Origin of the sequence: uncultured Lutibacter sp. (genome assembly GCF_947495725.1) — a bacterium.
Taxonomy (GTDB): Bacteria; Bacteroidota; Bacteroidia; order Flavobacteriales; family Flavobacteriaceae; genus Lutibacter.
The window spans coordinates 115,343-173,013 of record NZ_CANLZZ010000006.1 but is presented as its reverse complement, the minus strand read 5'-3'; the positions used below and the strand labels follow the sequence as shown (position 1 = coordinate 173,013).

The 57,671-nt window shown below is 31.7% G+C and carries 37 protein-coding genes (2 of these 37 running past the window's edge); 3 read left to right on the top strand and 34 right to left on the bottom strand.

Annotation, left to right across the window (positions count from 1 at the left end; genetic code table 11):
- The 3 genes in view from galB to Q0776_RS14430 are tightly spaced (at most 31 nt apart) and all read right to left on the bottom strand, a layout consistent with a single transcriptional unit that may run on beyond the window.
- Positions 1-643 carry the beginning of a beta-galactosidase GalB gene (galB, locus tag Q0776_RS14440; protein ID WP_298369701.1) on the bottom strand. The gene continues 1,820 nt to the left of window position 1, outside the view, so the window shows 643 of its 2,463 coding nt (coding positions 1-643); it begins with the start codon at positions 641-643; the stop codon falls past the left edge of the window.
- Between the two features lie 31 nt (positions 644-674).
- Entirely contained in the window at positions 675-2,219 is a 1,545-nt protein-coding gene (locus Q0776_RS14435; protein WP_298369699.1) for an arylsulfatase, read from the bottom strand.
- Positions 2,220-2,228: 9 nt separating this feature from the next.
- On the bottom strand, positions 2,229-5,978 hold the full coding sequence (locus Q0776_RS14430; protein WP_298369696.1) for a T9SS type A sorting domain-containing protein: 3,750 nt from the start codon (positions 5,976-5,978) through the stop codon (positions 2,229-2,231).
- Between the two features lie 255 nt (positions 5,979-6,233).
- Here Q0776_RS14430 and Q0776_RS14425 point away from each other — a divergent pair, with 255 nt between their 5' ends.
- Entirely contained in the window at positions 6,234-7,364 is a 1,131-nt protein-coding gene (locus tag Q0776_RS14425) for an aldose epimerase family protein (protein WP_298369693.1), read from the top strand.
- On the opposite strand, the gene Q0776_RS14420 is transcribed toward Q0776_RS14425, so the two are convergent.
- Genes Q0776_RS14420 through Q0776_RS14410 form a run of 3 tightly spaced genes read right to left on the bottom strand, consistent with a single transcriptional unit; the run spans position 7,365 to position 12,590 of the window.
- Positions 7,365-8,792: a sulfatase gene (locus tag Q0776_RS14420; protein WP_298369690.1), complete on the bottom strand. Its 1,428-nt coding sequence runs from the start codon at positions 8,790-8,792 to the stop codon at positions 7,365-7,367. It abuts the gene before it with no gap.
- Positions 8,793-8,795: 3 nt separating this feature from the next.
- Positions 8,796-11,213, bottom strand: a complete 2,418-nt coding sequence (locus tag Q0776_RS14415) for a glycoside hydrolase family 88 protein (protein WP_298369688.1) — start codon at positions 11,211-11,213, stop codon at positions 8,796-8,798.
- Positions 11,214-11,225: 12 nt separating this feature from the next.
- The gene (locus tag Q0776_RS14410) at positions 11,226-12,590 is read right to left on the bottom strand and encodes a DUF1080 domain-containing protein (RefSeq protein ID WP_298369686.1); all 1,365 of its coding nucleotides are present in this window, start codon (positions 12,588-12,590) and stop codon (positions 11,226-11,228) included.
- A 181-nt stretch (positions 12,591-12,771) separates the two neighbouring features.
- On the opposite strand from Q0776_RS14410, the gene Q0776_RS14405 reads away from it, so the two are divergent.
- A complete protein-coding gene (locus Q0776_RS14405; RefSeq protein WP_298369684.1) occupies positions 12,772-13,920 on the top strand; it encodes a hypothetical protein in 1,149 nt (382 codons plus the stop codon).
- An 82-nt stretch (positions 13,921-14,002) separates the two neighbouring features.
- On the opposite strand, the gene ssb is transcribed toward Q0776_RS14405, so the two are convergent.
- The 4 genes from ssb to Q0776_RS14385 form a co-directional block, all read right to left on the bottom strand.
- Positions 14,003-14,338 carry a single-stranded DNA-binding protein gene (gene ssb, locus Q0776_RS14400; protein ID WP_298369682.1) on the bottom strand — a complete coding sequence of 112 codons (336 nt, stop codon included), beginning with the start codon at positions 14,336-14,338 and terminating at the stop codon, positions 14,003-14,005.
- Between the two features lie 140 nt (positions 14,339-14,478).
- The gene (locus Q0776_RS14395; protein ID WP_298369680.1) at positions 14,479-16,005 is read right to left on the bottom strand and encodes an arylsulfatase; all 1,527 of its coding nucleotides are present in this window, start codon (positions 16,003-16,005) and stop codon (positions 14,479-14,481) included.
- A gap of 13 nt (positions 16,006-16,018) precedes the next feature.
- Positions 16,019-17,452, bottom strand: a complete 1,434-nt coding sequence (locus Q0776_RS14390; protein ID WP_298369678.1) for a sulfatase-like hydrolase/transferase — start codon at positions 17,450-17,452, stop codon at positions 16,019-16,021.
- Positions 17,453-19,045, bottom strand: coding sequence for a sulfatase-like hydrolase/transferase (locus tag Q0776_RS14385; protein ID WP_298369676.1), 1,593 nt, complete (start codon positions 19,043-19,045; stop codon positions 17,453-17,455). It abuts the gene before it with no gap.
- Between the two features lie 212 nt (positions 19,046-19,257).
- Between Q0776_RS14385 and Q0776_RS14380 the strand changes: the two genes are divergently transcribed.
- On the top strand, positions 19,258-20,853 hold the full coding sequence (locus tag Q0776_RS14380) for a hypothetical protein (RefSeq protein ID WP_298369674.1): 1,596 nt from the start codon (positions 19,258-19,260) through the stop codon (positions 20,851-20,853).
- 33 nt (positions 20,854-20,886) lie between these two features.
- Here the strand turns inward: Q0776_RS14380 and Q0776_RS14375 are convergent, their stop codons facing one another.
- From Q0776_RS14375 to fahA, 24 genes are all read right to left on the bottom strand, one after another.
- Positions 20,887-22,236, bottom strand: a complete 1,350-nt coding sequence (locus Q0776_RS14375) for an alpha-L-fucosidase (RefSeq protein ID WP_298369672.1) — start codon at positions 22,234-22,236, stop codon at positions 20,887-20,889.
- Between the two features lie 53 nt (positions 22,237-22,289).
- Positions 22,290-22,829 carry a dihydrofolate reductase family protein gene (locus tag Q0776_RS14370; RefSeq protein WP_298369670.1) on the bottom strand — a complete coding sequence of 180 codons (540 nt, stop codon included), beginning with the start codon at positions 22,827-22,829 and terminating at the stop codon, positions 22,290-22,292.
- A gap of 102 nt (positions 22,830-22,931) precedes the next feature.
- Positions 22,932-25,523, bottom strand: a complete 2,592-nt coding sequence (locus Q0776_RS14365) for a T9SS type A sorting domain-containing protein (RefSeq protein ID WP_298369668.1) — start codon at positions 25,521-25,523, stop codon at positions 22,932-22,934.
- 247 nt (positions 25,524-25,770) lie between these two features.
- On the bottom strand, positions 25,771-26,664 hold the full coding sequence (locus Q0776_RS14360; RefSeq protein WP_298369666.1) for a family 16 glycosylhydrolase: 894 nt from the start codon (positions 26,662-26,664) through the stop codon (positions 25,771-25,773).
- A 19-nt stretch (positions 26,665-26,683) separates the two neighbouring features.
- Positions 26,684-27,568: a family 16 glycosylhydrolase gene (locus tag Q0776_RS14355; protein ID WP_298369664.1), complete on the bottom strand. Its 885-nt coding sequence runs from the start codon at positions 27,566-27,568 to the stop codon at positions 26,684-26,686.
- Between the two features lie 190 nt (positions 27,569-27,758).
- Positions 27,759-29,357, bottom strand: a complete 1,599-nt coding sequence (locus tag Q0776_RS14350) for a DUF5060 domain-containing protein (protein WP_298369663.1) — start codon at positions 29,355-29,357, stop codon at positions 27,759-27,761.
- Positions 29,358-29,472: 115 nt separating this feature from the next.
- Entirely contained in the window at positions 29,473-30,885 is a 1,413-nt protein-coding gene (locus Q0776_RS14345; protein ID WP_298369662.1) for a sulfatase-like hydrolase/transferase, read from the bottom strand.
- Positions 30,886-31,007: 122 nt separating this feature from the next.
- Positions 31,008-32,564, bottom strand: coding sequence for an arylsulfatase (locus tag Q0776_RS14340; RefSeq protein WP_298369661.1), 1,557 nt, complete (start codon positions 32,562-32,564; stop codon positions 31,008-31,010).
- Between the two features lie 72 nt (positions 32,565-32,636).
- A complete protein-coding gene (locus Q0776_RS14335; protein WP_298369659.1) occupies positions 32,637-34,703 on the bottom strand; it encodes a glycosyl hydrolase 115 family protein in 2,067 nt (688 codons plus the stop codon).
- Between the two features lie 46 nt (positions 34,704-34,749).
- Complete coding sequence (locus tag Q0776_RS14330) at positions 34,750-34,908, bottom strand: hypothetical protein (RefSeq protein ID WP_298369657.1); 159 nt, start codon at positions 34,906-34,908, stop codon at positions 34,750-34,752.
- Between the two features lie 38 nt (positions 34,909-34,946).
- Positions 34,947-37,055 carry a hypothetical protein gene (locus Q0776_RS14325; RefSeq protein ID WP_298369655.1) on the bottom strand — a complete coding sequence of 703 codons (2,109 nt, stop codon included), beginning with the start codon at positions 37,053-37,055 and terminating at the stop codon, positions 34,947-34,949.
- Between the two features lie 8 nt (positions 37,056-37,063).
- The gene (locus Q0776_RS14320) at positions 37,064-38,719 is read right to left on the bottom strand and encodes a sulfatase-like hydrolase/transferase (RefSeq protein ID WP_298369653.1); all 1,656 of its coding nucleotides are present in this window, start codon (positions 38,717-38,719) and stop codon (positions 37,064-37,066) included.
- Positions 38,720-38,729: 10 nt separating this feature from the next.
- A complete protein-coding gene (locus Q0776_RS14315; protein ID WP_298369651.1) occupies positions 38,730-39,716 on the bottom strand; it encodes a family 43 glycosylhydrolase in 987 nt (328 codons plus the stop codon).
- Positions 39,717-39,743: 27 nt separating this feature from the next.
- Positions 39,744-41,309, bottom strand: coding sequence for a sialate O-acetylesterase (locus Q0776_RS14310; RefSeq protein ID WP_298369648.1), 1,566 nt, complete (start codon positions 41,307-41,309; stop codon positions 39,744-39,746).
- Between the two features lie 21 nt (positions 41,310-41,330).
- Positions 41,331-42,785 carry an alpha/beta hydrolase gene (locus Q0776_RS14305; protein ID WP_298369646.1) on the bottom strand — a complete coding sequence of 485 codons (1,455 nt, stop codon included), beginning with the start codon at positions 42,783-42,785 and terminating at the stop codon, positions 41,331-41,333.
- A 2-nt stretch (positions 42,786-42,787) separates the two neighbouring features.
- On the bottom strand, positions 42,788-44,374 hold the full coding sequence (locus tag Q0776_RS14300) for an arylsulfatase (RefSeq protein WP_298369644.1): 1,587 nt from the start codon (positions 44,372-44,374) through the stop codon (positions 42,788-42,790).
- Between the two features lie 18 nt (positions 44,375-44,392).
- Positions 44,393-45,820 (bottom strand): sulfatase, encoded by a 1,428-nt coding sequence (locus Q0776_RS14295; RefSeq protein WP_298369642.1) that lies wholly within the window; start codon positions 45,818-45,820, stop codon positions 44,393-44,395.
- Positions 45,821-45,827: 7 nt separating this feature from the next.
- On the bottom strand, positions 45,828-47,348 hold the full coding sequence (locus Q0776_RS14290; protein ID WP_298369640.1) for an alpha-L-fucosidase: 1,521 nt from the start codon (positions 47,346-47,348) through the stop codon (positions 45,828-45,830).
- Positions 47,349-47,368: 20 nt separating this feature from the next.
- Entirely contained in the window at positions 47,369-48,889 is a 1,521-nt protein-coding gene (locus tag Q0776_RS14285) for a sulfatase (protein WP_298369639.1), read from the bottom strand.
- 21 nt (positions 48,890-48,910) lie between these two features.
- A complete protein-coding gene (locus tag Q0776_RS14280; protein ID WP_298369636.1) occupies positions 48,911-50,374 on the bottom strand; it encodes a sulfatase-like hydrolase/transferase in 1,464 nt (487 codons plus the stop codon).
- A 6-nt stretch (positions 50,375-50,380) separates the two neighbouring features.
- Complete coding sequence (locus tag Q0776_RS14275; protein ID WP_298369634.1) at positions 50,381-51,691, bottom strand: trehalase family glycosidase; 1,311 nt, start codon at positions 51,689-51,691, stop codon at positions 50,381-50,383.
- A 295-nt stretch (positions 51,692-51,986) separates the two neighbouring features.
- Positions 51,987-56,045 (bottom strand): two-component regulator propeller domain-containing protein, encoded by a 4,059-nt coding sequence (locus tag Q0776_RS14270; RefSeq protein WP_298369632.1) that lies wholly within the window; start codon positions 56,043-56,045, stop codon positions 51,987-51,989.
- A gap of 83 nt (positions 56,046-56,128) precedes the next feature.
- Complete coding sequence (locus Q0776_RS14265; protein ID WP_298369629.1) at positions 56,129-57,025, bottom strand: flavin reductase family protein; 897 nt, start codon at positions 57,023-57,025, stop codon at positions 56,129-56,131.
- Between the two features lie 5 nt (positions 57,026-57,030).
- On the bottom strand, positions 57,031-57,671 hold the 3' portion of the coding sequence (gene fahA / locus Q0776_RS14260) for a fumarylacetoacetase (RefSeq protein ID WP_298369628.1). It continues 595 nt past the right edge of the window; the window shows 641 of its 1,236 coding nt (coding positions 596-1,236); the start codon falls outside the window, past its right edge — the gene reads right to left on this strand; the stop codon is at positions 57,031-57,033.

The window sequence follows — 57,671 nt, the reverse complement described above, 5'->3', positions numbered from 1 at the left end:
TAGCGTTTTTATTACTTGTATTTACAATAGTTGTTTCATTTTGAACAACTCCTAATTTTTCTGAAACAGTTGGCGTAGTTATATAAGCTCCCCATTGTTCAACGTGCACTGGATTGTCTATTTTTAACCAAACTGAACGGTATAATCCTGCTCCTGGATACCAACGAGAAGATAAATCTTGTGGACGTAAACGCACAGCCACTACATTATCTGAACCATCGTATTTTAAATAGTTACTAATATCGAATTCAAAACCAATATAACCGTAAGGTCTATTCCCTACAAATTCTCCATTTACCCAAACGTGCGCATCATACATTGCTCCTTCAAACTCCATTCTTACAATTTTTCCTTTTGCTGAAGCTTCCATTTTAAAATCTTTTCGGTACCAACCTGTTCCGTGAAATGGTAAACCTCCACAACGTGCATTGTATTCTTCGCTAAAAGGACCTTCAATTGCCCAATCGTGTGGTAAATTTAGGTTTCTCCATTTTGAATCGTCAAAGCTATTTTTTTCAGCTCCTTCGGCTTCAGCATTAAAAAAGCGCCAATCATCATTAAACTTAATGTCTTGTGCTTGAGTTTTGTTTACACCAACAAATGTTAGCATTAAAAAACTCATTACGTAAAGTACTTTTCTCATTTTGTTTGTTCTTAATTCTTGTTTGTTTTAATTATATATTTTTTCTTGTAGCAATACCATTATCTCTAGTTTCATTATACAATTTTAGTAAACTAGTAACTTTCTTTTTATATTTTGAATTGTTTATTTGGTTTAACTCTTCGTGTTCCCAAATATTATTTTTCAAATCGAATAAAGCTATTGGTGTTCTTGTTTTATCTGTTTTGTCTTTTTTTTCGAATTGAATAATTAATTTCCATCCATCTTTTACAATCATACCTTCTTTTCCTGAACCTCCTTGAATTATTACAAATGGTCGTGTTTTTGCTTTTTTAGGTTGTTCTAATACAGGCACTAAATTGTACGAATCTAAAGCTTGATTGCTTTCTAAATTCACACCAGAAATAGAAGCAATAGTTGCTAAAATATCGGTTCCTAAAACTGGCTGATTTGCTTTAGTTGCCGCCTTTACTTTTCCTGGCCAAGAAACTATAAACGGAACTCTACTTCCACCTTCATAAGGATCATTTTTACATCCTCTATAAATATCACTTGGTTCGTGTCTTGCATTCCAAGTGTCTCCATCAGTATGTAAACCACCATTATCTGAAGTAAAAATAAACACGGTATTTTCATAAATACCCTGTGCTTTTAATTCATCAATCATCATTTTCATTTGAATATCAAGCTCTTTAACCATATCCAAATGTTTTGAAGGAGTTGTTCCTCTAACTTTAATTCCATCTAATTCTTCAGGAGCTGTATGCGGTGTATGCACTGCTTGAGAACAGTAGTACATAAAGAAAGGCTTATTTTTATTAGCATTTCCCTTAATATAATTAACTGCTTTGTTAGCGATTAGCGGCCCAATTTCACTAGGATTCCACATAGAATCTCCCAAACCTTCTTTTTTATCCAACTCGAAACCTAATCGATTGCAATAAGCAGCATCTATTAAACCTATCAAAGATTTTTCGTGCAACGGAAACCATTTATCATTTTCATAAGCTGAATATGGTTCATTTTGAATTCCAGAAGGAAGTGTAAAACTGTAATCAAATCCATTTTGCATAGGACCTCCATCAGCAATACTTGTAATATCAACGTTTAAATTTAAGGCTTTACCTCTTTTTAATTCGTATAATTTTTCCGGATTTGTTTTATCTTTAAATCGTGTTCCTAAATGCCATTTTCCAATAAAAGCAGTATTATAATCTGCTTTTTGCATTAATCTACCCAAGGTTAAGGTTTCATTTGTAAAAACACCTGGCGCATATCCAGACCAAACTCCCCAAGGTAGTGGACTTCTAAAATTATAGTTACCTGTCATTATTGAATAACGTGAAGTTGCGCATAATGATGCAGGTGCGTGTGCGTTTGTGAACATCATACCACCTTCAGCCAACTTATCAATATTTGGAGTCTCAACAATAATTTTTGGACTGTGTAATCTTCTATATTTTGAAATATCTCCAACTCCAACATCGTCTGCTAAAACAACAATAATATTTGGTTTTTTGCTTTCATTTTTTTGTGCATTTGCTGAAAATAATATCAGCATTGTAAAAATGGAAATTCCTATTTTTAATAACTTCATTTTTTATGATTATAATTTTATAAATTTTCCTGTTTTAGTTTCTAGGTTATTTATTATTGAATACAAATACAATCCAGACTTTAAGGATGATACATTTATAGTTTCAGTTGAATTGCCTTTGCTGCTGAATAACAATTTCCCTTCAATTGAAAATATTCTAAGTTCGTTTTCCGAAGACAATCCATGTACGTTAAGAATATTTGAAACCGGATTCGGATAAACAAAAATACCTGCTCCCAAAATATTCAAGTTTTCTTTATGTTCTCCTTGGCATTCCTTATCTGTTTTTACATAAAGGCTATTAGAACCATTTTTAAGGTTTAAAATTAATTCTGATTTATTTGTTGTAAATGTCTGATTATTTAATGTGACAAAGTATTGGTTAGCTCCTTTCAAAAAAATTGACACTTTACTTGAATTCACATCAATTTTTGAAGATACCTTTAGTTCATCTGGCTCTTTTATTTCAATTGCAAAACAAGTTTCATAATCTGCTTTTTCTTCAACCGTAATACAAACACCATAACTTCCTGATGCTAAATTTTCAAAATCAACGGAATTTGTAAAAGTTCTTGATTCATTAGTTGAATTGCCTGTTAATGTAGCCGTGTAATTTAAACTTTGATTGGTACTTATCGAAATACTTCCATTATCACTATCGCTACACGTTTCGCTTGTACTTTTAATTTTAAAATTCTGTATTTCTAAGGTTTCATCCTTATCATAAGGGTTTGGATCAGTTGCTACATACCAACCACTTCCTCTGGTTGAAGCATAATACTTTCCGGGAACTGTGTAATTGATTGCAATATCATTAACCCTATCTGATTGCCCATTTCCTTTATTTATTTTAATCCAAGTTTCACCTGCATCTTTAGATAAAAAAGTCCCAGCATTTTTATAATTTACTTTTGAATTAGGCAATGTTGACACCAAAATAGTTTTAGTATCGTATTTCGCAACTTCTACTCGATTGGTCCAAGGATAATCAAATTTCTTTGTCCAAGTTTGCATATTATCATCACTTACCCATAAGCCACCACTATCCGCAGGTTCATTTTTAAAACCTGATGTTATATAAGCTTTTCCATCTTTATCAAAATGAATATCATTAATTCCAGAAGTACCCGAAATATTTTTGGTAGATTCAACTTCAGTCCAAGTTTCACCTTTATCAACCGATTTGAATAATCCGCCTCCGTTATTTATTACTGCTGCATATAAAGCGTCATGATTTGGTGAAAATGCTAAACGAGCTACATCTAATGACGAAGGTAATCCAGTATTCGGTTCGGTCCAAGTAACTCCACCATCGGTAGATTTGTGTATTCCATAACCTGTTACGCTATCACCAACCCATTCTAATTTTAAAGTTGATCGAGGAACACAAAAATACATATTATTAGGATTGTTTTTATCAATAATTAAACTTAATTGATGTACAGCTTGATCTCCACCACCCAAAACTGGCCAAGGTGAAGGAACTGGTGTACCTATGCTATTCCAAGTTTTTCCACTATCTGTAGATTTAACAATTTGCCCTTTCTTTTCTTGTCTAAAAAAAGTAGCATACCAAATTGTTGGGTCTGTAGGATGAACAACAACCGAACTAACAGAATGTTCACCTCCAGTTATATCAATTACCCCAGCTCCTTGTGCGCTGGGCCTTACATTTTCTCCTTCATCATTTGTTATCCATAAACTATTCTCTCCTGAAGAACAAAAAACCTTATTTTTTATTAATTCTGATTGATAAAAACCATGACCCGGAACATTGCTATTTCCAGCACCAACCCAACTATTATGAGTTCCAGTTGCTTCATCATCGATATCTACCCAAGAATCTCCTTTATTATATGAAACAAATCCAATTTTAGCCATTTGCGTATAAAGAACCGAACCATCAGCGTTAAACTTAACAAAGTTACATCCCTTACGCTCGTAATCATCTCTATTTACCCAATCACTTTTATATTTCATGGTTATATTTGTACCCATTGGATTATTTCGTTTTGTAACCCAATACGCATCTTCACTTCCGTTATTCCAATTTTTACCATTTCTTAGAGTTACAAACCATTTTTCACCGCCATTTGTAGTTCTCCATATTTGACCTGGTCTAAAATTATTTTCAGAAGCATTGGAATAATTATTTACTAAATAAATATTATTCACATCGTTAGGATCAACTGTAATCATGTTGAAACGCGTTGTAAGTTTTGAAGGAAGTGTTGGGTACGTAGATTTTGCCGCTTCGTATGATAATCCAAAATAATGAGATATTGATTGGTAATAATCCTTTTCAATGTTTTCATTTCTAACAAAAACTGTTAAATCAACTCCTAAATCACCACTGATATTTGTCCAAGTTTCACCCTTATCGGTACTTTTAAAAATTCCTCCAGATTCATTCTCTACTGTTGTTCCATTTGCTTTCCAGGTTATATTACTTAAAGCGTATATTGTAACTAGATTTGTAGTTTTATTATGGTGAATATCCATTGAACGAATCATATCATGGTCTATTCCATTTGATTTCAATGTCCAAGTTAAACCACCGTCAGTACTTTTATAAAACCCATAATTGGTTCCGGCATAAACAATTGTTTCATCAACTGGATCCACTAAAATAGATTCAAATTCAGCATTTGAATTAATACCTGAATTTACTGAAGTCCAACTTTGACCTTTATCTGTACTTCTCCAAACTTTACCTTGACTTTTGGCGTCAATATGAGTTCCTTTTGGAGCAGATTGTGGATATAACAACCTACCATAATCTCGCATTCTACCAGCGCCCAAAAACCATATATTATCATCATGTGGGTTTACAGCTACACAAGCCAAATAAGCATTACCTATAATTCCTTGTGTTAAAATTTGTCTATTCCAAGTTTTTCCTCGATCTTCTGAAACAAATAAATCTCCTTTTCTTTTACCTGTCATAAAACCATAGTTAGCATTTTGTCTAGAAAAATCAACTGAATACATTTCAACGGCTCCTCTAAGTCCTGTGGTATTTGCAGGTGCATCTTCACTTAAAATTGTTTCATATGTAAATCCCTTATCCGTGGATCTATAAGAATTCCCCATATTTGGACTCGTGTAAACAATATTTTCATCTGTTGGATGTGGATAAAAACAAGTATTATTCCCACTCATTCCAGGACCAAACTGCACCCATTTTATTGTTTCATCTGAAGCAATATCAATACTTTTTATATCAGCAAAAAATCCAGTTTCTGGAATTACTTCTTCAATTAAAAAATCATCAAAATAAAATTCTCCAGAACCATCATCATTTGGACGGATTGAAAACAACATATTTCCATTAGTATCGTCAATATTTGAGGTGAAAGAAGTTTCATATTTCACCCAACTTTCGCTAGATAAAGAAAAATTAATATGATCTATTTTAGTTCCGTCACCTGAAAATATTTTAATATTTGGTTCTGTATTAGTTCCTTTAACAATTGCCTTATAATAAAATGAAATAGTATATGATGTACCCTTTTTCCAGTCAATATTTTTAGGTGTCCATAAATTTCCTTTCTGACCAGTTTGACTGAATTTCATATGAAAACCATTGGAACCTTTAAATTTAGACACTTCACTAATTTCAAATTTAGCAAGACCAGTTCCACTAGTTGCTGCATCCCAATCTATATTCAAATTATTTTCAAACCCACTACTAAACGTTTGAGCCATTATAGAAAATGGAATCAAATAAAATATAACTGCTTTTAATAAACTCTTCATAAATTTAATCTAAGTTCGCATTTTTTGTTAGCGGTGTAAATTTAATATTAAGAGTTATTAATGTTAACCCCATATGGAATTTTTTATACCACAAATGATTTATTTATAAAACACATTTTTGATTAAATCATTCATACTTAATTGCATTTAATAATTTTGACTAATATTATTAAGTAACTATCTTTGGTTACAACAGCATTTAAAAGAAAATGTTTTGAAAACACTAACCTCATACTTTCCAAACTTACCATCACTATGAAAACAACTAGTAAAAACCTCTACCTCATTTTAAAAAATATTACTTTATATATAATTTGTATAGTATTCCTAACAAGTTGTTCAACCAAAAAAACAGGTTTTCAAAAAGAAGAATGGGGAACTGTTAATGGGGAAACTGCTTTTTTATATACACTTACAAATAAAAATGGAATGACAGTTAAACTAACCAATTATGGAGGTATTATTACGTCTGTTTTAGCACCAGATAAAAACGGTGTTTTTGAAGATGTAGTTTTAGGTTTTGATAATTTACAACAATATTTAGATAAAAATCCGTGCTTTGGAGCAACTATTGGTAGGTTTGCAAACAGAATTAGAAATGGTCAGTTTGAAATTGGTGGTGTAAAATATCAATTAAAACAAAACGACAAAGTTCATTGTTCACATGGCGCCAATGAATTTGACAGAACGCTTTGGGATGGAACATACGTTGAAAATAAAATTGGCAAAGGAATTAAATTTCATCATTTTTCAAAAGATGGAACAAATGGGTTTCCAGGTAATTTAGATGTTTATGTTACTTACACTTTAACAAAAAACAATGCTATTCACGTACAATTTGAAGCTACAACCGACAAAAGCACCCATGTAAATCTTACACAGCACAGTTATTTTAACCTAACTGCTATGAAAGAAAACATTTACAATCATAAAATTCAAATTAAAGCAGATAATTATACCGAAATTGATGAAGACATAGTTCCTACTGGAAAAATTTCAACAGTAAAAGGAACTGATTGGGATTTAACAAAAATGACAAGAATTGGAGATAATATTCACAAGTTAAATCATAATGGATATCACTACTGCTATATTTTTAACAAGCCTGAAAAAAAGTTAGAAGAAGTTATTAAAGTAATTGAACCAACATCTGGGAGAACTTTAACCGTTACTACAACTCAACCCGGTGTTCAATTTTACTCAGGAAACTCAATAGCACCTTTTAAAGGTAAATACGGATTTAAATATGAACAACATTCTGCATTTTGTTTAGAAACTGAACATTTGCCTGACAGTCCAAATCATTCAAATTTCCCTTCAACCTTATTAAAACCAGGAGAAAAATATAATGAAGTTGTTATTTATGATTTTGGTGTAGTTGAATAACTATTTTACCGAACTTATTTTTTCATTTAACATCAACTTTAGCCGCTCTATTTCTTCTGGATTTTCTAAAGCTATATTTTTAGTTTCATAAGGATCTGTTTTATGGTTATATAATTCCATTTCACCATTCTTATACACTGTAAATCGATATTTATCAGTTCTAATTGTATGCACTCCATTTCTATATCCAAATGCAACGTGACCGCCCTTTTTTGGGTTTTTAAGCTGTGATTTTAAAGATTTCCCATCAGCAAAATTAGGAATATCAAGTCCCGTTAAATCGCAAAGTGTTGGAAAAATATCTACCGTTTCAACAATTGCTTTTGTGCTTTTTCCTTTCTTTTTAATATTTGGGTATAAAATTATTAATGGAGAATGCACACCTTCTTCAAACAAATTGTGTTTTCCCCAAATAGCGTGATCACCTAAATTCCAACCGTGATCTCCCCACAAAACAACAATTGTATTTTCAGCCGCTCCAGTTTCTTTTAATTTTGAAATAATTTTACCAACCTGCGCATCGGCATAACTTACACAAGCCGCATAATGCCTTCTAACTTCCTCGGCAAACACAGTATCTTCATTTGGGTTTTTACCCCAACGATTGTATTTCATAAATTCTCCTGAACCGTGCCAAGTTGTTTTCCCTTTTGGCTTTTCAGGACTTGGAATTTTTGGTATATCAACACCTTCATATAAATCTAAATACTTTTTTGGTGCTCCAAACGGTAAATGAGGCCTGATAATTCCTACTGCTAAAAAGAAAGGTTTTTCGGAGTTGTGAGTTAATTCATCTAACTGATTTAAAGCCTCATTTGTAATATGTCCATCAGGGTAAATAGTATCTTCACCTTCAACAGACTGAAAAAGATCCATTTCATTGGCTTTTTCTCTAATTTCTCCATTTGCCAATCCGTGCATTCCTCCTCTTGGGTGTTCCCATTCAGCAACTGGCATTAAATGTTTATCCCAAGCATTTGGCATTTCAATAACGTTAGGATCATCCCAATTCTTACCGCCTCTTCCTCCTGGATGATGCGAAACTTTCCCTACGGAAACAGTTGTATATCCATTATTTCTAAACCATTCTGGCATACTAGGATTTACTTCAGCCGGTTTTTTAGCCATTGTTTTTGCTCTTAAAAAAAGCGCATCGTTTTTGGAGGTTCCATACATTCCTGTTAGCATTGTAAACCTTGAGGCTCCGCAAGTTGGTGAATTTACATAATGATTATGAAATGCTCTACCTTCACTTGCCAACTTATCAATATTGGGCGACTTTATATACGACGCCCCAAACGACGCCAATTCTGGACGTAAATCATCAATACAAATTAGAAGAATATTTTTTTGCTTTTTAGATTGTGCAATCAATGAGCTTGTAAATACGCTTATCAAAACAATAAATACTATTCTAATTTGTTTCATTTTTTATTTTTTTGAAGAAAGAATAATTCCTTTTACATCTGCTTTGTAATTCACGAAAGAATTCCAAGGTCCGTTTAACCAAATCAAGGCTTTATGCCCTTCACCTGCTACAACAATTGGGCGGATATTTCTATATTCAGAATTTGAAGTAATTGCTTTCCATTTTATAGTTGAAATATCGTCATTTAATCCAATTTTCGCACTATAAATCTCGTGAATATTATTCATTTTTTCACCTGTTGAAGGATTTACATCTGTTGAAATATAAACCTGTGTTGGATTTTCAGGGTCAAAAGCCATTAAACCAGTGTAACTACTTTCCATAGTGTACAAACACGTTCCTGCATATGCAATTTCTTTATCAATCCATTTTTTTCCATCCCAAGCGGCAATTCTATAACGGTGATCATTATTACTCAAATATAGAGAATAACCAATATGCGGATTGTTTTCTGAATCTTTTCCCATAGCGCAAGTCCAAGCACTTTTTGGTACACTTTCAAAACCTTTTGGTTTCGTTTTTGTTTCGCTTCCTACATAAATCTTTTCAGCTTCCGGAGTTCTTAAAGGTTCTTTCAAATCTTTAATTTTTGAACCATCTACATTATAAAAAGCTCCGTTTTTAAACTCGGCATAATACAAACTATTCCCGTATTGACGTGGATGACCGTCTGTAAATGAAACTCCTACAGTATTATTGTCTTTTTGAAAATATCGAGCATATGGACGCTGACGACCTTCAACATCATCAGCAATAAAATGAGTCCTATTTCCCCAAGTATTTCCGTGATCTTTTGATGTTATAAAGCTTGGGTTAAAAGTTTCACCATCTCTATAAAAATTATACAGATTATTTTCATTTTCTAAATAATACAAATTCATATAGGTAACACCTCTATTATCGTTATAATCGTATTTAAATTCACTTTTATTATTCCATTCTAAATAGTTTGAAGGTGATGAAATATTATAATGATGAATTTTTTCGTTACCATGTTTTGCCCAAACAGAAAGTATACTTCCATCAGGTCTAGCATACAAAGCTGGCACATCGTGATCATCAGCTTGAAAGTTTTTATCTAAAACAACTGTACCTTTATTTGTATTTGTTTCTAAATCATACACACTCACTTTTACATCTCCACTTTGGCCACTTAAACCTCCAATAACCAACTTTCCATTATTTATAATAGCGCGTGGATCTTGATACCAACACCAACCACCATCATTCATAAAAGTAGTAAATTCGCTAACTTCTTTTTTGTTTGAATTTACGTCCTCAATTTTTTCAACATATTTATACATTTCGGCTCCAGCAGCTAAAAATGCTCCAACACCATACAATTCAGTATAATTTGGAAAGCTATTTCCAGGAGCAGCTCCAACAGGTTGTATATAGCCAACCAAACCATCTTCGGTAACACAATCCGTTAATGCATTCCAACCTTTAATTAAAGTTGGTTCATAAACTTCAGCATCTATTATTCCATTATTTATTCCCCAAGCTAATCCGAATACAAAAAATGCAGAACCACTGATTTCTTTTGTTGGATATGCTTTTTCACCACCTAATATTCCCGAAGACCAAGTTCCATCTTTTCGCTGTGTATTTTTCAACGTTTCTGCCATTTGTTGAAATGTTTCAACATAAAACTGTTTACCATCCCAATCGTTAGGGAAATCTGGTATCATTAAAGCCAAACCTCCAAAAACCCATCCATTTCCACGTGACCAAAAAACACCTTTTCCGTTTTCTTCTTTTTGATCTAAATATTTCTTATCTCTATAAAATAAATGTTCCTTCTTATCCCATAAAGCATCATACGTTTTATGATACTGCTCATCCATATATTCCAAATATTTTTGTTGTTTGGTAGCTTTAGCTAATCTTGCCCAAACTGGAGGAGCCATAAACAAGGCATCTGCCCAATGCCAGTGCCATTTATCTCTTTCATCGCTATTTAAAATTGAATCGAACTGTTTACGCAACGGTTTTATCAACCGATGATTTCCAAACATCTTTTGCATATTCAAATACATTTGCCCAACAGCGTGATCATCAGCATGAAACATTCTTTTATACAATTTCCAATTGTTTTTTTGCCCAATCCCATACAGCCATTTGCTATAGGTTGGGTCTGCTGTAATAGTTGACCACTCATACATACCAGCATACAAAGCTGCTCCCATCCATTCTGCATCGTGATACCTATTTCTGTGATGCCACTTTTTTTGATTTTCAGGTAACGGCAATGCTCTATATTTACCTTGATCTTCGAAAGTTTTTATTTGCCAATCGGCCACTTTTTTAGTAATTGCTTTTACTTCACTTTTTGAAGGTTTTTGAATTGAATTTTCACAGCCACTAACTAAAAGCACAAGTGATAAGTTAAATATGATTTTAAAAAATTTAGATTTCATAATAACAACTAATTAATTCAATTCTTTTATTTTAATATTTTTAAAATGAACCTCATCTCCGTGATCCTGTAATAAAATAAGACCTTCTTTAGCCTCACCAAAATTTGGCCAGTTTTTATATTTACTATATTTAACTAAGGCTCTCCATTGCTGAGTTCCTCTAATATATTCAACAGTTTTGCAACCATTTAAAAAGTGTTGGACTTTATTACCATCCACTACAATTCGGGCTCTGTTCCAACCGGTTTTATTTACATATTTCTTGGTGTAAAGTGAAGGAATATATTCTTGAGCATCACCTCTAATTAAATCGTACAACGAAGATAAAGTACGGTTTCCATCCACTCCTTTTTTAGCATCAGGATGTTTTTTATCGTCTAATATTTGATACTCACAACCAATTGCAGAACCTTTACCTTTATTTAAATTAGTATCAACAAAATATTTGATACCACTATTAGCTCCTTCAGCAAACTGAAAGTCTAATTCTAATATAAAATTCTTATACGGCTTTGTAGTTACAATATCTCCTCCGTGTTCAGATTCTCCACCTCCAGAAGCATGTACCGAAAGAATTCCATCATTCATACTCCAACCTTTATTTGGAAATTTATCTTGCTTGGCTCCTCTCCAACCGTTTGTAGTTTTACCATCCCAAAGCATTTTCCATCCATTATTCTTTTCTTCTTGTGTAAGTTCGTTCTTTAAATAACTAATAACTGGAGCAGTTGTTTCAAAATTATAATTGTCTGAAATTTCTGTAAGTTTAATATTTCTCCATCTAGATTTTTTTCCAATTTTTGCACCACCTGCTGCATGTACTTGTAATGCAATAAATCCAGTTTCTACATTTTCCTCAATAAGGTTGGCAATATTTACATCGTTTATCCAAGTTGCAATTCTATTGCCGCTTGCAATAACTTTTACACGGTTCCACGCTCCATTTTTCCAAGCTGTTTTAACTTCAGGATTGTATTCAATAGTATATCTCCAGTTATACCTACTTTGGTCAAATATTCCTCCATTCCAACCTCTTGGTGAAGTTTCTGCTTCTACTTGTGGTCCATACACAGAATTATCTCCTTTAGAAGGATCGTGATGACTTCGAATTTGAACCCCACTATTTAATGTTTCATCAATTTTAATTTCGTATTCTAAAATAAAATTAGTGTATTCTTTTTTTGTAGATAAATAAGTACTTGGTGATCCTTTGGTTGAAATTCCAACAATGGCATTATCTTCTACTTCGAATTTAGCAAAACCATTTAAAGCTTTCCAGCCATTTAAATTTTTACCGTTAAAAAGATCTTGTGTTTTTTGAGCACTTACATTAAATGCAATTGTCAATACCGCTGCTAAAGTGATTAAGTTTTTCATTAAATATTTTTATTAATACTATTTTATTTTACTACTACAACATTATAAATCTTTATTTCTTCTATAATGCAAGCACAAATTAATACAATCAATTAAAATAACTATATTTAACCTGAATTTAACGGTACTTGTAACGGTTAAATTTAAGATAAAATGTTTTAAATATAGAACAATTATTAGAATGATTTCTGAAGAAAAAAAACTACAAATAACCGATAACATAATTAAAAGTAAAATCTTTTTAAAATCACCTAAAAGTTCGGCATTACTGCGTTATTTAGTAAAAGCAAATATTGAAGGTAGTTTTTTAAAAGAAGACATTATCGATTTTGAATTCTTTGGAAGTAAATCTAGTTTTGACAAAACAAATCCAAGAGTTAGAGTTAACATTTATAATCTTCGAAAAAAACTAGATACTTATTACAACACTATTGGTGCGAATAATGAATGGAAAATATGTATTGATAAAGGTCAGTATAGTGTTCGTTTTGAAAAACAATTAGCTGTAAAAAAATCAATAACAAATTTAAAATTCCAGCAGGTATTTCCATATTTGTTATTACTTGCATTTGCATTGCTTTATGTTTTAGATAAGTATAAAGCTTCCCCTTCAATTTTATGGGAACAATTTTACACAAATAATAAGCCAAATACTTTAATTATTGGTGATGCCTTTGGAATTGCAGGAACCACAATAACAGGTTCAAATGGATGGACACGTGATTATACAATAAACAACACCAAAGATTACTTCAATTTTATTGAAGATAAACCTGAATTAAAAAAAAATACGAGTCCAGCCCAATATAATTATATTACCGGAATGGGTGCACATGCATCGCACGATTTAGCTAAGTTATTTTCTAAACAAAACAGTGATTTCGACATCCGATTTTCTTCTAACACCTCTATTGCCGATTTAAAAAAAGGAAATACAATTTATGTTGGACCAATTAGGAATGAAAACAAATTTATTTCCTTATTTAACAATTCAAATCCATATTTTAAATTAAATAACAACAGTCTTTCCTTTTCTAATCATAAAGTATTACCTAAGAAAAATTTCAAAACTAACAACTCAGGGTTTGACTATGACATAGCAATTGTATCTCGAATTCCCGGACCTCAAAATACAGAACAATTCATATTTTTTTCAAATCACGATATTGGAGTTAAAGCAACCATTGAATATTTTACAAATGCTGATTCTCTAAAAGTTTTTAATAAAAAACACCTCAAGGGAAAATCTCATTTTACAGCAGTTTATAAAGCTTTTGGAAAAGATAGAACCAATTTAGCTATAGAAACAATTATGGTGGTTCCATTTTAATTTTAAAGAATATTTGGTTAAAAAAACTATAAAAAAACCACCTAATTAGGTGGTTTTCTTTTTCATAACAATTAAAATTCTATTACTTATTCCCTAAAAGTAATAATTCATTTACAACAACTTCAGTTATATAGCGCTTATTCCCATCTTTGTCATCGTAACTCCTAGAAGTTAACTTTCCTTCTATTGCAACTTCTTTACCTTTTTCTAGAAATCGTTCCGCTATTTCAGCAGTTTTATTCCAGGCTACTAAATTATGCCATTGTGTATCGGTTACTTTTTCACCTTGTGCATTCTTATATGATTCATTAGTAGCAAGCGTAAATTTTGCTATTTTTTTTCCTGAATCTAAAGAAATGATTTCTGGGTTGTTTCCTAAATTTCCAATTAACTGTACTTTGTTTCTTAACGTACTCATAAGATAAGTTTTTATAGTTATGCTGAATATCTTTCGTTCAATTCAACACTGCAAATATCTATATGTAGTCAAATTTTATTCGGTTATTAGGCATTTACTTTCGTATGTAAACGTTTGTAGTCGTTTATAAACGCATAATCCTATTTTAAATAACCTCTATCTAATTCCTTTTTCAGCATCAATTCCATTTCTGAAATAACTTTAGGATATTCATTATACAAATTTGTTCTTTGTTCTGGGTCTTTATCTAAATCAAATAACAAACCTTTTGTTGTAAAATCTTTATAACCTCTTAATTTTTTATAATAATCTGGCATTCTAGAAACATCTCCAGTAGAATGATTAATATACAACCACTTGCCGTTTCTAACTGCAAATCCTTTTCTATTGGTATTATGAATTGTTGAAGTTCTTAAAGGTTCTCCTTCTGATTTACCCGTAAGAATTGACAAGAAACTGTGACTGTCCATTGCGGCTTTTTCAGAAGTTTTTATGTTCGTAATATCTAATATAGTTGCCATAATATCAACTTGAGATATTAATTTATCTGAAACCGTTCCTGGCTTTATATTATTTGGCCATTTTACAATAAACGGAATATGATGGCCGCCTTCCCAAATATCTCTTTTTAATCCTCTAAAATCTCCCATACTGTAATGATCAAATTTTTGGGCTCTTTCAAAAGCAAATTGTTCAGGACCATTATCTGAACTAAAAATAACAATGGTATTTTCATCTAAACCTTTTTCCTTTAAAGCTTTTAACACTTGTCCTGCAACCCAATCTGTTTGAAACATAAAATCACCATAAGCACCAGCCTCTGATTTACCATCAAATTCATCATTTGGAATAATAGGTGCGTGAGGAGAAGGCAATGCCAAGTACAGAAAAAATGGCTCATCTTTCTCTTGATTACGAATCCAAGAAACTGTTTTTTTAGTTAGTGTAGGCAATACTGTATACGGATCCCAACCTGCAACTTTGGGTCCTGGACGAGAATCCCAGTCAATTTCTTTAGCTTCTCGTTCAAACTGATTAAATTCAAAAAAATCATTTGGAGCTTCAACAAACTTATCATTTTCAACCCAAGCATATGGTGGAAAATTAATTGTTCCATCTCCAAAATAATAATCAAAACCTCTATCTAAAGGGCCACCAGTTAAAGGCGCTTCCCAATCAATATCTTCAACCAAATATGTTTTGTGAGTTCTGCCCCAATAGGTTCTTTCTCCAGAAGGTTTTTTATTTATAAAATTCCAATTCCAACCTAAATGCCATTTACCAATTGCAGCCGTTTTATATCCAACTTGCTTTAATGTTTGCGGCAATGTAATATCAGAATCTTTAAACATTGGTGGCCCAAAAGAAGTTACAATATTATGAGTTCTTCGCCAATGATATTGCCCTGTTAGCAAAGCAAACCTACTTGGAGAACAAATTCCAGAAGAGCTATGTGCATCTGTAAAACGAATACCTTCGGAAGCTAATTGATCTAAATTTGGAGTAGGAATTTTTGAATTTGGATTTTGACAATTTAAATCTCCATAGCCCATATCATCAGCGTAAATAATTACAATATTGGGTTTAGATTTTTCTTGGGCTTTTATAACATTTACAAAAAACAAAACAACAAAAGTGTAGCACGTAAATAATTTTATAGATCTCATAAAAATAAAAACTTTAGTAATCATTTCCGTTTTTACTATTATTTACAGACACTAACCACTTATCTAATTCTTCATGCATTTGTTTAGCTAATTCTGGTTTTTCTTTAATAATATTTTTTACTTCAGAAACATCATTAAGTAAATCATATAATTCATTTGTTTCACCATTATTTTTTGTAATTAACTTGTATTGATGGTTTACCCAAGATAGTTGCTTTTTGTAACGAAAGCCCATTGGCTTTTTCCTTTTTAATTTTGGATTTTTAATACTTGTCATTAAATTAATACCATCTAAAGGCCTGTTATCAGGATATTTAATACCTAATACACTCAAAACCGTTGGTAAATAATCGCTAGTAAAAGCTGGAAAATCAATACGTTGATTTCCTTTTAATTTTGCTGGCCAAACCACAAAAGCAGGTGTTCTTAAACCTCCTTCGTGTAAACTTCTTTTTCTTCCTTTTAAATGACCTGCACTTCCTGGAGTTCCATTTTCAGGTCCATTATCGCTACAAAACCAAATCATAGTATTATCTGCAATACCTTTTTCTTCTAAATCTTTCCATAATCTCCCAATTTGATCATCCAAAGCAGTAATACAACCGTAATACAGTTTTTGTTTATTAGTCATACCATAATATTTATTTTTATAGTACTCACTTGCAACTACCGGTAAATGCGGTGTATGTGGCCAAACAGTTGTAAAAAATGGCTTGTTAGCTTTTACAGATTTTTCGATAAAAGGCAGCAATCTATCCATTATTACTTTGGTGTCGTCTCCTTCTAAATTTTCAGTAGCTTTTTCTTCATCCCCAACCCAATAAGCAGTATTGTAATCTTTAGATTGAGTTCCTTTTTTAATTGCTGACCAACCGTATTTTAGCGATTCTCCCTCAGCATAAACAGCTGGAGAAATCATAGGGTCATAAGTAGGAACTTTTGACTCTGTACAGAAAAACTCATCATAGCCGTGCATTGTTGGAATACTAAAATGTTTGAAATGTTTTTCTTTTCCACCACGATTGGCATCCATTTCTTTTTTAGTTAAAATACCTAAATGCCATTTTCCAAAATGTGCTGTAGCATAACCTTCTTTTTTTACCAATTCGGCAATAGTAATTTCTTGAGTTTTCATATGTCCTGAATTTGCATCAGGAATTTCAATTCTATAAGGATTTCTGCCAGTAATTACACTTGCTCTTGTTGGTGAACAAACTGCTGAAGCTGAATAAAAACGATCGAAAATAACTCCTTTTGAAGCTAACAAATCTAAATTTGGAGTTTTAATTGTTTTATTCCCATTAAATCCAGCATCAAACCAGCCTTGATCATCTGTCATTATTAAAATTATATTTGGACGTTCTTGAGCTTCTAATCTGTTAGCAAATACTATTACAACAGTAAGTAATAATATTTTTCTGAATATATTTTTGATATTATTTTTCATTTACTTCTTGTTTTTTTTCTTCTTTCTTAATGCTATTTCGTGAGTTTGCTTGTAATCTTCGCGTGTTTTATTCATAGTATTGGCATAATTGGCTGTTTTATTTCTAAGTTCAGCTAATAACTTACTGCCTTTATATTGTTCAATTAGATTATTCATTTCTTTAGGATCTTCCTTCAAATTAAATAATTGTTCAAAATCGGGTTTCTTATTCTTAAAATCTAGGTGAGTTTCATTATACCCCCAAAAACCTCCACGATACATTCTAATATATTTCCAATCTCTCATTCTAATTCCTTCACAAAATGGATTATCCCTTCCAGTAAAAAAACTTTCAAAAAACAATTCTTTTCGCCAATTCTTTTCATTTCCATTGATTAAAGGAGTTAAACTAGTTCCTTGCATAACTTTTGGAGATTCAATTCCTGCATATTCCAAAATTGTTGAAGTTAAATCTAGACTAGAAACCAACTCTTCAATATTCTGACCTTTTTTACTTTCAGGCAAACGAGGATCGTAGATAAAGCAAGGAATTTTTGAGGCTAAATCATACAATAAAGCTTTACCGCCCATTCCATATTCTCCCATTAATAAACCGTGATCACTTGCAAAAATGATAATGGTATTATCAGCCAAACCTTTTTCTTTTAATGATCTCATCATATCACCAATAACCTTATCCATACCTGAAATTTGCTGGTAATATCTTATGTAATGCTCATTACAAGAAATGGTGTTATAATCATAAATATAGGTCTCTGTAGCTCTACCTTTATTTTGATCAATTATTCGTTTTGGAATGTATTTATAGGGATCTGTTGCTGTTTCTTTTGGAATTTCAATTTTACCATCTCTATATAAAGTATCGTAAAATTCTAATCCTTTAAGTTTTTCGTAATTATTTGCAGGTTCTAAACATATTTCTGCTTGCCTATTTTCTGGATGCATAGACATTATTTGGCTTCCATGAGGAACAGAAAAACTAACAGACAAACAAAATGGTTTTTCTTTTCTTGTTTTTTGTAAAAAATCTTCAATACTTTCACCCATTATTGGTGTAATAATATCTTCTTTTGAATCGAAATATTCCGAACAGTTTTCTAAGCCTTTTGGCCAAAATTTAGACCAACCATCGTGCGCTCTCCAATAATCAAACTTTTCTGAAGCATTACCCTTAAATGTGTAATATTCTATTCCAAATTTCCCAATAAATCCAGTGTAATATCCATTATTACGTAATAATTCAGGATAACTATGTTCCCATTGACCCTCCGTTAACGAATAACTAGATGTAAAACCAACACCATTTATGCGCTCGTAAGTACCAGTAAATAAAGCAGCTCTGCTCGATGCACAAACTGGTTCGGCAATATATGTATTAGAAAACCGAACTCCTCCATTAATTAATTGATCTACATTAGGCGATTTTACAATTGGATTTCCCATAGCTCCAAATGTATTATCTCGTTGATCATCAGAAAGTAAAAATATGATATTTGGCCTTGAAGGTACTTTTTGTTCTTTTTCAATTGAACCACAAGACATCAACAAAATCACTATGCAAAAAGTAAGAAAATATTTAATTTTTTGAATCATTATTAAATGAATTATGTATAAAGATTATCAAGCTAGTTTTATTCACTAAACTTCTACACAAATATTGAAATAAATACTCATAAACAACAATAAAACAACATAGGATAAACATAGCAATATGCATTTTTAAGTTAAATACCACATAGCATTTACTAATATTTAGTACTTTTATTATCACAATATCAGCTTTTTACACAGCACATCAAATTAAAATGACTAACAAGCTATTAAAGAACATCTTACATATATCTTTTTTTATTATTTCGTTTTCTCTTTATTCGAACAATATTCAAATTGATTCTACCAAAGCTTTTTCAGAAGAAAAAAAACTACAAACATCAGTTACTTCTTTCGAGAAAAAAAATGATACGCTTCAAATAATAAATGCTCGATTTAAACTAATTCAATTTTATACAAAAAAAGGATTTTATAGTAAAAGTTACGATGAGTTATGGAAACTTTTTCCATTGGTAGAAACACCTAAATATTTAACTCAGAAAATTGAAACACTAAACATATTAATTTCTTTATACATGGTTTTTGAACAGCATGAAAAAGCTAAAGAAACTTATTTAAAAGCTATTGATGTTATTGAAAAACAAAGTAATGAACAACAAAATAAAAACAAGTTTTTAGGTAGAATTTACAACCTAGGAGCATGGATAGAAATAAAATCTACATTTAATTTTGAAAAAGCAGAAGAGTTGGCTCTAAAAAGCATAGAATATTATAAAAAATGTGATATTGATGAAGCCACATTTCATTATTCTGAAATACAATTAGCACATATATACATTAAAAAAAATGAACCTAACAAAGCAAAAAAAATCTTATTTAAATTAAAAAATATTTACCCGCTTCCTTTAAAAAGACCACACACCCTTTTATTTCAAAGGCTTGGACAATACGCTGAATTAAAAAAAGATAGAGATTCTGCTATTTATTATTACAGCAAAAGTATTGCTGCTATTGAGAAGTTTGAAAATCAACCAGATAAAAAGCTTCAAATTTCAAAGAAACTTTCAGAAAACTATGAAAAAATTGGAAACTATAAACTAGCGCATAAATATTTACTCCTAGCGACTGATTTAAATGATCAAATTTTTAGTAGTCACAAATCGCAAAACAAAGAATTATTTGAAATTAAAAATAAATACGAAATTGAACTTAAAGAAAACAATGAAAAGTTAAAATCGCAACAACTTAAGCTACTAGAAAGTGAAAAAGAATTTTGGATATTGAAATTGTTTTCTTTATTTATTGTTTTAAGCTGTCTGTTTGGATTTGTCTTTTTTTACTTCAAACGAAAAAGTAAAATGAAATTGTTAAATCAACAGAGTTTAAATGAAAAACAACAACTAGAAATACAAAAACAAGATGAAATATTAGAACTAAAAAATAAGGAGTTACTAACTTCTGCTTTACAATTACTAGAACGAGACACCTTGCAAGAAGACCTAAAAAAACAACTAAACAAACTAAGTGTAAAAGGTGAAAACACTAATATTGTTAAAGAAATTAAAAACTCATTAAACATAAGCACTAAAGGAAAATGGAATGAGTTTCAATCGCATTTTACAGCAGTAAATGACAGTTTTTATTCTACGTTAAAGTCTAATTATCCACTTTTAACGCCTACAGATTTAAAAATGTGTGCATTTATTAAACTTGGTTTTTCAAGTAAGGATATGGCCCAAATTATGGGTATAAGCGTTGAAGGTATTAATACTTCTAGAAGTAGATTGCGTAAAAAAATGAACCTTCCTCGAAAAACTATATTGTCTGAATTTTTACAAAATTTTTCTTAGAGATTGTTCTCCTTTTTTAACTAAAAGAAAACACTAATATTTTACAAACGTAATTTCAGCTATTTTAGGTAATTGAGATTTTTCTAAAACTACCAATCTAAATTTTTGAGCAGTTACATCATTAAATGAAGCGTTAAAATTATTAGTAATTCTATTTCCTTCAGCCAACAATTTCCAATCTCCATCAACCAACGCTTCAATTTTAAATTTCTCTACACCTTTTTTAAACTCACCACAAATTACTTGGTTAAAAGTTTCTGGTTTTCCAAAATCTAATTCAACCCAAGGATTTTCATCTCCTTCAGCAAATTGCCAACGAGTAAATAAGTTACAATCAGTAACATTTTCAGGTTTAAACTCTTCGGAAGAACAACTAGACGCCGTCACTTTTACATTTTTATGTGGTTTTTCAATTTTTGGTAACTCTTCTAAAGGTTTTGGAAAGCTAACAGCATTACCAATTTCTTTTAATCTATTCACCACGTTTTCATCCATTAAACCTTTATCATTCGGAGCTGCATTTAGTAAGTAATTTGAATAATGTGAATTTGCAAAATTCAATTCTTTAACAACTGAAGCTACAGATTTTAATTCTTGGTTTTCATAACCTTTTTCCCAAAACCATGTAGATTGCAATGTTGGGCCTTGTTGCGAAGGTAACGTATTATCAAACGGACAATGTTGACCGTGTGTTGCCTCATAATGCACTAATTGAGTTACATTTAAATCGGTTTTACAACTGTGATTTATAACCAAACAATCTGGCTGGATTGAATGAATATGATCTGCCAATACATTAAATGGTAATTCTTCAAAATTTGGTCCGTGCCCCCATTTAGAACCCCAACCATCTATAACAATACAAATTACTTCGCCATAATTAGTTAATAGTTCCGTTAACTGATCTTTTGTAAATTGAATGTTATCCGGATTTATATTACCATTTTCAATCTTATGTTGTCTATCCCAAACAGAAAAATAAAGACCAATTTTAATATCTTCTTTTCTAAAAGCGTCTACATATTCCTTTACAATATCACCGTTGTATGAACTACTTGCAATATCGTAATCTGTTACTTTAGTATCCCATAAACAAAATCCATCGTGGTGTTTTGTAGTAAACACAGCATAATTCATTTTAGCTGATTTCGCTGCTTTTGCCCATTGATTACAATCTAAATTTGTTGGAGCAAAAGATTTTGGATCGTGGTTAGGCTTTGCCCATTGTTCTGCGTGATACGTTCCCATATTATAATGAATGAACATTCCAAAATTCAAATTTAAAAATGACAACACTGGATCTTGATCTGTTTTCTTTTCAACTTTTGAACTGCAAGACATTAAAATCAAACAAAATACAATTAGAATACTCTTTTTTATCATTTTTTAATTTGTTAATTAGGTTTAAGAACTATTCCCAATGCCATTGTACGGGATTATTTCTTTCGTTTATAGTGATTTTGAGTTATTTGATTCAGAAAGGTTTTTGACCCAGCTAGTTCAAAATTCAATTTGTTTGGTAGTTCACCAAATAAGGAAGAACCACCGCCTAATAAAATCGGAATTGTTGTTAAAATCATTTCATCTATTAAGTCTTCTTTTAAAAAACTACTAATGGTTGTCCCTCCATCAATGTATAATTTTTCATATCCTTTTTCGTGAATTTTAGCTAAAACCTCTGTTAATGAACCTTTAATTAAATAAGCTTTATCCTTATGAGATTCAGGTATTTTTTTTAATTTATTACTTAATACAAAAACAGGTTTACTATAAGGCCAATCCACATCAAATCCAAGAACGGTTTCAAATGTTGTTCTTCCCATCACAAGTGCATCAATTCCATTTATAAACTCCACATACCCCATATCATTATTTTCAGGGTTCGGAATGGAATTCAACCAATCAATTCCGCCATTTTCATCAGCTATAAAACCGTCAAGACTAGTTGCTATAAATACGCTATTTTTTTTATTCATTTATTCTCTTAAGTTTTTATTCTTATAAGTTCCTACTAGAAACAAATTAATTCTTTGAAATAGATTTAGTCTTAGATCCACTCCTATTTCCACTCACTAATATTATTTTTTTATTACTTTAATAGTTACAGGTTTTTTATCTTCCAAAACTTTTACAAAATACACTCCTTCAGGTTTATTTTTTAAACTTAGGTTAATTTTACCCGATTCAATACTGTATAATTTTGATGATATTAAACGCGAATAAGCATCATATATTTCTATAGGAACATTACCACTATTTAAAGGCAATAATAAATAAAAATCTCCACTTGTAGCATTTGGATAAACTGCTATATCACCATAAAAATCAATTTTTCTATTAATTTCACCTTCACACTCCATACTCGATTTTATTTTAACCTTATCACCTTGATTTACATCAACAGCAAAAGATTTAGCAGATGTTTCAAAAACCATTTCATTATTTATTAAAACAGTAAAAGGAGCTGTTCCCGACTCAATGTTCAATGCTAATTTATTTTTTCCTAAAGATGATTTCCCAGAAATTTCAGTAGCTTCTTTAATTTCAACATTAAAACATTGGCTTTCAGAACTTCCATCGACAGAAATACATAATTCATAACTTCCTGGCTCAATATCTTCAATAGTTATTTCATCTAAAAAATTTAAAATTGAGCCATTAAAATTAACTTTATATTCTTGTTCAAGATCGGCTTTAACAGTAATAATTCCATTGTTTTTATTTGGGCAAGTTTCTGTGGTAGTAGCAATGGTAAATTGTGCATCTAGTACAGATAAAGTTTGCCCTTCTCCAGTGTCTTCAATTGCGTTAACACCAGCGGTCCACCTAGTACCAAATCGCTCATAAGCTCCAATATCGGGTGCACTTCCTTTATAAGGTTTAGTAAAACCTGATATAATTTTTCCAGCATCAACTATAGCGCTGCCCGCTGCAGGCATAAAATTTTGACTATCTACATTTTCAAAAGGAGAGCTGCTGGTTATTAAATTATCTTGTTTATCAAATGCTGATGGTGCCGCTTCACTAAACCAGTTACCGGTACTAGCAAAATTATTGTAAACTTTATTATTTTCTTGGGTATACCCATTAATCCAAGTACCTGTGGCATTTTGAGCATTCCAAATGGTATTATGAAAAAAGTCTAAATCTGTATTATTCCAATTAACCTGATAACCCGTCCACGAAACATTCCAAACTACGTTATGATGAACGATATACCCTTTACTATTGTTATCTAAATAAATACCTGCAGCTTTTCCTGGATCGCTAGGATTATGAGAATAACTTGGTGCAGTAGCATCGTGAAACCAATTATGGTGAATTTCATTATTCTTTAAATTGGCATTCCCTACGGTGTAAAATATACCTGAATCACTATTTATTTTTTGAGATCCCGAAACATCATTATACCCTACTTCACAATTAGTGCCTGATACATACATACCGTCTCTACCTGCATTAACTATTGTGTTTTTCAATATTTTCACATTGTTTCCACTAGATCTAATGGGAGATGCATGAATACCAACATAATCAATATTACTTACATAATTACCTTCAATAATACAATCAGAAGCCGCCCAACCTGCTATTATAATACCACTTACTGAGCTGTGATTTATGGTACATCCTTTTATTATGGTATTATCTCCTAAAACTTCAAGTGCCGCTTCACCAACCTGAGCCGATGTATTGGTTAAATCATCATGACCTTCACTACCGTGAATAATCTTACAATTAATAATTTGATTGTTATCAGCATTATTATGAATTTTAATACTTCCTCCAAAAAAAGTTAGTCCTTCAAGCTTTATGTAATCTCCTTGTAACTGAGCTGCAAATTTTCGAGCAGCATATTCTACACTTCCATCTTCAGGCATATTTCCGTTAGAAGTTTGAAAATAAAGGGTACTTGATGTATTGTCGTAATACCACTCGTTTCCGTAATCCAATGCCTCTAATTTATTGAACAAGTATAACTGTCCTCTATTATTCCCAGGGTTATCTCTCCATTGCGTTGGGTTGTGCGGTGTAAATGGCCATTTATTAATATCCACCGCATCATAGTCAATTCTTGTTGCAGAACTATTGGTAATTGTACGTGTCCAACTGGCACCTGAATGTGCTCCAAGATAATATACTAAACCTCCTGTCCAGTCGATATTAGGTATACTATTTACTGCAAAATGAGTTCCATCTCCACCTGTTACTGGCGTACAATCTATTGTCCAACGGTTATTATCTGTATTATTTGGCCATCTTGCTAAATCCATATATTCACTATTGTGATAGACCGCTCTAAACCTACTTGCAATAGACATATTTACATTGGTTTTGTAAATATTTCCACTATGAAGTTGCCAACCATTTATTATCGAAGTTGCTTTAATTTCAACAGTTTCACCATCAGCAGCTTTAAAAGTTAAATAATTTCCAGCTGAACCATTTTTATTTATTGATAATTCTTCTTCATACACTCCTTCTCTTATGATACAAACATCGCCAGCAGACATAACAGAAATTGCTTTACTAAAAGTTTTAAATGGACTATTAATTGTACCATTATTAGTATCGTCACCATTAGTTGCAACATAAATATTTTCAGCAAAAATTACTGAACTATATAAAATAAAAGATAGGCAAATAAAAAATTTAGTTATTTTAATCATAGTAATTGTAGGTTTACTTTATTCAAAAGTAACATGACATCTACAATGGGAATACCACTTATAGTTATTAAATAATAACTATTGGTTAATTAACCAATAGTGTACTCTTTTATATAGGTTACAATACAATTCAACAAAACTTTACCTTGTCTATTTTAAAGATTGAAAACACCTTCATTTCCAACTGATTATACTTAAAACTAGACAAAAAAACTGTAATAAAATTAAATAAATATTTATATACTTTTTAATTATCGCTTACCAATTTCCATGAACGAACCCAATTGTAAGTTGTTGTTCTATCATTTTTAGAACCTGTCATTCCTCCATCAGCTGGAACAGGATTCCAATTATATGTTTCAACTACCATTCTTAAATACATAGGAACATTAAAATCTGCAGGTGGGGTTACTTTATCTACAAACATTCCATCTAAAAAGAATAAGACTTCATTTTTACTTTTCCACCATACACCAAAAACATGAAAATCGTCATAAACCATTCCATCTATTCGTGCTTTCCCTCCAATAATTCCTTTTGGCACATCGCAACCTTCTTCAATATTTCTACTATGTGTATTATAATTCATGAACTTTTCAAACTTTTGCAAATCCTCAACATCTTTACCTGTTATTTGTCCTATAGACTCTTGAATATCAAGTTCGGTACTTCTTTTATCACAACCTTCTCCATCCTCTCTATTATTATACAACCAAAATGTTGAAGACATAAAGGTTTTATTTGCTTTCATTTCACACTCATAATAGCCATAAGTCATTCCTTTTCTAGAACCAACATAACCTCCTCCATGTGTATATTCTCTTCCTTTCTTAATTACTTTTTTAGGCAATAAGGTTGTAGTAATTTTCAGATTTCCATCAGAAACTTTTACATTTTCAGCTAAAAACAACCCTGGTGCACGGCCAATCCATTCCTGACCAGAAATTTGCCATTTTGTTTGGTCAATTGCATTTCCATCAAATTCATCAGACATTTCTTCAACCAATTCCCATTTCATATTTAATGGCTTTGGATCTTCACCATTTTTAAAAGTAGGAGATTTTTGAGCAGTAATTGAACCCGTTATTAATAACAATATTAATACTGAGATCTGTTTTGAAAAATTCATTATTAGTTTCATTGTAATAACAATTCTTTAATTAATCAACTAATTTCCAAGATCGTACCCAATTGTATGTTGTTGTTCTATCTTCTTTTGATTTATTCATGCCTCCATCAGTTGGCACAGGGTTCCAATCATACGTTTCAACTACCATTCTTAAGTGCATAGGAATATTAAAATCTGCGGGTGGAGTTACTTTTTTTACTAATTGACCATCTAAAAAGAATAATATTTCATCTTTACTTTTCCACCACACACCATATACATGAAAATCGTCATAAACTTTTCCTCCTGCAAGTTTCCCAGCTTTACTTGTTCCTTTTTTGTAATCACATCCTTCGGGAATATTTCTACTGTGTGTATTTGAATTCATTGATTGGTCGAAATCTTTCATCCATTTAGCATCATTTACAATTTGACCTACACATTCTTGAATATCTAACTCTGTTGTTCTTTTATCACAACCTTGAACTCCTCTGCTTTCATTAATTAACCAAAACGTAGAAGACATGAAAGTTTTATTTGCTTTCATCTCACACTCGTAATAACCATATGTCATTCCTTCTCTTGAACCAACATAACCTCCTCCGTGAGTAAATTCTTTTTTATTCTTAACAACAGTTTTATCCATTTTTGTAGTTGTAATTTGTAAGCTTCCGTCTGCTACCTTTACATTTTCTGCTAAAAATAATCCAGGAGCACGACCAATCCAACCTTGACCTGAAATTTGCCATTTATTTTCATCTACTTTTTTCCCATCAAACTCGTCAGACATGTTTTTAATCAATTTCCACTTTGCACCACTTGGCTTTGGATCTTCCCCATTTAAAAAAGTTGGAGCTGTTTGAGCGAATATAGAACCAGCTATTAAAAGAACTACTAGCACTAAAAATTGTTGAGATATTTTGATAATTGATTTCATTTGAAAATTATTTTTCTATTTAATTAATATTAACTTTTACTAAGTTAAAGAGTATTAAAAGAATTTATCTCAAAAAACCCAATTGTACCATAAAATTGTTCAAAATTGCTCTTATTCTTTTTAGGGTATGGAAAAAGCTTACAAGAACAGCCTGTTTTCCCAAAAAATTTCATGTTAAAAATGGCTGAGGCTAATTATTGGTATTACGTACTAAAATTGCATCGGCGACACGATGAAACGGATTTACAATATGTTTCCCTTTATATTCTATCTCTTCGGAAAATTCTCCAGTAAATGTATTAAACCACCTATAGGTTCCTTGTGGCAAACCAACTCCTTTATTTGAATATATTGATAGTTGATAGTTTTCTTTTTCCATATAATACAAGTAAACACCAGTGTCACTTTTTAAACAATGTCCAATTTTACGCTCATCCCAAACAGGATAAAAATCTTGATAATTATAGATAGTAAAAAAGTTTTCTAAATATTTATAATATTCAAAATTTGGTTTTATAAAATCTTCATCTTGCTCATACGGATTATAAACCATTACGTTCCAAGCCAAAGCTTGCCAATAATAATTAGTATATACACCTGCAAAATAACATTGATAATTACGTTTTAAACATTCTTCGGAAATAATAAAATCGCACGGAAAAACCATATAACTAGATTCTGAATATCCAGCATTTTCAATATTTACAACAGGCTTGTTATGCTTTGTATATTCAGCAATCATTTTTGTGTAAAGAGTACTCCAACCACCTTGGTATGATATAAAATCAATTGGCGCATCTTCTGCCTTTCTAAAATCGTGGATAGTTACCAAACGATTAAATGCATCTAACTTTTTAGCTCTTTCTATACGCTCAGACATATACGGAATAGATTGTCTAAATGCTTCTTTTGAAATATTCCAAACCACATTTGGAAATGCTTGATAACGTTTTAACACATAATCAAAAAACCGATCATCTTCTGGTGAACCTGCTTTTGGCCATTTCACTTTTTTATTCCATACATAAATCATTAAATTAGCAACAATATCTTCATTGTGCATTGAACTAATTACACGATCAAATTTCTTAAAAAACGCGACATTTAATGAAGAATGATCTGGCTTGCTGTTACTTCCTAAAAATGGAAAAATATCTTCCCTTGATCCAAATTCGTGTTCTGGATGTAGTTTTAATTTTTCATCCTTTTCCCATCTCACATCGTAAGAATACAATGTAGTTACTACTTGATTAAAACCATTTTCTTTTATTAAACTTAATAAATGTTCTGTTTTGGGAATTGCTGAATCATTATCATAGTCCAAGGCAAATAACCAATCAATCTCAAACGCTTGTAAAAAGTAAGGTGTACCATCTTCATAGGCGAATTTCTTTGGATTATTTTTATCAATTACAACTGCTCCGTGTTTAGTTACTTCTGAAGTGGAAATATTAAACTTCCCTTTTTTATTATCTAGTTCTTTTAAAGAAGAAAATGTAATGTATGTCCATTCTCCAATTTCATTTGCTGAAAAACGCAGTAACCATTCTTTAGCATCATTATAAAAACCTAAAACCTTTAGTTTTTCACCATTTGGTTTGGTGAAAATTGCACCAAAATCAACTTCAAAAGGTTGTTTCACTATTTTTTTAGCAAAAAAGGACACATCTACTACTTGATACTTCTCTAATTGCACACTTTTCCTATTATATATAACCTCCTTCTTTTGTCCAATACTGTTAATTGAAATCAATAAAAAAGTTACTAAAAGCACTATTCTTAGTTGCATAATTTTAATATTTTGAAATTTCAGGAAATTTAATTATTATTTTCCCTCTTTACTAAAGGAGTTGAAGAAAATAAAAAAATATAGTCTTAACAAAAATCCATTATTTTCTATTTAATTAATCATTTGGATTTACAATATTCTCCCAATTCGTATATAAAATACGTTCTGTTGCATTTCTACCTCCTATGACCGAAGGTGCTGGTGGCGCTAAATCAAGAACTTTTTGAAGACTTTTTTTCGCTTTTTTGGCTGCTTTATTATTTGAAACTTGCATTAAATTATGTTTCTCATGAATATCATTTGGAACATCATACAATTCGCCAGTTTCATACAACTTATAAGACTGATTTCGAACAAATTGAACTCCTTTAAATTTTCCCCAATACGGTTGATATTGCCAAAACACCCAATCGCGAGGCTTGCCCGTTTTACCTTGTAATTGAGGTAAAAAACTTCTACCATCAATTGGATCATCAGCAGCATGTTTAATACTAGCTGCATCAGCAATGGTTGTATAGAAATCAGTAAAATCAATTAAATCATTACTTTTTACACCTTTTGGAGTCTGTCCTTTCCAGTAAGCTACTAATGGTACATGAGTTCCCATATCTACAGATTTACCTTTGGCTCCAGTAATGTTTTTTCCTTTCCACTTAGAGGTAATTGAAGCTGTTCCGTTATCTGAAGTAAACATAATAATAGTATTCTCTAACTGACCAATACTTTCTACTTTCTGAACAATTTTACCAACCAATTTATCTAAATAATTAACCATTGCAACATAATTTGCTTTCTTTAAATCTTTGTCTTTTGGTGTTTTATTGGCATCCTGAGTTCTAGGTTTATCACCAATTGTATCAGGAGTTGGAACAAAAGGACTATGCACTAACACAGTTGGATAATACACAAAAAATGGTTCAGCTTTATGCTTTTCAATAAAATCGCAAACAAAATCAGACATAATATCTGGTCCATATTTACCTTTATTATCTTCAACAGTTAAAAACTCTCCATTTTGAAGTAATGGTGGACTCCAAAAACGCTCCCCTCCATTTTCACCAGTTTTACCTGTAGTTACCTGCCACAAACACGACTCATCAAAACCTGCTTTTTGAGGTCTTGTTTTATCTAAAGAGCCCGGTAAATTATTGTACAATCCGTTTAATTGCCACTTACCCGCAATGGCTGTTTTATAACCTGCATCTTTCATTAAATGTCCGAATGTTTTATCCTTTGGGTTTAAGTATCCAAAATGTGTATAATTCCTAAAATTATATTGACCAGTCATAATTTTTACACGTGATGGTGTACAAATAGGCATAGAATAACAGTGATTAAATTGAACTCCCGTTGAAGCCAAAGCATCAATATTTGGCGTTTTATAGTCTTGTGCTCCGTAAGTACCAAAACAATTCCAGCTAACATCATCTGCCATAATTAAAATGATGTTTGGTTTTTTTTGCGCTGTTAATTGTATTGTTACTAGCAACACTAGTATTGAAACTATACTTTTTCTATTTAAATCCATCTCACTCTATTTTTTTTCAAATTACAAAGCTCTTCAACAATTAGTATTACCAAACATATCTTTACTTATTAATGCTTTATTGATTTCTATAACCGCCATATTATTTAAAAAACATATTTATATTATCGATTTCCTAAATAAACATTAGACTTAATAGTTTCTTTATACTTCTTTAATAATGAAGCTACTTTGTCTTGATAAGCAGGATTATTTATATAGTCTTTAGATTGGTCTTCAATAAGGTTATCATTCAAATTAAATAATCCAATAGGAGTTGCATCTAAATAATCTTTCGTTTTTTTATTGACTTGAAGAATTAATTTCCAACCTTTATCATTTATAATATATTCCTTGTCTGCGCCACCTTGAATCATTAAAAAATCATGTGTTTTGGCTCCTTTAACATTTTTAAGCACTGGCATTAAGTTGTGAGAATCTTGCGCTACAGATTTTCCAATAGTTTGATTTGTGATTCCTGCCAATGTTGCCATAATATCCATGCCAATTATTGGCTGACTAGATTGCTGTTGTTTCTTTATATTATGAGGCCATGATACTATAAAAGGCACACGATGTCCGCCTTCATATGGTAAATTTTTAGAACCTCGATATATGCTACTTGGTTGATGACCTGAAGAATAACTATCTGGAACAATATCTGGTCCCAATCCTCCATTATCAGAAGTGAAAATTATTACCGTATTATCATAAACTCCTTGTTTTTTTAGTTCGTTAATTAACATACCTACTTGTTGATCCAACTCTTTAACCATATCTAAATGTTTTGATGGAGTTGTTCCTTTAATTTTAACACCATTAATTTCAGTTGGTGGAGCATGTGGTGTATGAACAGCTTGCGAACAATAATACATGAAAAACGGTGCTGATTTATTTGCATTTTCAGCAATATAATCAACGGCTTTTCTCGCTAAAAGAGGACCCATTTCGCTTGGGTTCCAATTAGAATCTCCCCAACCAGGCTTATTAAAATGATCAACCCCTAAACGATTATAATCATCTTGATTAATAACTTTTATTGTTGAATTTTCTTTTAGCTTTAACCATTTATGGTTTTCATAAATAGCATATGGAGTGTTTTGTATACCAGCAGGTAATGAAAGACTATAATCGAAACCAAACTGTTTTGGACCATATAATATTCTAGTAATATCTACTGGTACACGTGGATTTTTCTTTTCTTGTCTATTTGAAATAAATAACACTTCTGAATTATCTTTTCTTCCGAAACCTGTACCAATATGCCATTTACCAAAAAATGCTGTGTTATAATTGGCTTGTTTCATTAAACGACCCAAGGTTAACTGTTCATCTTTAACTACAGGTTTTGAATATCCTCCCCAAACACCCCAACCTTCTGTACTTCGGTAACAGCTATTACCTGTCATAATAGCATAACGTGATGTTGCACACAAAGCTGCTGGTGAATGAGCATTGGTAAAAATCATTCCTTCATTAGCAAGTTTATCTAAGTTAGGTGTTTCCAAAACAATTTTATTACTATGTAATTTTCTATAATATGAAACATCACCTGTTCCTAAATCATCTGCTAATACAACGATAACATTTGGTCTACTGTTTTTTTGAGCAAACATTTCAACACTAAACACCGTTAGTAAAGTTATAAATGCAACTACTATTTTTATTTTATATACGTTCATTTTTATTTTATTTCAACTTTAATATTTCATCCATTTCCCTCAATAAGAAAATTATATTTTATTTATGTGTAATTATTGTGCGTTTTCCATATAAATAAGCTCCTTCTGGTATTCACTTTCAAAGAAGGGTTGATATTTATGTTGGATGCCTGGTGTTTTACTATTTCGGTTTTTGTATTCCAGATTAAAGTACTTAAGGTCTTTCACGTGGGCCATATAGTTTTCTAGCACCTCTTCTATACGATAAGTCAAAGCTGTTTCATCCCAGCGATACCAATCTTTGAATTTACCCGAGCCGTTTTGTTCTATCTTCGTTTCAATTTCATTGGCTTTTTTGGCATGTTCCAAAGCTGCATAAGCGGCCAATTGACTTTTGTGATATTCTTTGTTAATATAGAAATTCAAGGACTTCGTAAAATCAGCAGCCATTGCCGTTAAGTGGAACATTTTCGCTGTAGGTAATACCATATCAACATTATAAAAATTCAATCTTCCGCCCGATAATGAACTTTTGGCATTAAGAGTATGTTGCACCGAAACTGCCCATTTTGATTTGGCAGAACGGTATGTTTGAGCATAGGCATCAAGAAGAAAATTCATTTTCGAATGAAAGTCCTTTTGCTGTTTAAACTCCTTACGACCATCACCCGGAAATTCTTTCTTTACAAATTTATCATTGAATTCTTTCTGATAGGCCATGTTTAATAATTGCTCTACGTAAAAGTAGAACCATTCATCGCCAGGTTTTCGTTCAGGGTCTCCTAAGTCGAATTGGTTAGCAAAAAAGTCTTTATAGCTTTGAATAATGGCAGGCGAACCGGAGTTGAACTTGTCGTTTACATACCAATCGAAATAGTAATCGCCAGTGGCATTTTCTTTATAGCTATCGAAATCATTCATGTAATTCACCATTTGCTGCACGCCGAATATCTTCTCCTTAAAATTGCCCACATTGAGCACAATCATATCCGTTAGGCCATGACTGATGGCTTTGTCCATTTCACGATGCAGAATGTCAGGATGAATAGTATTAATGCGCAGATGGGTTTTACGATTGTGATAGGAAACATGTTGGTAAACGCCTTTACCTAGATTTGTCTTTTTTGCAGATTCCCATGTGCCTTTAGGGAATTCACCGTATCCTTGGTCAGAGAATAGAATCATTGTCTGCGGCGGATACTTTAATAAACCCTCGCGATACATCCCTCCCAATTCACTCCACAGATAACCACACACCAAAGGCTCGTCATTACCAGTGATTTCTTTGATTAAATCGTATTGGGTTTGTATCACTTCATTAACCACTTTTGCTTTCACAGCTAGTGGACTATCATGTGAAACATTTGGGTCGTTATGCCAAAAGGCACCATCTAGATAACCTCTAAAATTAAGGGTCCATATTACATTTTTACCTTTTTGTCGTTCGATGGCATCTCGCCAGAATTTTACAAAATGCTCTTTGTGTGTTGACCATGAATAAGGAATATTCTTTGGCCAATACAAAGGCACACTTCCAACGGGTTCGGCATGATGCTGTGCAATATACAAGCCCATATCAGAAGCCAGTTTAAGATGAGGTTCATCGGCCAATACCAAGGTTGAAGGAATAACTCCGGTCATTTTAAGGCGCAACATTGTTTCAAAAAAACGCTCCATAAACTCCAGATTGAAACCATATTCCAGTTTTTCCATCTGAAATCCTACGATTAAATCTTCATCGTTTACAAAAAACACACGGTGTTTATAGGTGTATGGTTTTGAGGTAACAGTACCTGCCTTTACTTGAATAGAAGACACAGGCTGTGGAACTATATCGGTAAAATAAACAAAAGGGTCAATGCCTAGATAATCCTCTGAAAAAGTGTAAATCCCATGTAGTAAGCCTAATTCATCAGAACCGGTAAAAGTGATTTTACCACTGCTTATTTCAATTTTGAATTTATCAAACGCATTCCAATCCTTATCAATGTTCAGAACAATATCAATGGCTTCTTCCTGAGATATTGCAGTTCCAAATTTTCGTTGAAAATCTTGCTGTAATGCTTTGTGTGCAAAAGACACAGCTAGCGATTCTGTTTTATCATGAATGCGAATATTATTATACAACTTAACATTTTTCGCACCTAACGAAGTGGCCATTAATAGTATGATTACCAAGTAGATATTTATTTTATTTCTCATCGTTTTAATATTTTGCATTTATAATATTCTTCCAATCGGGATATATAATTTGTGTTTTGGTATTTCTACCATCCGCAACTATCGGAGCAGCAAGTGCAGTGTTAAACACTTTTTGGAGTTCCTCTTTCGCTTTTTGAACAGAGGCATTGTTTGGATGCTCCATTAAATCGTTTTTTTCGTAGATATGTTTTAGATGATATTTTATTTCCACTTTAATATTTCATTCATTTCTAAGAAAAAGAACAATGCCCAATCTTGGTCATTTGCCCATTCATCGTAAAATTCTGCTTTTACACCGTTCACTTTTTCAGGATAAATATATACTGCTGCTCCAGTACCATTGTCTCTAATATTACAAAGGTTGTTTTCTAAACAAATTTTCCCTCTACGCAAATATTCTTCATTACCTGTAGCTGCGTAATACTGAATATATGCTCTACCAGTTAATGCAGACCAATAGTGTGGCATAGTATCTCCCCACGATTGTCTTTTTCCAAACCAATATCCATCCCAATGACGTATACCTACTTCATTTAAATGATAATCTGGTTGTTGCCCATTAAAAGCTTCCAATATTTTAAGGTGTTTTTCACCTTCTTCTAAATAATGTTTGTCTTTGGTTATATGATATAATTCCAAATAGAAATTAACAGCTGGCGAAACAATAGACTGTTCAAAAACAACTTCGTGACTAGGATAATTAATTCCGTTTTTATCATATTCTTTAGCTACCATTTTATAATCATTCAACAAAATTTCAGCCTCTTTATTAAACCCAGCTTCACGTAAATAATCGATACTTTTTTTAATTGGCACACAAATAGCGTAGAAATCGTAACCAAACTCTTTATACCACTTACGCATTGTGTGGTAACAATCTTTAATGTAAACTGGGTTTTTAGTTTGTTTGTATAATTCTGCATAAAAAGCGGCAACCCAAGGATAATTATAACCTCTGTGTCGTTTTGTATGATCTACTGTTGAATACACCTTATACTCTGGCGTTTGTAATTTATAGCGTACAAACTGGTAATATTCTTCTAAAGACTCTTTATATTTCTTTTTTGAATTTGGAAATTGTTGTAACCAATTTGCAATGGCAACACCCATTCCTAAACGTTCTGCACCTTCATCGTGATCTACTTTAAATGGAATGTTTTGATAAATCTCATTTTCTTCATTATCATACAACATATAAGCACCAAAACGTGGATCTGATTTATCTTTCATTTGTTGCTTATCAATAATAAAATCGACCCTTTTTTTCAATAACTTTTTTGTTGGAAGCGAAAAATATAGGTTGATTACCGTTTTTTTACCATTATAATTTAAGGTTACAACTTTATCTCCTATTTTTTTTGCTTTGAATTCTGCTGTAATTAGATTACCTACTTGTTTGAATTTAATTGGAGTTCCTTCCACAGAACAACTCACATTTTCTAATTTTTTATTCGATTTAAAACGCATTTTAGCAGTTTCACCCAATGGAATAAAATACTTATCGGCCTCTGCAATTACGGTTCCGTTTGCTAATGCTTTTGCATAAAAATCTTCATAACCATTATGCCAAAATACTTTCCACGTTAATCCATAAGTACTATTTGGTTTTATAGTAGTTGGCTCTACTTTTAATGTAATTCCACCACGTAGGTTTGAACCTGCCACTTTTCTTGGCATTGTACTCGTGTTTACAAGTTCGTAATGACGAATACTTCCATCAGTTACCACCAAACCTAAATGAGGAGCTTCCGTTCCCATTCTAATAGCATTTACATATGATGAATTGTATCCACCTGCCCAAACATGTACATTGCAACGGCTTATCATACAAACTTCTGCTCCACCAGCATACCAATCTTTTAACGGTGTATAAATACCCATATCAACAACTTTTAAATCATTTGGACTGATATTTTCAACATTAAAATTCTCAATTAATTCTCCTTCATTGTTGAATGATCTTGTGATATTCATATTAAAATCTGGAAAGTTATACGTGTAAGTTGTCTTTCCATCTTTTACCGAAATATTAGAAATTGAATTCCATTTAAAAGTTTCTTTTTTTCCTGCTTTTTCTATGGTTACAAAACCTAATCCCCAACCAAATTCAGGAGTAAACCATTCTAACTCACTTCCATCTGTAGCAAAAATCCAATTCATATTGTGCTTATCATTCTTATGCATAATCTTCTGAATTCCTCCAGTTTGCATATCTGTATGAATAATAAAATCTGTTTCTTGTGATTGCGCGTTTCCTATTCCTATTGAAAATGCAAATAGAAATATTGTCTTTTTAATAAATTGTTTCATCTCTGAGTTTATATCTTAGATTTTATATTTGTATAACTGTAAACTTTTGGCTTGCCTTTACCTCTAGCTTTTTTAATTTCAATTTTCCAAGCTTGTCTTAATTCTTCAAGAATTGCTTTGTTCTTTGATTCGTTTACTAAATTGTGAACCTCGTTTGGATCTTGCTTTAAATGATATAATTCTTCATAAACAGGTCGTTCTCCATTTATAGGTCCTTCAACAAAACTTCTATAAACCGCCATTTGACTTGGGTGCACTTCATACAACATTACTCGCAAAGGAATTTTATATTCTTTGGCTAGTTCTACTCTCTTTTGAGCTGAAATATTGTTGTTTTTGTAATATCTAATGTATTTCCAATCTTTTGTTTGAACAGCTTCACATCTAGGATTCCCGAAGGTGGTGGACCATAAATTTTCGGTGTATAAATAATCTCTAACTTTTGGTTTTTCTCCATTTATAAAATTGGAAAGATCTTTTCCTTGCATTGAATTTGGAATCTCGGCACCTGCTAATGATAATAATGTTGGAGCAACATCAATAGTTTGTACTAAAGCATCACTTTTAAAACCTTTTTTCTGTTTAGGATTGTACATAAACATAGGTACATGTGTTGTTTTTTCATAACACAACGATTTTCCTCCTAAGCCAAATTCTCCCATAAATAATCCGTGATCTGAAGTAAAAATGATAATGGTATTTTTATCCAATTTTAGTTCTTCCAACTTTTTACGAAGTTTACCTACTAACCTATCAACTCCAGTTATACATTGTAATTGACGAATATAACGTTCGCGAAAACCTTCAGGAGTATCTACATAATCATAACCTGTTTGCCTGTCATTTGCATGATGAATTTCTGCAGGAAGTTTGGGCGTTTTAATATCTGCTCTTGCAATATAATTTTCTGGCAATGGAATTTCTAAATCTCTGTAAAGCGTTTTATAAATAGCATCATCCGTTTCTTTTTGGCGCATTGTGCTAGTTGTTGCTCCATGGGGAATGTTGAAATTTAAATTCAATAAAAAAGGTTGGTCTTTAGGTCTGCTATCTAAAAAACTTATCGCTCCTTTTAACCTTCTTGCATTTGGATCTAAAAACTGTTCTACTCCTTCTTGTAAAATTTCAACCTGAGTATCTGCAATAGCATCTTGAAAAATTTCTCGTTTTTCCTTTGGATAAAAATAAACACCACCATGACTTGCATACCAATAATCATAACTTTTTTCTGCCAAACCGCTTTCATAACCTCCTTTTCCAATTGGTGAATGATTTTTACCAATATAACCTGTATAATAACCGGCTTTACGCATTAAAACTGGATACGATTCTGACCAAGCTTCATTTGAAACAGTTGTGGCTGAATTAAAATTTACACCGTGTTTACGTTCATACTGTCCTAACAAAATAGAAACCCTACTTGGTGTACAAATAGCACTACTTACGTGTGCATTTGTAAACAAAACACTTTCACCAGCCAACTTATCTAAATTAGGAGTTTGTATAATTTTATTACCTGTACACCCCATCATTCCATAGGATTGATCGTCAGTTAAAATGAAAATGATATTTGGACGCTTAGTATTCTGCGAGTAGCCTGAAATAACATACAACCCTAATATTACAACCAAAACAAGTTGTTTAAAATTTACTTTCTTATACATTTTTAATATTTTATTTAGTTTCAATCCATTCTAATTTATCAATACTCACTCCCATATCTGGGTAAACAACACTAGAAATATACCACTGTCCATCTTCATCTTGAAAAATTTCAGGAGCGTGCGCATTTAGTATTGTTATTTCTTTTTCGTTATCTATTCCGAAATTTGAAATATCATTTGATGCATATACGTGCGCATTATGTGTGTATGCTCCCATTAAGCTAACCCTATCCCATTGTCCTTTTTTCCACGAACACACAAAAAGATAAAAAGTATTGTTATGAAAAATAACCGATGGAGATTCAGGATCAAACTCATTGGTTGTTAATACCGTTTTAGCCTCGCTCCATTCAATTAAATCTTTTGAAGTTCTCATACGAACACATTTTTCTGAACAATATGTCATATAATAAGTTCCATTATGAAGTATTAAATTTGGATCACGTGCTCCTTTTTCTTCTTCAAATAGTGTACCTCTTGGGGTCCATTTATACAAATCTGGCGAGGTTGCTAAACGTATTGGACTATGACCATACACCATATAATACAAACCACCTTTCTTCACAATATAAGGAGCGTGATTCGCAGGAATTTCTCCTGGACGTTCTTTAGGAGTTAATACTTTTTTTAAATCTTTATAATGATGTTCTTTAACCGTTTTTTTGAAATTTGATTTTGATGAAACAGCATGAAAAGAAGCATATTCACCTTGATGAATATTACCCAATTTAGGATCCGTATATGGGTGTGTAATTCCAAATATATGCCATAAACCATCTTCTGCTTTTACAAAACAATGATCGTTTGGAATCCAGCGGTCGTACCATTCTCCTTCTTTTAATTCATTAGTATTTGGTCCAAAAAAATAATCTCCTGCTGGTTGATAAATTTCAACATAATTGTTGGCTTGTTTTGGTACTAACACCTTATTTGTTTGCGCATTTACTTGGTTAAATACCAATACAAACAGTACAATAAATACGATTTTAAGTTTCATATTACATTTATTTAATGCTCAGCTGCTTTAATCTTTTTTTGAATTAGGATACTTATAACGTTTCTGTGCTAAAACTTTACCTTCGGAAGGAATTGGCCACTTATCCGTTCTAAAACAAGCAACTGGCAATCCATTTCTATCTATTAAATTTGAAACAGGCTTGTTAGACCAAGCGTATCTTACTGCCACTGGGTTTTTAATTCCAACTGAACTCACCTCAACTTTATTTTTACCAATAATTTTAGCATCTGCCCAAACAAATTTTTGATTTTCTCCAGCAATTGAAAACCCTTTCACAATACTAGAACTAAAGGCATATAAACCTTGATCTATATTATCAAATTGGATAGTTATTTTGTTTCCTTGAATTTCCATTGAATTATATCGAGGACTTCTACCTTCAATTTTAAAATTATAAGTATCATCTAAAGCTAAACGGGCAAGACGATTACCCATTTCTTGCTTGTTTCTATAATGAATATCATTTCCTTCACCTACATCCATAGAAATTACTTCTCCTGTGTTTGGTAACGATAAGGTTTTTGACATTCCTTCACGCAATTCGGCCCAAGAACTCTCTGTTGGTTCTATGTCTGGCTCTTTCATACTTGCAATTTGAATCCAATAAAAAGGAAAATCGCCTTGTTTCCAACGTTCTCTCCACGAATTAATCATTATTGGAAATAAATCACTGTATTGATCACCACGCCCAAGGTTACTTTCACCTTGACACCAAATTGAACCTTTAATACCATAACCTATAATTGGGTGAATTACTCCATTATATGCATTTGCAGGTCTATTTTGTCCAATTCTAATATCTCTAGGAGGACGCATTTTTTGCCCAGGTTTTCCTGCTTTTTCCCAAGCCTTATATTCTTTAGTATAATCAATTAACATTTGATCTGTAAATTGATTAATCCTCCAATCCCAATCTTCTAAAAACTCTTTATGCTTGTACTTTTTTTCAATAGCATCTCTTGGAATCCAAGATTCTAAGGAAGATGCTCCCCAAGACGCATTTATCAATCCTATAGGAACATCTAAAATTTGATGTAATCTTCTTCCAAAAAAATAACCTGCAGCTGAAAACTTTGGAATTGTTTCTGAAGTGCAAGTAACCCAATCTGTTTTCTCAATATCTGATTGAGGTTCTGAAACACCAACTAAAGGAATACTCATAAGTCGTATTTTAGGATAGTTTGCGGAAAGCATTTCAAGCTCAGCATGATTAGAATTTTCTACACTCCATTGCATATTAGATTGCCCTGTACATATCCACACTTCACCAATAAGAATATCTTCAAAAACAATTTTATTCTCTCCTTCAACAACCATTTTATAAGGTCCACCAGCTTTCATAGCATCTAATTGAATTCGCCATTCACCTTTGTGATTGGCAACCGTTTTATGCAACTGACCTGCAATTGACACCGTTATTTTCTCCCCAACATTCGCAGTTCCCCAAATTGGATTTTGTTGATGACGTTGTAACACCATATGGCTACCAAAAACATTGGCTACCTTAACTTCTGCATGAAGTACAATAGTACTTATACAAAAAAGAAATACGAATATTAATTGTTTTTTCATTACTTAAAATTTTGTTTATTATTATTCGCCTATAAAGTCATTAATGCCTGGCACCCAAGTACGATTATATTTTTTTACTGTTTTGAATTCAAAATATTCAGCCTTTGAATTAGGATCTAATTTTTTGGCTAACTTGTTAAGTTCATTAGGCTCTGTATTTGGCCAAACTCCTTTTTCTATTCGTTGCTTCACCGTTTCAATAGCTGCCAGCCATTCCCCAACAGAAAATGTGCAATGTCCCCAACGATTTACATAAGCACTGCGAAAAAGTTTTGAATATCCATTTTTAACCACTAAATCTTCATAACCTTTAACCATTGATGGATATACTAAACCATCTCCACTAGTACTCAATCGTAAAAATGGAATTTTAGGCTCTCCAATATGAGTACGACCAGGTTTACTCCACCATTTTTTTGCTGAAGCATCTGCTTTAATCCTAGGAAAGTTATTTACTTTTTTAATATCGCTTTTTAGGCTAATTCCAGCTTTCTTGTATAAATCTTCAACAGTTTTTTTATACAACTCATTACCGTTTTCATAAAATTCTCTATAATCTACACCTGTATTTCCTTTTATTTGTCCTGGTGCAGCAAGTTCAATCATTGTAGTTCCAAAAGTTCCTCTATTTGGTAAAAGACGAACCAAACTTTCATACATGCTATTTTGTAATTCTATAGTATTATTCAAATTTGGGTTTGGAACAGGTGCTTCTCCTTTTCCTCCCCAAGCTTGCCATTGTCCAATTGTTATTGCCAGAGCAATTCTAGCACGACCTTCTGGAGTTTTTTGCGCAGCTTTCACCACGTTTTCCCAATCTTTTGCGATTCTCTGCATTTCAGCACCTTTAAGAGGAATCTCTAAAATAGGAAGTTCAGGTGCCAAAAGTGCCTTTAAAACAAATAATGCATCTAAATGCGTATTTGCCATCCAAGGACTTGTTGCTCCACACAATGCAATTGTACCGTCTATTCTGTCTGGATGAATTTCAGCCATTGCAATAGTAACAGTTCCACCACCTGAGCAACCTATTTGAATAGTTTTTAAAGGTTTTCCAAAATTAGCTTCAAATATATCTAACACAGAAATTATATCATGTATTTCATGAGCAGGATCGTATGCTTTCATTCTACCTGGGCGCCTTTTTGTTCCTGATAAAGCATACCCCATTTCTAAGAGTTTTACATTACGTTGAGAATCTGCAGATTTATAATAATCTAAATCACTAAGTAAAATTCCATTCCAATTTTTAGGTACTCGGATTCTATATAAAGTTCCTCGAATTGGAATTGAGTCGGCCAACTCTACAAAAATTCCTTTAGGGTGAGATTTAAACTTTTCAGACAAATCAGGTAGATGCCAATTTTGGTCTTCACCTTGAGCCGAAACTACCGTAAAAAAAAGTAAATTACTCACCAATAAAACAAGAAACATTAAACTATTTCCCTTAATTGAATATCTATTTTTTAGCTTCATATTTATTTTTTTACAACTTTAACTCTCTTCCCCCATTCAAACCATCTCGCTTTCATTTCTGAAAGTCTTTTTGGATATTTTACTGCTAAATCATTCTGTTCTGTTGGATCTTTTTTTAAATTGAAAAGCTCCCACTTTTTTCCATCTTTATCTTTAGACCAAGCAATTTTCCAGTTTCCTTTTCGGTATGCTTTATTGGATCCGTGTTCCATAAACCATTCATTGCGATCTAAGTTCCTACCTTTAAATACAGGCATTAAACTTAAGCCTTCCATCGGTTGAATTTTATTTCCGTTATATGAAAGTGGATAACTAGTATTTGATATCTCAACAATGGTTGGCAATACATCTATAATACTAGCAACATCTTTTATTAAAACATTCTTTTTTTTAAGCTTTTTGGGCCAATGCATAATAAATGGTGTTGCTACACCACCTTCGTGACCAGATTTCTTGAATTTTCGATAAGGTGTATTACTTAAATTAGCCCAAGATTCGCCATAACTCATATACGTAGTTGCTGGTCCAGACATAAGATTTGGGACATTTCCTGGAGTAACTTTTTCTCCTTTTAAAGTAACAGTAACTTCTTTTTCACTCACCCATTTTTCAACACCTTGTAATGTTTCGGCACAGCCTCCATTATCCGATAAAAATATAATTAGTGTATTTTCAAACTCGCCTTCCTTTTTCAACTTGTCAATAATTCTTCCAATTCCTTGGTCCATATTATCAATTTGAGCTACATAAGTTTTCATACGTTGGATTTCCCATTCTTTGTTTTCAACAGAATTCCATTCTGTAGCTCTAAAGTCTCGCTGACTAAGTTTGGTGTTTTTAGGAATAATTCCCATTTTTTTCATTCTTACCAAACGTTCCTCTCTTAAAACATCCCAACCTTTATCAAAAACACCTTCATATTTTGCAATGTCTTTTTCTAAAGCGTGCAAAGGCCAATGTGGAGCAGTGTACGCCACATAAAAGAAAAATGGCTTATTTGCTTTTTCTTTAAAATGTTGATCTAGAAAAGTTACTGTAGAATCAGATATAGCATCGGTGTAATAGAATTTATCATCTGGTTTTAGCTTAACATTTTCATTATTATTTGTTAATGTATAAGGATCAAAATAGCTTCCTACACCTTTTATGGTTCCGTAAAATTTATCAAAACCACGTTGAATTGGCCAGTTATGAATATCATCGTTTGTATTAGAATCCGCCACATGCCATTTACCTGTCATATACGTTGCATAGCCATTTGTTTTTAATGCTTCTGCAATTGTTACACATTTATTATTCAAATCTCCATAACCGTGACCAACCATACCGCCAACTCCTACTTGATGTGGATACAAACCTGTTAACAATGCCGCACGTGTTGGGCAGCATCTAGCATTATTGTAAAATTGAGTAAATCGAACTCCATTTTCAGCAAGTTTGTCTAAGTTTGGCGTTTTAATTTCTCCACCGTAACAACCAATATCTGAAAAACCCATATCATCTGCCATTATTAAAACAATATTGGGTTGTTTTTGAGCATATAATTGAATTGCCAACAGTAGTAATAAAATATTCAGCTTACGCTTCATAATGTGAGTCTTAAAATTTTACTTTTTTGAAATGTTTTTTTCTAATTCGGCATCAAACCACTGCATTTTTTTCAACAGTTTTTTTGCTTGTTTAGCATTTAAGTCTATTAGATTTTTAGATTCAGACTTGTCTTCTTTTAAATTGTACAGCTTAATTTTAGTATCTTCTTCTGTAAGTTTTCGCCAAGAAGCTTTTCTATAACCTTCAATTAAATATTTCCAATCACCTAAACGAACACCATCAATTTTAGTCGAGTTTGATCCATAGAAATACATTTCTTTTCGAGGTGATTTTTTTGATTTTCCTTCTAAAAATTTTGAAATATTATATCCGTCAAAAACTCTATCTTTTGGTATAGAAATTCCTGCATATTTTGCTATAGTTGGAAAAATGTCTAATGAAGAAACAATCTCATCACTTACAACACCACCTTTCACTTTATTTGGAGCCCAGAAAATTGCAGGTACTCTTTGTCCTCCTTCATAAGTATCAAATTTTCTTCCTTTTAATGGTTTTGCTGAACCATGACTATTTGGACCATTGTCTGAAGTAAAAATAACGATGGTATTTTCATACAATCCGTTTTCTTTTAAAGCTTTGAAAACTTCTCCAACACTCCAATCAATTTCCTGAACAGCATCGTAAAACGGTGTTGTTCCACTTGAACCTTTAAATTTATCGCCAACAAAAATTGGAACGTGTGGAAATGAATGTGCTACATACAAAAAGAATGGTTTTTCTTTATGGTTTTTAATAAATGAAACGGCTTCGTTTGTGTATCGTTCTGTTAACGTAGTTTGATTAGTTGGATATTCAACTATTTCATTTCCTCGCATTAAAGGCGGTTTATCTTTTAAACTCTTTTTAGCCTCTTTGTTTCCAGAAGCATCCACCAATTGCATATCTGAATGCATTTTTTCTAACGTATAACCATCATTTAAAACAATGTTTGGGGAAATATCAATGCCTGATGCTATAGACATATTATTACTATAAGGAATTCCAAAGTAAGAATCAAAACCCTGATTTAAAGGTAAATACTTCTTATCGTGACCTAAATGCCATTTACCCACCAATGCTGTTGCATAATTTTTTTCTTTCAACAATTCTGCAATTGTAATTTCTTCAGTTGGCAATCCTTTTTCATTTTTCTTCGGAAATAAAACACCTGGAATACCAACTCTTTTTGGCATTCTACCAGTTAACAAAGCGGCTCTTGAAGGCGAACAAACCGAAGAAGCTACATAAAAACTTGTCAATTTCACACCTTCATCAGCCATTTTATCAATGTTTGGTGTCTTTAATTTATTTGAGCCAAAACAACTCAAATCTTCATACCCTTGATCATCTGTAAAAATGATGATGAAATTAGGTTGCTCCTGTGCGATAAGTGTCTTCAGCCCTAGAAAACAACAAAAAATAAAAATTTGGATGCTATATTTCATAATACAATTATTTTAGTTTAATTTTATAAACTATAGCTGCATCACCTTCAGCAGGTTTGTTTTTTGGTGAAGTAACTACCAATCCTTTTGAAGTTTTTTTCCATTTAATTCTTTCTTTTGAACCTAGAACAGAAATAGATCTAATTTTTAAGTCCTTGGCTTTTCCTGCAAAAGTTTTTAGTGTAATTTCTTTTTTAGAACCTGGCCAACCTAATTGAATTGCATATACATTTTTACCATTTTTTGTATAACGAACATCTTGACTATTTAAGCTATTTAAACCTGCTTTAATAGAACCATAAGCATTCCAATTATCATTAGGATTTCTCTTCAATTCCGTTGGTCCTTGTCCAAATTCAACAAAAGGTCTTGTGTTGTATATAGATTCTCCATATAAATTTAACCAAGCACCTATACCTTCCATTGCTTGTGCTTGTTCAATTGGAATTACACCTTCTGCCATTGGAGCTGCAGCTAAAATCATAACGCCATTTTTACTAACTACTTCAGCAAGAATTCTAATTGCTTTTTTAGGATCTAAAGCGGTACGTTTGTCTTTGTTGTATCCCCAAGAACTTCCTAATTGAAAATCTGTTACCCAAACAAATGGTGTAATATCTTCCATTGTAGCTCGCTCTACATTTACAACGGCCAAATCTGTAGGGAAAAAGTCTCCCTTTGTATTTACTACAACTTCTTTGTTTAATTCTTGTGCTTTATTAAAATAATTAGCCAAAAATTGCTGACGGTAATTTTCTTGCACATACCCTTGAGCAAAGTCCATCCAAATATAATCTGGACAATATTCTTCTATTACTTCATCTAATTTTCCTAACCAAATATCACATTCTTCTTTATAAGACATTGTTCCGTAAAGTGCACGATACTTTGGATCTTGTGGAACTTCAGGATTTTTATAAACCGCGTTGTGCTCACTTAATGGACGAAGTGCACTGTTTTCTTTTTTTGGAAAAAACATCATATGAAAACCGTGGTGAAAAGTTGTCATAAATTTTAAATCACGACTTTTTACTTCTTTAGCAATTTGTTTTACAACATCAATTTTAGGCCCTTTATCTTTTGAATTCCAAGGGTTCACTTTACTTTCCCATAATGAAAACCCATCGTGATGTTCGGCAATGGTTCCAATAAATTTAGCTCCCATATTTTCGAACATATCAACCCAACGTTTTGCTGAAAATTTTTCAGCTTTCCATTGCGGAATAAAATCGTGGTAATGTACATCTCTACCATATGTTTTTGTGTGGTAATCATAAATATCTTTTCCCCAAGTTTTTCTACGGTCTTTCTCGTACATAAATCTACCATACCATTCATTTCCATTTGCTGGAACATTGTAAACTCCCCAGTGAAAATAAACTCCCAATTTAGCATCGGCAAACCACTCTGGTGTTACTTTATGCTTTTTTAAACTCTCCCATTCTGGCTTAAATTTTTCTTGTGCGTTGGTTAAAGTAACTGTAGCAATAATTGCTACTAAAACTATCAATATTCTATTTCTCATCATTATATTGTTTTGTAATATTCTTAATTTTTATCTCGTTCGCCTATTGGCTTTAAATGCTTTGTTTCTAACCCTTTGAAGTAATATGGATAGTTATCCCAAGGGTTTTCACCTTTCATTCTAGGATCTCCAGTTTCTGTTAAATACTCAAAAAGTTCAGCTTTTAACTCTTTACATAAATCCGCATATTTTTCTTCTGAAGCTAAATTATGAAGGTTATAAGGATCTTCTTTCACATTAAATAATTCAACTTCCGGGCGTCTTTTTAAACTTAAATCAGCATAATATTTTACCGAATCGTTGTCTTTGTTTTCAATTAAATAAGTTCTTGTTGCACCTGCATCAATTTCCCCATAAAATCCTTGATGAACAGAATCAAAATCTGCATTTCCTGCAGGATATCTTTCTGGTTCAAAATTTATGATATACAACCAATCTCCTTTTCTTATAGTTCGTATTGGATAGCCTAAACCTTCAGGTCTACAATATGCGTGACGTTCTAATGCTGTAAAAACTCTATCTCGTTTAGCATCTACTTGACCGCTTTTACCTGAAAACAAAACATCTAAAAAACTTTTTCCTGTTGTTCCTTTTGGAATTTCAAGACCTACGGCTTCCAGTAATGTTGGAGCAAAATCTGTGAAGTTTACAAAATCATCTACTTTGGCACCTCCTTTAATTTTATTTCCCCAACAAATTGCTAAAGGCATATGCGTTCCATAATCGTAACACGTGCTTTTTGCTCTTGGAAACGGCATACCATTATCTGCAGTTACAATGATTATAGTATTTTCTAGTTCTCCAGCTTCTTCCAAAGTTTTAATCATTCTTCCTAAATGTGTATCAAACCATTCAATTTCATAAAAATAATCGGCCATATCACTTCTCACCAAATCATTATCAGGTAAAAATCCGGGTACTTTAATTTTAGAAATATCTTTCCCTGATTTTACTCCAATTCCAGGATTGTATTTTCTGTGTGCTTCGTGAGATCCATACCAGAAAAAGAAAGGAGCACCTTTGTCTTTTTTAGACAAAAATTCATCAAAATTCCCAGCATAATCTTTATTAGACATAAACTGCGGAACTTTATTTCTTATCTTATTATACTCTGGAGCCAAAGGTTGTGCTTGATATGGTTCTTTGTGACTTGCGGGCATATAGCCTTTTCCGCTATAGCCTGTAGCATAACCAATATTTTTTAATGCCGTTGAAAAAGTAGGATATTCTTTTTTCAGACCACCAAAAAGCAATCCGCCCTCTTCTAATTCCCAAATGTTTTTTCCTGTTAAAATTGAAGCTCTTGATGGCGCACAAGATGACACATTACAATAGGCATTGTTAAACAAAACACCACTATTTGCAACTCTATCAAAATTTGGTGTACTTAATTCTGCAGTTCCATTTATTGAAGTATGAATAAAACTTACATCATCTGCAATACAAAATAGAATGTTTGGTTTTTTTTCAACCTTTTTAGATTGACAACTAGTATTTAGTGCTATTACACTTAACAGAAGTAAAATGATTTTACTTTTATGCATTTGTTTTAAGTATTATAATTATTACTTCGGATCTACAGGATGCAAATTTTTAACAGCATCTGAAGGAAGATCAATTGGTCTAATAAACGGATTTCTTAATGGTGGCATTTCATTTCTATGAGCAATAAAAGCCCCAAACAAGTCTTGCATCGCTTCAGGATTTTCTCGACTTACATTTGTAGTTTCAGATACATCATTTTCTAAATCGAATAAATAATGCTTGTTATCCTCAATGTATAATTTCCATTTTCCACTTCTTACAGCACCCATTCGATTTGCATACCAAAATAAATAATCGTGTGGTTCTTCATTCGTATAACCTCCTTGTAAATAAGGTAAAATATTTACGCCATCTAAATGGGTAATTTTAGGTAATTTTACATTTGCTGCAGAACATAACGTTGGATATAAATCTAAAGTACTTACTGTTTTTTCATAAGTAGTATTTTGTTCTAAATGCCCTGGCCAACTCATTATATAAGGAATACGAATACCGGCTTCTCTAAAAATTCCTTTGTACCCTGAAAGTCCACCGCGTTGTCCCATAATATGATATGGTGAATTGTCTGGCCACCAATCAGGTTCTTGAAAATGAATAGGGTTCATAGGCCCATTATCACTTAAAAATACTACAATTGTATTTTCTCGCAATCCTTCTTTATCTAAATAATCTAAAATTTTTCCAACATTATCATCAATTGCCAACACCATTGCAGCATACAATTTCATTGATTCAGATTTGATATGTTTAACACGTTTTCTATCAACTTTTTTAGCTTGCAAAGGTGTATGTGGAGCATTAAAAGCTAAATAGAAAAAGAATGGATTCTCTTTGTTTTTATTAGCTTCAATAAACTCAATTGTTTGTCTTCCACATCTGTCTGTTATATATTCCTCGCCCTTTCTATCTGGTCCCCATTGTGTCATAGTCCAACCTCCTTTTGGTTTTGGATGACCATCAACTCCTCCATAACCTCCAGTTTTATCTGGAAAATAATTACATCCTGCTGAAGTTAAAGAAAACTCGTGATCGAAAGTTGTTTCTGGATAGGTTGGAATACCAATTTTACCAGCCATTGCAGTAATATAACCTGCTTCAGAAAATGCTTGGTTGATATAACGATGCTCACTTGGAATTAATGATTTACGCTTTTTATCTTTTTGACCAGGCAAGCCATACGTATCGTGATTCCATTGTACTCCAAAACGTGTTTGATATGCACCTGTTAATAATCCGTGACGACTTGGCGAACACACCGATGACGACACATAACCATTTGTAAATTTGATTCCTTCTTTTGCAAGACGATCAATATTTTTGGTTTCAAATAATTTTCCACCGTAACAACTTGGGTCTCCATAACCTAAATCATCGGCATTAATTATAATTATATTTGGACGTTTTGTTACTTTATTTTGAGCTGAAATAAATTCAACCGAAATAACAACTACCAAAACGAATAACTTAAACACTTTAAAAATCATTATATTTTATTTAAAATTAACTCCAATTTTTTCACTTAACTTTTGAATATTTTTCTCTTTTAAATCCATTGGATTGTAGTTTAATTCTAATTCCAACGGTAAATAATAAGCTAATGAAGACCAGCCAAAAAATGGATTCATACCTAAACCTTCACCTGTTTCAGCATTAAAAAACTCACGTGTACTTTTATTATTTAATACCAGATTATAGGTTTTGTGAGCAATCTCTTTTGCTAAATCTTTATAACCATAATCGGTTAACCCGTGACAAATCATATAATTTGTAGGTATCCAAGTTGAACCTTTCCAGTTACACCCTTTTTGACCTTGATAATTTTGACGGTAATCTGGTTCTGTTAATGCGTAACCAGGAACAGGAAACTTTGTCCAAAACTCCTTTGGATTTTTTAAATGTTCCTCAACCATACGTTTTACTTGTTCTTTTGAAGCAACTCCTGCCCAAATTGGCGTAAAACACGAAACGGACTTTACATAAGTTGTTTTTCCGTTTTCCTCATTTCTATCATAATAAAAACCTGATTTTTCATCCCAAAGATGTTCATTAATTAATTTTTTTAATTTTTCGACGTGGGCTAAATAGCCTTTAACATCTTTCTTCTTCCCTATTTTTTTAGCAATTACAGCCATTGCTTGTAATTCACGAACCAAGTAACAGTTTAAATCTACACCTTCGCTTAAACCTAAAGTACGTGTGTTTTGATTATCCATTCCACTATGATCTGCAGCACCAGACCAACTTCCTTTTTGTTGTCCAGACCAATATGCTAAACCATTTTTATCTGTATCGTATTCAAACCAATGTTTTAAATACAATTGTGTTTTTTCGTAATATTTTTTTGCCCATTCCCAATTTCCAGTTTGGCGAGAACCCAACACAATTATTTGCGCAATAAAAGGTTTAAAATGATGGTCGGCTCCAAAGTTTTTTGGACCAAATGAACGTTTTATAAAACCATCAGGATGTTGTATTGCAAAAAAGCCTTCTAAATTATCGAAGTTGTATTTTGAAATTCCATAGTAAGACATGTAGATATTCTCGAAATATAAATCCCAATCGTAAAATTGCTCGTATCTATATCCCGTTAACAATTTTTTATTTGTAATAACAGTATCTAATAAAATTCCGTAAGATTCAATATCTTTATTTAGTTCCCTTAATCTTGTTTTTAAGATGATAGAATTGGTATCAAATTTTTTGTTAATTGGAATTTCTACTGACTTCTTTTTTTGTGCATTTACATTTCCGAAAAAGAATAATATTGCTAATGCAAAAATTATTGAAAACTTGTATTTCATATTTATTTGGTTTTTGTGCTTCTACAATTTAGGTTCATTTTTTAGTACAAAAAATTAAGTACCCATATGTGGTAAATAATTAATCAAATGTTCTATTTTTAATATGTTTAGATTAAATTCAAAAAAGAATAAATCTTATTCAAATATTTAGATAGACCATAGGAATTACACCTTCTATCTCTAGCTAAATTAACTATAAGTTTACCAAAAAACAGGGGATAAAATTGTTTAAAAGGCAGGGGTGTTTTCTATTCTGCGCTAGTTTGAATACTATAAACGCTAATGAAAACTGAAATTACTGAATAGCTTTCTTTTTATATTCTGAAGGTGAAACTGAGAACTCATTTTTAAAGCAGTTTCTAAAATATTTTAAATCGGTAAAGCCAACTTCGTAGGTTACATCACTTACAGAATATCTTCCTGTTGAAAGTAATTTTGCGGCTCTTTTTAATCGGATTGACCTAATAAAAGCAGCGGAAGTTTTGCCCGTTAATGCTTTTAATTTTTTATTTAATACAGTTTGTGTCATTCCACATTCTGAAGCAATAAATTGTACGGTTAATACTTCATCTGTAATTTTAGACTCAACAATTTCAAGAATTTTAGTCAATAATTTATCATCAACTTTTGTTGTAGAAAATTCAGAAGGTTCTATCTCTAAAGTGCTTTTAAATTTTTGCTGAAGTAATTCTTTATTTTTAATTAAAGTTTCTATTTGAGCTTTTAAAACTTCTAAATTAAATGGTTTTTCAACATATGCATTTGCGCCTAAACTATAACCTTTTACTTTATTATCTGAACTTGTTTTTGCTGTTAATAGTATGATAGGAATGTGACTTAAATCTATAGTGGTTTTAATGGTTTTACACATTTCAAAGCCATCCATTTTAGGCATCATAACATCGCTAATAATTAAATCTGGGAAATGTTTTTTACATTGTTCAATACCTTCTTCTCCATTTTCAGCTTCAAAAATTGTATACCTACTACTTAAGCTATTCACTACAAACTTTCGCAATTCAATATTATCTTCAACTATAAGTAGTGTTTGCTTTTTAATGTTATTTTCATTTTCAGCTTCACTTATGAAGTTTACTTCTTCTTTTTCAACCTCTACAGGAACATTGAACTGAGAATAACTATCTTTCTCTAATAACTCTTTATCGCTAAAATGTTTTTTTCCTTTTAATAAAGTTACAATAAATTTGGTTCCTTTTTGCTCTTCACTAATTAACTGAATTTTACCGTGATGCATTTCAACCAAACCTTTGGAATAGGACAAACCGATTCCGGTTCCTTCAACTTTATCATCAATTTTATCTGCTTGAAAAAACCTATTGAATACAAACTCCTGTTTTTCTTTTGAAATACCAATACCATTGTCTTCTACAGAAATAAAAACATTATTATTATCTTCTTCAACTTTAATTGTAATACTTCCGTTTCTGTTTGTAAATTTAAAAGCATTGGATAATAAATTCATCAATACTTTTTCAAGTTTATCGGCATCAAACCATAATGGTAAATTTGATGTTTTGTGCTTAAGTGTAAATTCAATTTCTTTTTGTTCAGCAATAAAATTGAATGAAGTCATTATTTTTTGAATAAACCCAATTAGATTTCCTTCACTTGCTTTTATGTTTATTTTACCTTGTTCAAACTTTCTAAAATCCATTAATTGGGTAATTAATCGTTGAAGATTATTCGCATTCCGATGAATAATTTCATAATTCTCAGCTACTTTATTATCTGACATTGTTTTTTTCTCTTTCAACAATTTAGAAATAGGGCCTAATATTAAGGTTAAAGGCGTTCTAAACTCGTGCGAAATATTTGTAAAAAACTGAAGTTTCATTTGTGAAAGATTTTGAATTTTTTCTTTCTCAAAACTTTCCATTTCTAGCTTACTTTTTCGTTGCACACCTATTATGGTAAAACGCCTAAAAAACCACAACGCCAACGCAAATAACATTACGTAAATAACTATTGCAAAACCCGAATAATACCACGGTGATTTTACAGTTATTGTAATTGATTTTGGGTTTGTACTCCAATGTCCATCGCTATTTGAAGCAATTACATTTAAGGTATATTTTCCTGAATTTAAATTTGTGTATTTCGCAAATCGAGTATTCGAATTTACTGAAACCCAAGCATCATCAAAACCTTCTAGTTTGTATTTGTATTGATTTTTACTTGGCGAAGCATAATGCAAGCCTGAAAAATAAATGGTAAAACTGTTTTCTTGGTATTTTAGTTCTAATACATCTAAACTATTAATAGATTGATTTAAAATAACTCTGCCTTTATACTCATCGCCTACTCCAATTGGTTGATTTAGAATTTCAAGATCTGTAAAAACAACTTTATTAATAGTTGTATCAAGCGATATTTTATTCGGAAAAAATGTATTGAATCCGTTAACTCCACCAAAAATCATTTCTCCAGATGCACGCTTGTAACAAGCAAAATCTCTAAACTCAAAATCTTGTAAGCCATCGCTTACACCAAAATTTCGAATGCTTTTATTTTCCGGATTAAAGCGACTGATTCCTTTATTTGTAGAAATCCATAAATTTCCTTTTTCATCTTCTAAAATGCCTTTTATTGCATTGTTTGGTAAACCATTATTTGTTGTTATTGTTTCAAAATAATGAATTCCATTTTCGCCTTCACATAATTTATTTAAACCACCACCCAAAGTACCAATCCATAAATCTCCTTTTGAAGATTCAAATAAGGGCAAAATATAATTATGGCTTATGCTTTTAGGGTTATTAATATCATTTTTATAAACTACAAAATTAGGTTCTTCTTTTAATTTATCTTCAAACTTAATTTTGTTTAAACCTGCAGAAGTTCCAACCCAAATATTACCGTTTTTATCTTCTAAAATACTTCTTACAATATTTGCAGACAATGAATTATTTTTTCCTTCAGCAATAAATTGAGTTTTTAAATAGTTTCCATTTTTATCCAATTTTAATCGCCACAACCCTTTGCCGTAGGTTCCTACCCAAACAACCCCTTTACTATCAATTAATATTGAAAAAACAGCGTTTATTCCATTAAAACTATTCTTAGGTAAATAAATTTCTTCACCTGTTTTAGCACTAAATATTTTGATTCCAGCAGGTAAACCTACCCAAACTCTATCATTTTTTTTATCAAGGCTTAACACCGTAACAAAGCTATGGTTGGGTAAAATTGAAATAAAACCTTTATTATAATCATTCTTATGTTCTTTTGGAAGGAAATTCAATCCTCCATTTTCAGTTCCAATCCACAAGTTCTGATAATTATCTTCTAAAACCGATCTAACTGTTTTATGAGATAAACTACCTTTATTTTTTGTTGCTGTATAATGTTTAAAAAATTGACCTTTTGGATTGTAAACTTCAACACCTCCACCACTTGTACCTATCCAAATTAATCCTGAATTATCTTTTAATAAGGATGAAACATTATAGTTCATAAAATCATTCTTTCTCGAATTCCATTTTATACTATTTGAACTAGCCGAAATTGTATTTTCATTTGATAAATTGTAAACAAAAATTCCCTTTTTAAAAGAAGCGACCCACAAGTTATTATCATCTACAAAGATTGATTTTCCACCAATAACATTTGATATTTTATGTGCACTACTCTCTTTTTCGTTAAATTGATAAACGCCATCATTATTGGAAAAAATTAAATTATTATCCCACTGCGAAATATAAATCACAGATGTTCCTAACTTAAACTCTTTTTCTAATTCAAATGTTTTTGGGTTCAATTTTAAAAGTCCATTGTCTGTACCAATCCATATAATACCACTTTTATCTTCATAAATTGTTTGTGGAGAATTTACAAGGTGCTTATTTTGAATAACACTCTCAACCTTATTGTTTTTAGAATTAATAATTTCAATTCCTTTATTGGTTAGTACCCAAATATTCCCTTTACTATCGGCCAACAATTTTAAACTTCCGTTTGAAGCAAAAATTTTGGGATTATTATCCTTATTAATAATGGATGTAAATTTATTTGTTAAAACATTGTATTTACTAACACCGTTATCTAGTGAACCTACCCATAAATTCCCTTGTTTGTCTTCAACTATTGAATTTATAATATTACTTCGTAATCCGCCTAGCTCTCTTGGTTCTTTTCTAAATACTTTAAAATTATATCCATCATATCTATTCAATCCGTCATTAGTACCAATCCAAATAAAACCTCTACAATCCTGAAAAATATAATTAACATCGTTTTGAGAAAGCCCATCTAAAGTTGTCAATTTGTGGAACTCCGATGCACTCAACCCAAAAGTTAATAGATAAAAAAGAAATATAAAAGCATATTTTTTCATTAGGGTAAATTTCGTGTTTTTTAATTAAAAAAGAGCTTACTAAATAGTAAACTCTTTAAAAAATTAAACGCCTTTAAAAAATACTAGTTAAAACAAAAAAGAAGTTTTATAGCCATATCTAAATCTCCACTATCTATATTTAATTTTACCTTTTTATGAATAAGCTCCATCTTTTCTTCTTCATCTAAATCAATTAACATTTCAGCTATTTCTGGTAAACTTTTAAATTTTTCTATTTCCTCTTCTGAAGGAATTTCCTCATAATTACCTAATCTTCCAATATTGTTTCCAGACAAAATATCTGTTTTAAATATGTGTTTAGGTAAATTATCTACACCAATACCTTTTGAAATTATAGGTTTTGGAATTTCAAAAAGAGAATCTTCAGTAATTCTAGAATACCAACTTCCACCCAAGCGCGCCACTAAATCTAATTTTTTGGTATCTAATAAATTATTTTCATCTAAAAATTCATTGTTAATATGAATGTAAACAACTTTACAAATTACTAAATTTCCTGCTCCGCCTTCATTTCCTAAAGAAATAATATTATCAACCACACACTCAAACGAAACTGGTGATTCTAGAACTCTTGGTGGTTTCACTTTTACCGATTTCCCTTCTGTTAATCCGGCTTTTTTAAACTCGTTTACACCTTCTTCATACTCTGTACTAGCTAAAGACATTTGCTCAACAATTGGGTAATTTACAATGTTAATCACAACTTCTTTTACCGCCTCAACATTTTGTAAAGTATGCTTTGTAGTGTTATCTCTAACTCTACGTGCTGGTGAAAAAATTAACGTTGGAGGATTAGAACTAAACACGTTAAAAAAACTAAACGGACTTAAATTTACTTCGCCTTTTAAATTTACAGTACTTGCAAATGCTATTGGTCTAGGTGCAATTGCCGTTAATAAAATACTGTGCAATTCTTTAGTAGAAATTGAATTTGGATCTATGGAAGTTACTTGTTTCATAATTTTTATTTTGAAGGTAATATTTGAGCTTTTACTTCACCAAAACCAACTCTTATTTCATCTTTTTTACAATAGCCACGCATAATTACAGTATCATAATCTTCTATAAATTTACGTTCTTCTCCATTGTTCAATTTAACCGGATTTTTTCCAGCCCAAGATAACTCTAACATAGAACCGTAACTATCTTTACTTTTTCCACTTATAGTTCCTGAAGCTAACATATCGCCCACATTAACATTACAACCATTACTTGTATGATGTGCCAATTGTTGCGACATATTCCAATACATATATTTAAAGTTAGACTTACTAACAACTGTTTCTTCTGAATTATTTGGAGCAATTGACACTTCTAAATTAATATCAAAATTTTTAAAGCCATTGTATTCTAAATGCTGTAAAACTTTTGGGTTTTGCTCTGGACCAGCAACTCTAAAAGGCTCCAAAGCTTCTAATGTTACCACCCAAGGTGAAATTGATGAAGCAAAATTCTTTGCCAAAAAAGGACCTAAAGGAACATATTCCCATTTTTGAATATCTCTTGCAGACCAATCATTAAATAATACTTTTCCAAAAATATAATCTTCTGCTTTTTTTGTTGAAATTGAATCTCCAACTTCAGTTTTCTTCCCAATTATAAAAC

Excerpts from the sequence above, each read along its gene's own strand:
- Q0776_RS14435 (WP_298369699.1), bottom strand. The coding sequence starts at position 2,219 with ATGAAGTTATTAAAAATAGGAATTTCCATTTTTACAATGCTGATATTA.
- Q0776_RS14430 (WP_298369696.1), bottom strand. The coding sequence starts at position 5,978 with ATGAAGAGTTTATTAAAAGCAGTTATATTTTATTTGATTCCATTTTCT.
- Q0776_RS14425 (WP_298369693.1), top strand. The coding sequence starts at position 6,234 with ATGAAAACAACTAGTAAAAACCTCTACCTCATTTTAAAAAATATTACT.
- Q0776_RS14420 (WP_298369690.1), bottom strand. The coding sequence starts at position 8,792 with ATGAAACAAATTAGAATAGTATTTATTGTTTTGATAAGCGTATTTACA.
- Q0776_RS14415 (WP_298369688.1), bottom strand. The coding sequence starts at position 11,213 with ATGAAATCTAAATTTTTTAAAATCATATTTAACTTATCACTTGTGCTT.
- Q0776_RS14410 (WP_298369686.1), bottom strand. The coding sequence starts at position 12,590 with ATGAAAAACTTAATCACTTTAGCAGCGGTATTGACAATTGCATTTAAT.
- Q0776_RS14405 (WP_298369684.1), top strand. The coding sequence starts at position 12,772 with ATGATTTCTGAAGAAAAAAAACTACAAATAACCGATAACATAATTAAA.
- ssb (WP_298369682.1), bottom strand. The coding sequence starts at position 14,338 with ATGAGTACGTTAAGAAACAAAGTACAGTTAATTGGAAATTTAGGAAAC.
- Q0776_RS14395 (WP_298369680.1), bottom strand. The coding sequence starts at position 16,005 with ATGAGATCTATAAAATTATTTACGTGCTACACTTTTGTTGTTTTGTTT.
- Q0776_RS14390 (WP_298369678.1), bottom strand. The coding sequence starts at position 17,452 with ATGAAAAATAATATCAAAAATATATTCAGAAAAATATTATTACTTACT.
- Q0776_RS14385 (WP_298369676.1), bottom strand. The coding sequence starts at position 19,045 with ATGATTCAAAAAATTAAATATTTTCTTACTTTTTGCATAGTGATTTTG.
- Q0776_RS14380 (WP_298369674.1), top strand. The coding sequence starts at position 19,258 with ATGACTAACAAGCTATTAAAGAACATCTTACATATATCTTTTTTTATT.
- Q0776_RS14375 (WP_298369672.1), bottom strand. The coding sequence starts at position 22,236 with ATGATAAAAAAGAGTATTCTAATTGTATTTTGTTTGATTTTAATGTCT.
- Q0776_RS14370 (WP_298369670.1), bottom strand. The coding sequence starts at position 22,829 with ATGAATAAAAAAAATAGCGTATTTATAGCAACTAGTCTTGACGGTTTT.
- Q0776_RS14365 (WP_298369668.1), bottom strand. The coding sequence starts at position 25,523 with ATGATTAAAATAACTAAATTTTTTATTTGCCTATCTTTTATTTTATAT.
- Q0776_RS14360 (WP_298369666.1), bottom strand. The coding sequence starts at position 26,664 with ATGAAACTAATAATGAATTTTTCAAAACAGATCTCAGTATTAATATTG.
- Q0776_RS14355 (WP_298369664.1), bottom strand. The coding sequence starts at position 27,568 with ATGAAATCAATTATCAAAATATCTCAACAATTTTTAGTGCTAGTAGTT.
- Q0776_RS14350 (WP_298369663.1), bottom strand. The coding sequence starts at position 29,357 with ATGCAACTAAGAATAGTGCTTTTAGTAACTTTTTTATTGATTTCAATT.
- Q0776_RS14345 (WP_298369662.1), bottom strand. The coding sequence starts at position 30,885 with ATGGATTTAAATAGAAAAAGTATAGTTTCAATACTAGTGTTGCTAGTA.
- Q0776_RS14340 (WP_298369661.1), bottom strand. The coding sequence starts at position 32,564 with ATGAACGTATATAAAATAAAAATAGTAGTTGCATTTATAACTTTACTA.
- Q0776_RS14335 (WP_298369659.1), bottom strand. The coding sequence starts at position 34,703 with ATGGCCACTTCGTTAGGTGCGAAAAATGTTAAGTTGTATAATAATATT.
- Q0776_RS14330 (WP_298369657.1), bottom strand. The coding sequence starts at position 34,908 with ATGGAGCATCCAAACAATGCCTCTGTTCAAAAAGCGAAAGAGGAACTC.
- Q0776_RS14325 (WP_298369655.1), bottom strand. The coding sequence starts at position 37,055 with ATGAAACAATTTATTAAAAAGACAATATTTCTATTTGCATTTTCAATA.
- Q0776_RS14320 (WP_298369653.1), bottom strand. The coding sequence starts at position 38,719 with ATGTATAAGAAAGTAAATTTTAAACAACTTGTTTTGGTTGTAATATTA.
- Q0776_RS14315 (WP_298369651.1), bottom strand. The coding sequence starts at position 39,716 with ATGAAACTTAAAATCGTATTTATTGTACTGTTTGTATTGGTATTTAAC.
- Q0776_RS14310 (WP_298369648.1), bottom strand. The coding sequence starts at position 41,309 with ATGAAAAAACAATTAATATTCGTATTTCTTTTTTGTATAAGTACTATT.
- Q0776_RS14305 (WP_298369646.1), bottom strand. The coding sequence starts at position 42,785 with ATGAAGCTAAAAAATAGATATTCAATTAAGGGAAATAGTTTAATGTTT.
- Q0776_RS14300 (WP_298369644.1), bottom strand. The coding sequence starts at position 44,374 with ATGAAGCGTAAGCTGAATATTTTATTACTACTGTTGGCAATTCAATTA.
- Q0776_RS14295 (WP_298369642.1), bottom strand. The coding sequence starts at position 45,820 with ATGAAATATAGCATCCAAATTTTTATTTTTTGTTGTTTTCTAGGGCTG.
- Q0776_RS14290 (WP_298369640.1), bottom strand. The coding sequence starts at position 47,348 with ATGATGAGAAATAGAATATTGATAGTTTTAGTAGCAATTATTGCTACA.
- Q0776_RS14285 (WP_298369639.1), bottom strand. The coding sequence starts at position 48,889 with ATGCATAAAAGTAAAATCATTTTACTTCTGTTAAGTGTAATAGCACTA.
- Q0776_RS14280 (WP_298369636.1), bottom strand. The coding sequence starts at position 50,374 with ATGATTTTTAAAGTGTTTAAGTTATTCGTTTTGGTAGTTGTTATTTCG.
- Q0776_RS14275 (WP_298369634.1), bottom strand. The coding sequence starts at position 51,691 with ATGAAATACAAGTTTTCAATAATTTTTGCATTAGCAATATTATTCTTT.
- Q0776_RS14270 (WP_298369632.1), bottom strand. The coding sequence starts at position 56,045 with ATGAAAAAATATGCTTTTATATTTCTTTTTTATCTATTAACTTTTGGG.
- Q0776_RS14265 (WP_298369629.1), bottom strand. The coding sequence starts at position 57,025 with ATGAAACAAGTAACTTCCATAGATCCAAATTCAATTTCTACTAAAGAA.